The sequence below is a fragment of the Aerococcus sp. Group 2 genome (assembly GCF_905125285.1).
Lineage (GTDB): Bacteria > Bacillota > Bacilli > Lactobacillales > Aerococcaceae > Aerococcus > Aerococcus urinae_E.
The window spans coordinates 1-57,671 of record NZ_CAJHPA010000007.1 but is presented as its reverse complement, the minus strand read 5'-3'; the positions used below and the strand labels follow the sequence as shown (position 1 = coordinate 57,671).

The 57,671-nt window shown below is 45.4% G+C and carries 51 protein-coding genes, 7 tRNA genes, 1 other RNA gene, 1 pseudogene and 1 riboswitch (1 of these 61 running past the window's edge); of the genes and pseudogenes, 52 read left to right on the top strand and 8 right to left on the bottom strand.

The window, feature by feature from the left end; genetic code table 11:
• The 4 genes and pseudogenes from rpoB to JFU01_RS08565 all read left to right on the top strand — a co-directional run.
• A pseudogene (gene rpoB / locus JFU01_RS08580) lies at nt 1-224 on the top strand (DNA-directed RNA polymerase subunit beta) (its annotated part extends 3,209 nt beyond the left edge of the window); the annotation flags it as partial.
• Between the two features lie 366 nt (nt 225-590).
• Nucleotides 591-4,271 carry a DNA-directed RNA polymerase subunit beta' gene (gene rpoC / locus JFU01_RS08575; RefSeq protein WP_230086971.1) on the top strand — a complete coding sequence of 1,227 codons (3,681 nt, stop codon included), beginning with the start codon at nt 591-593 and terminating at the stop codon, nt 4,269-4,271.
• A 295-nt stretch (nt 4,272-4,566) separates the two neighbouring features.
• Nucleotides 4,567-7,149, top strand: coding sequence for a vitamin B12-dependent ribonucleotide reductase (locus JFU01_RS08570; protein WP_195856650.1), 2,583 nt, complete (start codon nt 4,567-4,569; stop codon nt 7,147-7,149).
• 120 nt (nt 7,150-7,269) lie between these two features.
• Nucleotides 7,270-7,863 carry a cob(I)yrinic acid a,c-diamide adenosyltransferase gene (locus JFU01_RS08565; protein ID WP_195856649.1) on the top strand — a complete coding sequence of 198 codons (594 nt, stop codon included), beginning with the start codon at nt 7,270-7,272 and terminating at the stop codon, nt 7,861-7,863.
• A 61-nt stretch (nt 7,864-7,924) separates the two neighbouring features.
• On the opposite strand, the gene JFU01_RS08560 is transcribed toward JFU01_RS08565, so the two are convergent.
• Entirely contained in the window at nt 7,925-8,638 is a 714-nt protein-coding gene (locus JFU01_RS08560; protein ID WP_195856648.1) for a prepilin peptidase, read from the bottom strand.
• 152 nt (nt 8,639-8,790) lie between these two features.
• Here JFU01_RS08560 and JFU01_RS08555 point away from each other — a divergent pair.
• From JFU01_RS08555 to holB, 22 genes are all read left to right on the top strand, one after another.
• Nucleotides 8,791-8,863, top strand: a tRNA-Val gene (locus JFU01_RS08555).
• 4 nt (nt 8,864-8,867) lie between these two features.
• Nucleotides 8,868-8,940, top strand: a tRNA-Lys gene (locus JFU01_RS08550).
• Between the two features lie 34 nt (nt 8,941-8,974).
• A tRNA-Gly gene (locus JFU01_RS08545) sits at nt 8,975-9,046 on the top strand.
• A 29-nt stretch (nt 9,047-9,075) separates the two neighbouring features.
• Nucleotides 9,076-9,161: transfer RNA gene (locus tag JFU01_RS08540), tRNA-Leu, on the top strand.
• A gap of 18 nt (nt 9,162-9,179) precedes the next feature.
• A tRNA-Arg gene (locus JFU01_RS08535) sits at nt 9,180-9,253 on the top strand.
• Nucleotides 9,254-9,257: 4 nt separating this feature from the next.
• A tRNA-Pro gene (locus JFU01_RS08530) sits at nt 9,258-9,331 on the top strand.
• Between the two features lie 56 nt (nt 9,332-9,387).
• Nucleotides 9,388-9,461, top strand: a tRNA-Pro gene (locus JFU01_RS08525).
• A 512-nt stretch (nt 9,462-9,973) separates the two neighbouring features.
• Nucleotides 9,974-10,213 carry a DUF739 family protein gene (locus tag JFU01_RS08520; protein ID WP_195856647.1) on the top strand — a complete coding sequence of 80 codons (240 nt, stop codon included), beginning with the start codon at nt 9,974-9,976 and terminating at the stop codon, nt 10,211-10,213.
• A gap of 623 nt (nt 10,214-10,836) precedes the next feature.
• Nucleotides 10,837-11,541 carry an ABC transporter ATP-binding protein gene (locus JFU01_RS08515; protein ID WP_195856646.1) on the top strand — a complete coding sequence of 235 codons (705 nt, stop codon included), beginning with the start codon at nt 10,837-10,839 and terminating at the stop codon, nt 11,539-11,541.
• Nucleotides 11,534-13,162, top strand: a complete 1,629-nt coding sequence (locus JFU01_RS08510; protein WP_195856645.1) for a hypothetical protein — start codon at nt 11,534-11,536, stop codon at nt 13,160-13,162. The genes JFU01_RS08515 and JFU01_RS08510 overlap by 8 nt, the downstream gene beginning before the upstream one ends.
• Nucleotides 13,163-13,363: 201 nt before the next feature.
• Nucleotides 13,364-14,488 carry a cation diffusion facilitator family transporter gene (locus JFU01_RS08505; RefSeq protein ID WP_181566094.1) on the top strand — a complete coding sequence of 375 codons (1,125 nt, stop codon included), beginning with the start codon at nt 13,364-13,366 and terminating at the stop codon, nt 14,486-14,488.
• A gap of 118 nt (nt 14,489-14,606) precedes the next feature.
• Nucleotides 14,607-15,065, top strand: a complete 459-nt coding sequence (locus JFU01_RS08500) for a CtsR family transcriptional regulator (protein WP_070558214.1) — start codon at nt 14,607-14,609, stop codon at nt 15,063-15,065.
• Nucleotides 15,066-15,095: 30 nt separating this feature from the next.
• A complete protein-coding gene (locus tag JFU01_RS08495) occupies nt 15,096-17,615 on the top strand; it encodes an ATP-dependent Clp protease ATP-binding subunit (protein ID WP_195856644.1) in 2,520 nt (839 codons plus the stop codon).
• Between the two features lie 67 nt (nt 17,616-17,682).
• Nucleotides 17,683-17,895, top strand: a complete 213-nt coding sequence (locus JFU01_RS08490) for a hypothetical protein (protein WP_013669259.1) — start codon at nt 17,683-17,685, stop codon at nt 17,893-17,895.
• A 743-nt stretch (nt 17,896-18,638) separates the two neighbouring features.
• Entirely contained in the window at nt 18,639-19,583 is a 945-nt protein-coding gene (locus JFU01_RS08485) for a 2-dehydropantoate 2-reductase (protein WP_195856643.1), read from the top strand.
• A gap of 111 nt (nt 19,584-19,694) precedes the next feature.
• A complete protein-coding gene (gene tadA / locus JFU01_RS08480) occupies nt 19,695-20,183 on the top strand; it encodes a tRNA adenosine(34) deaminase TadA (RefSeq protein ID WP_195856642.1) in 489 nt (162 codons plus the stop codon).
• A gap of 48 nt (nt 20,184-20,231) precedes the next feature.
• An RNA gene (gene ffs, locus JFU01_RS08475) (signal recognition particle sRNA small type) lies at nt 20,232-20,318 on the top strand.
• A gap of 198 nt (nt 20,319-20,516) precedes the next feature.
• The gene (gene dnaX, locus JFU01_RS08470; protein WP_268001201.1) at nt 20,517-22,412 is read left to right on the top strand and encodes a DNA polymerase III subunit gamma/tau; all 1,896 of its coding nucleotides are present in this window, start codon (nt 20,517-20,519) and stop codon (nt 22,410-22,412) included.
• A gap of 24 nt (nt 22,413-22,436) precedes the next feature.
• Entirely contained in the window at nt 22,437-22,751 is a 315-nt protein-coding gene (locus JFU01_RS08465; protein WP_060778736.1) for a YbaB/EbfC family nucleoid-associated protein, read from the top strand.
• Nucleotides 22,752-22,834: 83 nt separating this feature from the next.
• Nucleotides 22,835-23,431, top strand: coding sequence for a recombination mediator RecR (gene recR / locus JFU01_RS08460; protein ID WP_195856640.1), 597 nt, complete (start codon nt 22,835-22,837; stop codon nt 23,429-23,431).
• A gap of 13 nt (nt 23,432-23,444) precedes the next feature.
• Nucleotides 23,445-24,086, top strand: a complete 642-nt coding sequence (tmk, locus tag JFU01_RS08455; protein ID WP_195856639.1) for a dTMP kinase — start codon at nt 23,445-23,447, stop codon at nt 24,084-24,086.
• A gap of 17 nt (nt 24,087-24,103) precedes the next feature.
• Nucleotides 24,104-25,117, top strand: a complete 1,014-nt coding sequence (gene holB / locus JFU01_RS08450) for a DNA polymerase III subunit delta' (protein WP_198434229.1) — start codon at nt 24,104-24,106, stop codon at nt 25,115-25,117.
• A gap of 360 nt (nt 25,118-25,477) precedes the next feature.
• Here holB and JFU01_RS08445 read toward each other — a convergent pair whose 3' ends face one another.
• Nucleotides 25,478-26,269: a GNAT family N-acetyltransferase gene (locus tag JFU01_RS08445; protein WP_195856637.1), complete on the bottom strand. Its 792-nt coding sequence runs from the start codon at nt 26,267-26,269 to the stop codon at nt 25,478-25,480.
• Between the two features lie 194 nt (nt 26,270-26,463).
• Here JFU01_RS08445 and JFU01_RS08440 point away from each other — a divergent pair, with 194 nt between their 5' ends.
• Genes JFU01_RS08440 through mscL form a run of 6 tightly spaced genes read left to right on the top strand, consistent with a single transcriptional unit; the run spans nt 26,464 to nt 30,264 of the window.
• Nucleotides 26,464-26,829, top strand: a complete 366-nt coding sequence (locus JFU01_RS08440) for a DNA replication initiation control protein YabA (RefSeq protein WP_195856636.1) — start codon at nt 26,464-26,466, stop codon at nt 26,827-26,829.
• Nucleotides 26,830-26,841: 12 nt separating this feature from the next.
• Nucleotides 26,842-27,585 carry a tRNA1(Val) (adenine(37)-N6)-methyltransferase gene (locus JFU01_RS08435; RefSeq protein WP_195856635.1) on the top strand — a complete coding sequence of 248 codons (744 nt, stop codon included), beginning with the start codon at nt 26,842-26,844 and terminating at the stop codon, nt 27,583-27,585.
• A 19-nt stretch (nt 27,586-27,604) separates the two neighbouring features.
• Nucleotides 27,605-27,925, top strand: a complete 321-nt coding sequence (locus JFU01_RS08430) for a GIY-YIG nuclease family protein (protein WP_195856634.1) — start codon at nt 27,605-27,607, stop codon at nt 27,923-27,925.
• Between the two features lie 4 nt (nt 27,926-27,929).
• Nucleotides 27,930-28,832, top strand: coding sequence for a 16S rRNA (cytidine(1402)-2'-O)-methyltransferase (gene rsmI, locus JFU01_RS08425; protein WP_198434228.1), 903 nt, complete (start codon nt 27,930-27,932; stop codon nt 28,830-28,832).
• Entirely contained in the window at nt 28,829-29,866 is a 1,038-nt protein-coding gene (locus tag JFU01_RS08420; protein WP_111822314.1) for a YdcF family protein, read from the top strand. The genes rsmI and JFU01_RS08420 overlap by 4 nt, the downstream gene beginning before the upstream one ends.
• Before the next feature lie 29 nt (nt 29,867-29,895).
• Nucleotides 29,896-30,264, top strand: a complete 369-nt coding sequence (gene mscL / locus JFU01_RS08415) for a large conductance mechanosensitive channel protein MscL (RefSeq protein ID WP_064292603.1) — start codon at nt 29,896-29,898, stop codon at nt 30,262-30,264.
• A 495-nt stretch (nt 30,265-30,759) separates the two neighbouring features.
• On the opposite strand, the gene JFU01_RS08410 is transcribed toward mscL, so the two are convergent.
• Nucleotides 30,760-31,860 (bottom strand): NAD(P)/FAD-dependent oxidoreductase, encoded by a 1,101-nt coding sequence (locus JFU01_RS08410; RefSeq protein ID WP_195856632.1) that lies wholly within the window; start codon nt 31,858-31,860, stop codon nt 30,760-30,762.
• Nucleotides 31,861-31,862: 2 nt separating this feature from the next.
• The gene (locus JFU01_RS08405) at nt 31,863-32,885 is read right to left on the bottom strand and encodes a hypothetical protein (protein ID WP_195856631.1); all 1,023 of its coding nucleotides are present in this window, start codon (nt 32,883-32,885) and stop codon (nt 31,863-31,865) included.
• Nucleotides 32,886-33,070: 185 nt separating this feature from the next.
• Here JFU01_RS08405 and JFU01_RS08400 point away from each other — a divergent pair, with 185 nt between their 5' ends.
• Entirely contained in the window at nt 33,071-34,222 is a 1,152-nt protein-coding gene (locus JFU01_RS08400; RefSeq protein ID WP_198434227.1) for a pyridoxal phosphate-dependent aminotransferase, read from the top strand.
• Between the two features lie 97 nt (nt 34,223-34,319).
• Here JFU01_RS08400 and JFU01_RS08395 read toward each other — a convergent pair whose 3' ends face one another.
• Nucleotides 34,320-35,687 (bottom strand): HD domain-containing protein, encoded by a 1,368-nt coding sequence (locus JFU01_RS08395; protein ID WP_195856629.1) that lies wholly within the window; start codon nt 35,685-35,687, stop codon nt 34,320-34,322.
• Between the two features lie 6 nt (nt 35,688-35,693).
• On the bottom strand, nt 35,694-36,554 hold the full coding sequence (locus JFU01_RS08390) for a lipoyl protein ligase domain-containing protein (RefSeq protein ID WP_195856628.1): 861 nt from the start codon (nt 36,552-36,554) through the stop codon (nt 35,694-35,696).
• 180 nt (nt 36,555-36,734) lie between these two features.
• On the opposite strand from JFU01_RS08390, the gene JFU01_RS08385 reads away from it, so the two are divergent.
• The 6 genes from JFU01_RS08385 (at nt 36,735) to JFU01_RS08360 (ending at nt 42,664) form a co-directional block, all read left to right on the top strand.
• Nucleotides 36,735-37,175, top strand: a complete 441-nt coding sequence (locus JFU01_RS08385; protein WP_195856627.1) for a DUF1934 domain-containing protein — start codon at nt 36,735-36,737, stop codon at nt 37,173-37,175.
• A 48-nt stretch (nt 37,176-37,223) separates the two neighbouring features.
• On the top strand, nt 37,224-37,865 hold the full coding sequence (rpoE, locus tag JFU01_RS08380; RefSeq protein WP_195856626.1) for a DNA-directed RNA polymerase subunit delta: 642 nt from the start codon (nt 37,224-37,226) through the stop codon (nt 37,863-37,865).
• 608 nt (nt 37,866-38,473) lie between these two features.
• Nucleotides 38,474-39,739: a UDP-N-acetylglucosamine 1-carboxyvinyltransferase gene (locus tag JFU01_RS08375; RefSeq protein WP_195856625.1), complete on the top strand. Its 1,266-nt coding sequence runs from the start codon at nt 38,474-38,476 to the stop codon at nt 39,737-39,739.
• 31 nt (nt 39,740-39,770) lie between these two features.
• The gene (rho, locus tag JFU01_RS08370; protein ID WP_064293247.1) at nt 39,771-41,072 is read left to right on the top strand and encodes a transcription termination factor Rho; all 1,302 of its coding nucleotides are present in this window, start codon (nt 39,771-39,773) and stop codon (nt 41,070-41,072) included.
• Nucleotides 41,073-41,176: 104 nt separating this feature from the next.
• On the top strand, nt 41,177-41,443 hold the full coding sequence (locus JFU01_RS08365) for a type B 50S ribosomal protein L31 (RefSeq protein ID WP_013669986.1): 267 nt from the start codon (nt 41,177-41,179) through the stop codon (nt 41,441-41,443).
• A 513-nt stretch (nt 41,444-41,956) separates the two neighbouring features.
• Nucleotides 41,957-42,664, top strand: coding sequence for a class A sortase (locus JFU01_RS08360; protein WP_111882995.1), 708 nt, complete (start codon nt 41,957-41,959; stop codon nt 42,662-42,664).
• 440 nt (nt 42,665-43,104) lie between these two features.
• Here the strand turns inward: JFU01_RS08360 and JFU01_RS08355 are convergent, their stop codons facing one another.
• Nucleotides 43,105-43,815, bottom strand: a complete 711-nt coding sequence (locus JFU01_RS08355; RefSeq protein ID WP_195856624.1) for an SMI1/KNR4 family protein — start codon at nt 43,813-43,815, stop codon at nt 43,105-43,107.
• A 64-nt stretch (nt 43,816-43,879) separates the two neighbouring features.
• Here JFU01_RS08355 and JFU01_RS08350 point away from each other — a divergent pair, with 64 nt between their 5' ends.
• The 13 genes from JFU01_RS08350 to JFU01_RS08290 all read left to right on the top strand — a co-directional run bounded on the left by JFU01_RS08350 (nt 43,880) and on the right by JFU01_RS08290 (nt 56,817).
• Nucleotides 43,880-44,659 (top strand): hypothetical protein, encoded by a 780-nt coding sequence (locus JFU01_RS08350; RefSeq protein ID WP_111852116.1) that lies wholly within the window; start codon nt 43,880-43,882, stop codon nt 44,657-44,659.
• 2 nt (nt 44,660-44,661) lie between these two features.
• The gene (locus JFU01_RS08345; protein ID WP_111852117.1) at nt 44,662-45,732 is read left to right on the top strand and encodes a D-alanine--D-alanine ligase; all 1,071 of its coding nucleotides are present in this window, start codon (nt 44,662-44,664) and stop codon (nt 45,730-45,732) included.
• Nucleotides 45,722-47,125 (top strand): UDP-N-acetylmuramoyl-tripeptide--D-alanyl-D-alanine ligase, encoded by a 1,404-nt coding sequence (locus JFU01_RS08340; RefSeq protein ID WP_232617435.1) that lies wholly within the window; start codon nt 45,722-45,724, stop codon nt 47,123-47,125. Before JFU01_RS08345 ends, JFU01_RS08340 begins: the two co-directional genes overlap by 11 nt.
• 131 nt (nt 47,126-47,256) lie before the next feature.
• Nucleotides 47,257-48,783, top strand: coding sequence for a DEAD/DEAH box helicase (locus JFU01_RS08335; RefSeq protein WP_195856622.1), 1,527 nt, complete (start codon nt 47,257-47,259; stop codon nt 48,781-48,783).
• Nucleotides 48,784-48,796: 13 nt separating this feature from the next.
• Complete coding sequence (acpS, locus tag JFU01_RS08330; RefSeq protein WP_195856621.1) at nt 48,797-49,153, top strand: holo-ACP synthase; 357 nt, start codon at nt 48,797-48,799, stop codon at nt 49,151-49,153.
• Between the two features lie 140 nt (nt 49,154-49,293).
• A complete protein-coding gene (locus tag JFU01_RS08325) occupies nt 49,294-49,887 on the top strand; it encodes a DUF2179 domain-containing protein (protein WP_195856620.1) in 594 nt (197 codons plus the stop codon).
• Nucleotides 49,888-50,194: 307 nt separating this feature from the next.
• Nucleotides 50,195-51,394 carry an MFS transporter gene (locus JFU01_RS08320; RefSeq protein WP_198434226.1) on the top strand — a complete coding sequence of 400 codons (1,200 nt, stop codon included), beginning with the start codon at nt 50,195-50,197 and terminating at the stop codon, nt 51,392-51,394.
• A 37-nt stretch (nt 51,395-51,431) separates the two neighbouring features.
• A riboswitch (PreQ1 riboswitch) is annotated at nt 51,432-51,476 on the top strand.
• A gap of 6 nt (nt 51,477-51,482) precedes the next feature.
• Nucleotides 51,483-51,986, top strand: coding sequence for a QueT transporter family protein (locus tag JFU01_RS08315; protein WP_195856619.1), 504 nt, complete (start codon nt 51,483-51,485; stop codon nt 51,984-51,986).
• A 674-nt stretch (nt 51,987-52,660) separates the two neighbouring features.
• Complete coding sequence (locus JFU01_RS08310; RefSeq protein WP_195856618.1) at nt 52,661-53,431, top strand: MerR family transcriptional regulator; 771 nt, start codon at nt 52,661-52,663, stop codon at nt 53,429-53,431.
• Nucleotides 53,424-53,627: a PLDc N-terminal domain-containing protein gene (locus JFU01_RS08305; RefSeq protein ID WP_195856617.1), complete on the top strand. Its 204-nt coding sequence runs from the start codon at nt 53,424-53,426 to the stop codon at nt 53,625-53,627. Before JFU01_RS08310 ends, JFU01_RS08305 begins: the two co-directional genes overlap by 8 nt.
• On the top strand, nt 53,627-54,523 hold the full coding sequence (locus JFU01_RS08300; RefSeq protein WP_195856616.1) for an ABC transporter ATP-binding protein: 897 nt from the start codon (nt 53,627-53,629) through the stop codon (nt 54,521-54,523). The genes JFU01_RS08305 and JFU01_RS08300 overlap by 1 nt, the downstream gene beginning before the upstream one ends.
• An 8-nt stretch (nt 54,524-54,531) precedes the next feature.
• Nucleotides 54,532-55,290 carry an ABC transporter permease subunit gene (locus tag JFU01_RS08295; protein ID WP_195856615.1) on the top strand — a complete coding sequence of 253 codons (759 nt, stop codon included), beginning with the start codon at nt 54,532-54,534 and terminating at the stop codon, nt 55,288-55,290.
• Nucleotides 55,291-55,491: 201 nt separating this feature from the next.
• Nucleotides 55,492-56,817 carry a hemolysin family protein gene (locus JFU01_RS08290; RefSeq protein WP_195856614.1) on the top strand — a complete coding sequence of 442 codons (1,326 nt, stop codon included), beginning with the start codon at nt 55,492-55,494 and terminating at the stop codon, nt 56,815-56,817.
• 56 nt (nt 56,818-56,873) lie between these two features.
• Here JFU01_RS08290 and JFU01_RS08285 read toward each other — a convergent pair whose 3' ends face one another.
• Entirely contained in the window at nt 56,874-57,245 is a 372-nt protein-coding gene (locus tag JFU01_RS08285; RefSeq protein ID WP_013669552.1) for a thioesterase family protein, read from the bottom strand.
• Nucleotides 57,246-57,671: the final 426 nt, after the last annotated feature.

Sequence of the window (57,671 nt, the reverse complement as noted above, 5' to 3'; positions counted from 1 at the left end):
TTTCGGGGAAATGGAAGTTTGGGCACTGGAAGCTTACGGTGCTGCTTACACCCTACAAGAAATCCTTACCTATAAATCTGACGACGTGGTGGGCCGGGTGCAAACCTACGAAGCTATCGTAAAAGGTGACCCCATTCCTAAACCAAGTGTGCCGGAATCCTTCCGCGTGCTCGTCAAAGAGTTACAATCCCTAGGTTTAGACATCCAAGTCCTCGATGAAAGTGACAAGGAACTTGACTTACGTGATGAAGACCCAGTCCAAGTCACCCGTCGTGATCACAAAGAAAACCAAGAACAAGAAGATGAAGACAAGGATAAGAACCAAGAAGAAAAACAAAGCGAAGGCAATGACGAAGAAATCATCGCCAAAAAACAAGCAAATGAATAGAGTGTGACAAGCGCAAAAAGAGGGGAGACCATTGGAAGAAGTACGCAGTAAATCCTCAAAGAGGATTTGCAAGGACTTCTGAAATGGAGCTCACCTCGCGCTTGGAACACGTTTGAATAAAGTGTGACAGTCACACCAAAGTATAATGTCAATTTGCTCTAGCTCTTAGCAGTTTCAGTGATTAATGAGGGAGGTTGACCTCTTGGTCGATGTAAATAAATTTGAAAGTATAAAAATTGGTTTAGCCTCACCAGATAAGATCCGTTCCTGGTCCTATGGTGAAGTCAAGAAACCGGAAACAATCAACTACCGTACCTTAAAACCAGAAAAAGACGGCCTTTTCTGTGAACGTATTTTTGGGCCAACCAAGGACTACGAATGTGCTTGTGGAAAATATAAACGGATCCGTTATGCGGGTGTGGTATGTGACCGTTGTGGGGTTGAAGTAACCAAGGCCAAAGTCCGTCGTGAACGGATGGGCCACTTGGAATTAGCTTCACCAGTTACCCACATTTGGTACTTTAAAGGTATTCCTAGTCGGATGGGCCTGATTTTAGATATGAGCCCACGGTCTTTAGAAGAAGTGATTTATTTTGCTTCTCACGTGGTTATTGACGGTGGTGATACACCTTTAGCTCCTAAGCAATTGCTTTCTGAACGGGAATACCGGGAGTATAAGGCAGAATATGGTGACCGTTTCCAAGCAGGCATCGGTGCTGAAGCCATTAAGGAACTTCTACGCCGCGTAGACCTTGATAGCGAATGTGCAGAATTAAAAGAAGAATTACGGACTGCCAAGGGTCAAAAACGGACCCGGGCCATTCGTCGCTTAGACATCATGGATGCCTTTAGAAAATCCGGCAATAAACCGGAATGGATGGTTCTTGATGTGATCCCTGTGATCCCACCTGAACTCCGTCCTATGGTGCAACTGGATGGGGGCCGTTTCGCAACCAGTGACTTAAACGACCTCTACCGCCGGGTGATTAACCGGAATAACCGTCTAAAACGTTTATTAGACCTCAATGCACCAAATATTATTGTTCAAAATGAAAAACGGATGCTCCAAGAAGCCGTTGATGCCTTAGTCGATAATGGTCGTCGCGGCCGTCCTGTGACTGGACCGGGTAACCGCCCATTGAAGTCCCTCTCCCATATGTTGAAAGGGAAGCAAGGTCGTTTCCGTCAAAACCTCTTAGGGAAACGGGTGGACTACTCTGGACGTTCCGTTATTGCCATTGGACCACACTTGAAGTTCTACCAATGTGGTCTGCCTAAAGAAATGGCTCTAGAACTCTTTAAACCATTCTTGATTCGGGAATTGGTGGACCGTGAAATTGCCACCAATGCTAAACATGCTAAACGGATGATTGAACGTAAGGATGATGCTGTTTGGGAACCTCTCGGAGAGATCATGCGTGAACACCCGGTACTACTTAACCGGGCACCTACCCTCCACCGTTTGGGGATTCAAGCCTTTGAACCAGTCTTGGTTGAAGGGAAGGCTATCCGTCTTCACCCCTTAGCCTGTGAAGCTTATAATGCCGACTTTGACGGGGACCAAATGGCGGTCCACTTACCTTTAGGAGAAGAAGCCCAAGCTGAAGCTCGTATCTTAATGCTGGCCGCTTCCCACATCCTAAACCCTAAAGATGGTCAACCAGTGGTTACCCCATCCCAAGACATGGTCTTAGGAAACTACTACTTGACTCAAGAAGAAGCCGGGATGACTGGGGAAGGGATGAAGATTTCCTCACTCAGCGAAGCCCATATTGCTTATACTAATGGGGCGGCTCAATTGCATACTCGGGTGGTAATTAGTCCGAAACACTTTCCTAAATATGCATGGACCGACCAACAAAAAGAACAATTAATGATTACTTCTATTGGTAAATTGTTCTTTAATGAGATCATGCCGGCTGATTTTGCTTATATTAATGAGCCCACATCAGAAAACTTAAATGGTCAAACCGCTGATCGTTTCTTCGTCAACCCTGGGGAAGATACCGAAAAAGCGATTGCTCAATTAGAGACCACGGCGCCATTTAAGAAGGGCTACTTAGAAGAAATTATCGCCGCCATCTTCAAGCGCTTGAAGGTTACTGAAACCTCCCAATTCTTAGACCGCTTGAAGGCTCTTGGTTACTACTACTCCACCAAGTCAGGGATTACCGTTGGGATTGCTGATATTACCGTTTTAGATGCCAAGGACCAACACGTGGACAAGGGGCACAAACGCGTTGACAATATCATGAAGCAATACCGTCGTGGTTTAATTACCGATGACGAACGCTATGACCAAGTCATCAGCACTTGGAATGATGTTAAAAACGACATTGAAGACGAATTGAAACACAGTCTGTCTCCAGACAACCCATTCTTTATCATGATGGACTCTGGTGCTCGTGGTAACATCTCCAACTTTACCCAATTAGCGGGGATGCGTGGTTTGATGGCGGGACCAAGTGGTAAGATTATTGAACTGCCAGTTACTTCTAACTTCCGTGAAGGGCTATCGGTTCAAGAAATGTTTATCTCCACTCACGGGGCACGTAAAGGGATGACCGATACCGCCTTGAAGACGGCCGACTCTGGTTACCTAACTCGTCGTCTGGTTGACGTGGCCCAAGACGTGATTATCCGTGAAAATGATTGTGGAACCGACCGTGGCTTAACCGTTTCAGCCATCAAAGAAGGAAACGAAATGATCGAAAGCCTGGCTGAACGTCTGACTGGTCGTTATATCCAAAAAACGGTTCGTGATCCAAAAACCGGTGAAGTTCTCGCTCACCATAATGAGCTGGTTTCACCAGAAACCGCAGCTAAAATTGAAGCTGCTGACCTCAAACATGTTACCATTCGTTCTGCCTTTACCTGCCGGACCCGCCATGGGGTATGTAAGTACTGCTACGGTTCTGACCTAGCAACCAATGGCGAAGTCGAAGTCGGTGAAGCAGTTGGTATCGTGGCTGCCCAATCCATTGGGGAACCTGGTACCCAGTTGACCATGCGTACCTTCCATACCGGTGGGGTTGCCGGGGATGACATTACCCAAGGTTTGCCTCGTGTTCAAGAAATCGTTGAAGCCCGTCATCCGAAAGGGCAAGCGGTGATTACTGAAGTGACCGGGGAAGTCGTGGCCATTGATATTGAAGAAGAAACCCGGACCAAGACGGTTACCGTCAAAGGGGAAACTGACGAACGGGAATACAAGGTGCCTTACACTGCTCGTATGAAGGTTAGTGAAGGTGACTTGATTGAACGTGGTGCCCAATTAACAGAAGGGTCCATTGATCCCAAAGAATTGCTCCGGATCACTAATTCCCTCACCGTAGAAAACTACATGTTAGCGGAAATCCAACGGGTTTACCGTCAACAAGGGGTGGACATTAACGACAAGCACGTGGAAGTCCTCCTACGTCAAATGATGCGTAAGGTAAGAGTCTTAGATCCAGGCGCTTCTGACTTGTTGCCAGGCCATTTAATGGACATTGGTGAATTTGAAGATGCCAATGAGGAAATCATTAAGACTGGCCAACAACCAGCTACCTGTCAACCAGTCCTCCTAGGAATTACCAAGGCAGCCTTGGAAACCAAGTCCTTCCTATCTGCCGCATCCTTCCAAGAAACTACCAAGGTCCTCACTGACGCTGCCATTAGCGGTAAACGGGACGAGTTACTTGGATTGAAAGAAAACGTCATTATTGGTAAGATAATTCCTGCTGGTACTGGTGTCGGTCGCTACCGTCACATGGAACCAGAAAAATTAGGTGTGGAACAAGTTGTTGAAGTGCCGGCCCATGAGCCATCCGACAACGAAAATCCAGCCGAAATTGCGACAATTACCAAACCAATCGATGAAAACTATAGCGGTATGCCTTAATTAAGGTAGATCCCATTAAAAGAGGATAGGCGCATATCCGACTACAAGATATGCGCCTCTCTTTTTGCCCAAGGCCATGGGACTGGGCTTTAACCGCTTCAAGCAAAGCAACAACACTATATATAGTGTTGTTGCTTTTTAATTGATACTATATATTGATTTTTTAGCTTGCTTTCTGCTTAAGTTTTTCCTATAATAGCAATGCAGCTAATTTTTAGCCGATAGACCATTAACTTAACTCACGCTAAAGCAGCTGAAAAGTCTACAAACAAGTAAAGTATAAAGGAGATTCATTATGGAAACTGCGATGAAGAATATTGTGGAATGGAATAAAGAGGCGCTTAACCAAGCCATCAAATCCTTCCCTCAAGTTTATCCGATGACAGAAGATATGAACAAAACCTTCTCTGGCATCAGTCGGATGGTCATGTTGGACCGTTATTCCTTTAAAGACACCATGAAAGAAACCCTAGCCCCTGGTGACTTAGTGGTACTAACTGTCCGCCCTGACCCGCAATATCCAGGACGGGGGATCGGGATTGTCCAAGCCATTGAGAACAAGACCGCAACCATTTGGGTCGAAGAAGCCTATCGTGGGTCCCTAATGGGAGAAGAACAGGAAACTGGCCTGGTAAAACGCCCATTGGATGAAATCGACAAACCTTTAGAAATCTACTATGAACAAATTGCCAAACGGAATGCCCATGGCCTAGCAGCCATTGATAAAAATGAAGACCGCCGCCAAGAGATTGAAGCGGCCTTCTACCAAGAAGAATCCAAGGGTAACTTTGTTCCTGCCGGCAGGGTCTTATATGGTGCGGGTTCCGGAACCGATGTCACCTACTTTAACTGCTACGTTATGCCCTATGTGCCTGACTCCCGGGGTGGTATTGCTGACCACCGTAAGGAAGTCATGGAAATTATGTCCCGTGGTGGGGGTGTAGGGACCAATGGCTCAACCCTAAGACCACGTCACTCCCTGGTTCGTGGGGTTAACGGGAAGTCTTCCGGGGCGGTTTCCTGGTTAGATGACATTGCCAAATTAACTCACCTGGTAGAACAAGGCGGTAGCCGTCGTGGGGCCCAAATGATCATGTTGGCTGACTGGCATCCAGATATTTTGGAATTCATTATTTCTAAGATGCAAAACCCACGCATCCTCCAATTTATCAAGGAAAGCTCCAAGGACAGCTACATTAAACAATTAGTCGATGAAAAGTTAAAATTTGTTTATTCAACTCCAGCCCAAATTGATATGTTCCAAGCGGTGGTTGACCTCAAGGAAAAACAAGGCGGCCAAGTTAGTGATGCAGCTTACGCTGAAGCCAAGGAAAACTTGGAACTAGGTGGCCATTATGAAGTCAATGAACCCGACTTCTTAACTGGGGCCAATATTTCGGTAGCTATTTCATCCGACTTTATGGAAGCTGTTAAGGAAGGTAAGGACTGGAGCCTCCGCTTCCCAGCGGTGGAAAAATATGACCAAGAAGAAATGACCGCTTACGACACCCAATGGCAAGAAATTGGCGATGTGCGTGAGTGGGAAGCCATGGGTCATGAAATTACCACTTACCGGACCCTCCCTGCTAAAGAATTATGGCAATTGATCAACATTTGTGCCACTTATGCGGCAGAACCAGGGATTTTCTTTATTGACCGGGCTAACGAAGACACCAATGCAGTGGCTTACGGGCAAAAGGTTGTGGCAACTAACCCTTGTGGGGAACAACCGCTAGCGCCTTATTCCGTATGTAACCTGGGTGCCATTAACCTGGCCCAAATGGCGGACAAGGAAAACAAACGCCTCGACAAGAAGAAATTACAAAAAACTGTAGCTACCGCTATCCGCATGCAAGATAACGTGATCGATGCTACTCCATACTTCTTGGAAGCTAACAAGAAACAAGCTCTTGGTGAACGTCGGATCGGTTTAGGGGTAATGGGTCTGGCTGACCTCTTAATCTACTGTGAAAAACGCTATGGTTCTAAGGAAGGTAACCAATTAGTCGATGAAGTCTTTGAAACCATCGCGGTAACGGCTTACCAAACCTCCATCGAACTCGCTAAAGAACGGGGCAGCTTCCCATTCTTAATCGGGGAAAGTGAAGAAGAAACCCAAGCTTTAAGAGAACGCTTTGTCCAATCCGGTTTCATGCAAAGAATGCCTGAAAGCATCCGTGAAGACGTCTTGAAGTATGGGATCCGCAATTCCCACTTACTCACCGTGGCGCCAACCGGAAGTACCGGGACCATGATGAATGTCTCTACCGGGCTAGAACCTTACTTTGCCTTTAAATACTACCGGACCGGTCGTTTAGGTAAATTTATTGAAGTCAATGCGGATATTGTGCAAGAATACCTGGATAAACATCCAGAAGCTGATGCTGATAACCTGCCTGACTTCTTTGTATCTGCCATGGACCTAAGCCCAAGAGAACACGTTGATGTGCAAACCACTATCCAACGCTGGGTCGATAGCTCCATTTCTAAGACCGTTAATGCACCTAAGGGTTACGCGGTTAACCAAGTGGCCGAAGTTTATGAAAAACTTTATGAAGGTGGCGCTAAGGGTGGTACCGTTTATGTTGACGGTTCGCGGGATTCTCAAGTCCTCACCTTAAATAAGGATGAACATGAAGACAGTGACCAAGATTCTCAAGTCGATCAAAACAAGCAAGACGATGTGGTTGTCGTTGATGACAGTGAAGAATTACGTCAATTAGTTGACCAAGCCCAAGCTGAAGCCAATGAAGAAGAAGTGGTCTTCGGTAGCGAACTTGGCAATACCTGCCCAATTTGCCGGACCGGAATTGTCGAAGAAATTGGTGGCTGTAACACCTGCTCCAATTGCTTCGCCCAATTAAAATGTGGCTTATAATAAAATAACTTTAATAATATATGAGAAAAAGTCACTAAGTTTCTACTTAGTGGCTTTTTTATCACCATTTAAATCGTATTTATTGGAGAAATACTTTATAATGTAAGTGAGGTGATTAATATGCAAATTTATACCCGAACAGGGGATAAGGGGACGACCCGGATTATCGGTGGCCAGGAAGTTCCTAAAGATTCCTTACGTGTCAATGCCTATGGGAGCGTTGACGAATTGAATTCATGGATTGGTGTGACCATTAGCGAAAATGAATCATGGCCCGAGCTAAATGAGGAATTGATTCAAATCCAACAGTATTTATTTGACTGTGGGAATGACTTTGCTACGCCAGAGGGCAAGGGCGAGTACCGCTTAAAACAAGCCGCGATTGATTGGTTAGAAGAACGGATTGATACCTATAATCCTCAAGCCCCTGCGGTAGAATCCTTTATCCTACCCGGTGGTAGCCGTTTAGCTAGTCGTTTGCACTATGCGAGAACCGTAACCCGCCGCTGTGAACGTCACATTGTATCCTTCATGCGTGAAGAGAGCTCCAGTCCCGTCGCTTTGAAATTTATTAACCGCCTATCTGACTACTTCTTTGCAGTAGCCCGGCTCGCCAATGTTAAGGTAGGCCTATCAGACATCCTCTACGAACGTAGTGGCAAGGTTTTCCACGACGAAAGTGAATTAAGCAAGGCTGACCTTAAAGATAGTTAGTCTTTAGACGTATTTTATTAATCAAGCTGGGAGAGAGTCCCAGCTTTTTATTTGGAAAAACTTAGTAGAAAAAGATTATAGTCAAGTCAAAGGCCAGCCAGATCAAGGGGAAAAAGGCCAGGGGGTCTTTTAGCGACCGCTGCTTCAGCCAAGCGGAGATTAAAAGATAGACCAAGGCCAGTCCGGAAGCCAGGCAGATAAAAAGTGAATAGCTTAGAGGAGGAAAGAAAAGGGCCAGGCTGAGGAAGATTTTAACATCAGCTCCTCCTAGACTTCCTGGCAATAAATAAACCACCAGGCTTAAGACCAGCCCACAGGCCAGCAGATGGACCAAGAGACTGGGATAGTGACTAGGCGGAGTATAGAGGCCGTGGTAAGCAAGCAGGCTCAAGAAAAAGAGCACTTGAAAACGATCTGGCACCCACATTTCCTCCAGGTCAGTCATGGCCATAATAAAGAGGAGACTATGGAGAGTGACTAGGTAAGCCGCTTGACTAGCGGAAAAACGGGCGAAGATGAAAACACTCAAGAGGGCAAAAAGCCCTTCAAATAGGGGATAGGTCCAGGCGATAGGACGCTGACAGTGGAAGCATCGTCCTCTTGACAAAAAATAACCGGCCAGGGGAATAAGGGCTAAAGCTGACAAAGTGACCTGACACTGGTCGCACTGAGACCTTGCCCAGAGAAAGGGAAGTTTTTTCAGGTAACGGTGGCTAAAGGCCATCAGACAAGAAGCTAGGGACACAAAAAAGAAAAAAGCTAAGCTAAGTCGCACAGTAAACACCTCCTAGCTTATTAGTCCGCAAAGGGGGAAAAAATTAGCTGACCAGGTAAATTTTTTATCAAATTCACTTGACGCTTATAAAGAATAGTGGTATTATTTAATAGTTGTCTGATAAAGACAGTGACCAAACGACAAAGGTTTAGGGAGAATTAGCTCAGCTGGGAGAGCGTCTGCCTTACAAGCAGAATGTCGGGGGTTCGAGCCCCTCATTCTCCATTATGATTCGTTAGCTCAGTTGGTAGAGCATCTGACTTTTAATCAGAGGGTCGGGAGTTCGAGCCTCCCACGGATCATTATTGTAAGCATACCTAGTATTGACTTACAAATGCGGAAGTAGTTCAGTGGTAGAACATCACCTTGCCAAGGTGAGGGTCGCGGGTTCGAATCCCGTCTTCCGCTTAGCCAAATGGCTTTGAATTAATTAATATGCCGGGGTGGCGGAACAGGCAGACGCACGGGACTTAAAATCCCGCGGTGGTTAAACACCGTACCGGTTCGATTCCGGTCCTCGGCATACCGTTTAAATGATCAAGCACCCATGGCTCAACTGGATAGAGTACCTGACTACGAATCAGGCGGTTGCAGGTTCGAATCCTGCTGGGTGCATTACCGGGAAATAGCTCAGCTTGGTAGAGCACTTGGTTTGGGACCAAGGGGTCGCAGGTTCGAATCCTGTTTTCCCGACTCGATGGAAAGCGTCAGTAAGGCGCTTTTTATTTTACTTAAAAAGTCTACGATGACGGGAAGTAGCTCAGCTTGGTAGAGCACTACGTTCGGGACGTAGGGGTCGTCGGTTCGAATCCGGTCTTCCCGATAAGTTGATAAGAACAAGCCTTCTAGCGGTCTTTGGATCGCTTTTTTTATTTTCTTAAGGAAATTGCTGGCACAATCCCTGAAACTTCTGGTAAAATCAATAAGATGTTATTTATTAAAGAAAAAAATAAATTTGTTAAATTTAACTTAATTTAGAAGGGCTTTTAATAGATTTTTAGACAGAATAGTGTATAGTAAGTGAGTGGGCACTCATTTATTAAAATGACTGCGAATGAAGCCCGGTTGACTTAGGGATGTTGGTCCTTGAACTCATTAGTGGACCAGCTGATAAAGGCAAACAAACTTTGGCTTAAAGCCAAGCTTTTGATGCTTGGGCTTTAAGAATGCTTGAGACAGAGCACCTTATCAGACTTAATAGACGAGGCTTAAGAAAATCTTGGGATAAGTCCACATAATAATTGGCAGGAAGTTTGGATAACTTCTGCCGATGATCCTTATCCCTTAAAGTCATTGAATGAGTTTTAACAAGTGAATGTGGATTGGAGTGTGTTTATGGAATTCGACTATCGAAAATTACGTGGCAGGATTATTGAGATTTATGGCTCGGTTAAGAATTTTTCCAAGGCAATGGAATTGTCAGAGCCGACTATGTCCATGAAATTAAATGGTGGTTTGTCTTTTAGTCAATCACAAATTTATAAGTCTTGCGAATTATTGGATATCGACCATGAAGAAATCGGCCGTTATTTCTTTACTCCTAAAGAAAATAAGGCAGAAACAAATGAAAATTAATTATTAAACGAAGAGAGGCTGGGACAAGGGTTCCAGCTTTTTTCTGTCTACAATTTTTAAACCAAAATCTCTTACAAGCCAGGGCAAGTGGTCAGCTTTTTTTCAAGGTGGTCCTTCCTCACATCCTTACCAAACCTGCTCCAAGCGCGAGGTGAGCTCCATTTCAGAAGTCTTCGCAAATCCTCTTTGAGGATTTACTGCAAACTTCTTCCAATTGCTGTAGCTGTTCGAAGCAAAGCGAGTTACAGATATAGTATGCGTAGCTCTCCCCTCTTTTTGCGCTTGTCGCACTCTATTCAAACCTGCTCGCTGACAAAAGTGAACTCCGCTTCAGAAATATTTGGCAATCCTTTTCAAGGATTACCGCATATTTCTTCCAGCGTTTCACTTTTTTATCGTCAGCTCGCACTCTCTCCAAACGTGCTCCAGTCACAGGACGAACGTCCGCTTCAAAAACTGGTAACGCTCAGTCTCACTGAGCTTTTCCCAGTTTTCTCCAGCGATTTCGTCCTTTGATGTGACTGTCACACTCTCGCCTTTTTGACTTTAAGGCGCTTTCATTCTTTGTTATACTTGCAGTGCAGATAGCCCGTGGGCTGAATAGACAAATGGAGGCGACCAGCATGGAATTGCGCTTAGAAAATATCGAAAAGAGCTTTCAAGATCAAGAAGTCCTCAAGGGGGCGACTTACAACTTTGAAGCGGGGCATATCTACGGACTCTTAGGCCGGAACGGGTCAGGGAAGACCACCCTCTTTCGCATCCTCTATGGAGACTTAGAAAGTGATGGTGGCCAAGCTCAATTAGTTGAGAATGGCCAAGAAAGAGCCATTGAGCCGGAAGACATCGGCATGGTCTTTGCCGAAAATTATTTACCTGATTTCCTCACGGGCTATGAATACATTAAATTCTACATGGATATCCATGCCCCCAAGGATGCTTATTCCGTCGATGATTACTTGGATCGCTTGGGCTTTAGTCAGGAGGACCGCCACCGGATTATCAAGGGTTACTCCAGTGGGATGAAGAGTAAGTTGGCCATTCTTTGCCTTTTGATTTCCAAACCTAAAATTATCCTCCTCGATGAACCCCTGACTGCTATTGACGTGATTTCCAGTTTAGAAATTAAGCGCCTGCTCCTTGATTTAGGTAAGGATCATATTATGATCATGTCCACCCACATGATCCAACTGGCCAAGGATATTTGTGATGATATTGTGCTTTTACACCAAGGCCAGTTGCGCCACTTTGAGAGCGCTCTGGAAGATGAGGACTTTGACCAGTCCCTCATTGAAGCCTTGACCGTGGAGGATGAGGGCCATGACTAACTATCAATTCTTACAGCGGCTCAAAGCCACCCGGTCATTTAATGTCTTCCTCTACTATCTCCAACGTCTTCCCCTGATCGGTAAGCATATTCCCAATCGTTGGTTTGAAGCCAAGCATGTCAAGAGTCTGACCACTTGGTTGGGCACAGTGGGGGAAGTTTTTAAGCAAATCTTTGGCAAGAGCTTTTATTTTGGGGCGATCTTTCTCCTCGGTTTTATTGGCGACCCTGGACAAGAAAATACTGTCCGTTTGCTGGCAATCTTCTGTTTCTCTTTAGTCTTAGCCACCTTTTGGGTCAAGTTAATTGACCCCAACCAAACCTTTGACCGGCTCTGTATCTATTACTTAAAGATGAACCCCAAACGCTATTACTTGAATATGACTTTTATGGAAGGTTTGAACTTTGTGATTTTTTACGGGCTAGCCGCGACGATCGCGCTAAAAGCCATGGGCCTCTCCCTTTTTAGTGGGATGAATATGACTCTCTTTTTCCTCGGCTTACGACTCTTAGCCCAAGCCCTCTACCTGAAGCTAGTCAATCCCAAGCACCAAGTCCCTAACCGGCCCTTTACGATCGTGATGATTGCTATGATTTTTGTTTCTGGGGGACTGTTTGTGGGCTTGTCGCTGATGGAAGAAGCTGCTACCTTCCACTTACCGATTAACTGGCTCTTCCATCCCCTTACGGCGGTCGCTGGAGTGGTCATGGCAGGGATCGGGGCTCATTGGCTAGCCAAATCTGACAAGTACCAGGCTCTGGCCCGGTCAAGCATCAACCATAACAGCATCCGAAACATTAACCAGGCCGTAACTAATGCCCAGTCCGCCAATGTCAAGGTGGAAGCAGAAGATATCAAAGTTCCTGCTACTTCCGACCACTATGACCACTTAAAGGGGATAACTTATATCAATGCTATCTTCTTTGACCGGCTGGGCCACCGCTTGAACAAGCAACGCCGGATTCTCTTTCTGATCGTTCTTGGCCTCTTTGCCTTAATCAGTGGAGGAATCTTTATTTACCAATTCTTCTTCCATGGTGACCTAGGGATTAGCCAGGCCGACTTAGAAGAGGCCTATCAGACCTACTTGGTGGTGATGGTGATCTATGCCTGCCTCTTTTTGAATATTGGCGAATCCTTTACCCGTTTTTGCTTTTTCAATATGGACCGCTACTTGATGCACAACAATTATTACCGCAATCCCGACCTTTTAGCTGAGGCTATGGTCATCCGCTTTAAACGCTGTTTCCGTTATAATTTTCCCACCTTGCTGGTCTTAATGTTAGGGTCTAGCCTGGTCTACTTCCAGTTAGGCGGGCAACGCTTACTGCCTTTGGGAATTTTACTGCTTAGCCAAGTAGTCGTGATGGTTTTCTTTACGGTTCACTATCTTTACTTGTATTACTGGCTCCAGCCTTTTACCGCTAACCTGGAGAGCAAGAGCCCCCTCTATAATTTGATTCGGGGCTTGAGTATTTTTATTCCCTACCTGCTCTTTATGAATGCTGAATCAATTGGACCACGGGTGATTTTAGGAATCTATCTCTTTATTATTGCCTATATTATTTTAGGTTATCTCTTGTTGAAGTTTATCGGTCCTAAGCGCTTTGTCTTGCGTTAGAGCCTTGACCTTGTTCCTGACTTGGGGCAGGGTCTTTTTTATTTGGGGGAGTTTTTCACTTTGCTGGCTTTAATTTTATAGGGATCTACTTTATTTAACGATTAATTAAATTTACTTAAAATCTTGGGACTACACGCGTAGTTAATGTTTGTGCTGGAAGAAAATGATGATATGATAGGGTATTATAAGGAGAGTGAAAACATGGAAACACTTTACAGGATTGTCGGTATCGAAAGCCAAAGCCAATATGATTGGCTGGCCCATCAAATCCAAGACCTTAACCAGGACAAGGGCTTTGCAATTGAATTGGACAAGGATATTGTCCGTTTGCACCGCCAGGAAGAATTACTTTACCTACGTCGCTTTTTAGCCTTTGAACAGTTTTCCCTGGTCGCCCTTGACCCAGCAGAGTTGGAATTAGATAAGGCCAAACAACTTCGTTTTAAGAATACCCAGGAAACGGCCAAGAAGATGCGCATAGTTCTCATCTTAAATGCCTTCTTTACGGTCTTTGAGGCCTTCTTTGGTTGGACCCTAAACAGTGCGGCCATCCTATCTGATGCGGTCCACGACTCGGGCGACGTTCTAGCCATTGCTATTGCCTGGTTCTTTGAAAAGATTTCTGACCGTGAAGCTGATAACCGCTATTCCTACGGTTACCGCCGCTTTTCTTTATTAGGGGGACTGATTACAGCAGTCTTTCTATTATTCGGATCGGCCTTTATTCTAATTACTTCGATTCCTAAGCTCTTTAATCCTGAACCGGTTCATGTGACGGGAATGTTCTGGGTAGCCATTTTCGCAGTGGTGGTAAATGGTTACTGCTCTTGGATGATGCATAAGGGTCAGTCAGCCAATGAACAATTACTCAACCTCCACCTCCTAGAAGATGTCCTCGGCTGGGTAGCCATCTTGATTCTTTCAGTGGTCTTACGCTTTACCAATTGGTATTTCCTTGACCCGCTCTTGTCGATTCTGACTGCGGTTTGGATTATCAGCCAAAGTTTCCCACGTTTTCTGAACATTTCTAAGATTTTCCTCCAAGCGGTTCCTGAAGGCATCGACCCCCAAGTCATTGGTCAACAAATCTTAGCCTTAGACGATGATATTGATGGTTTGTCCCACTTACATATCTGGTCAACTGATGGGGAACAACATATGGCCAGTGTCACCGTCCTAACTTGTCGCTTAACCGCTGATGAACAAGAAGACCTCAAACAAAAAATCCGCTCCTTAGTGGCAAAATATAATATAAATCATATAACCATAGACACCGTTTACGATCCTGACCACTTTATCCAAAGAGAAAGTAGCCAACATAACTAGGTCAAAGCCTGATGAGGTCGCTATTAGTGAATTAAATAGTTGACCTCATTCCTTTTTTTGCTTATTATTAAAGTATATTAGTCAAAGTTAGTCAATAATTAGTGAAGGAGGTGAGGACATGAGCAACCGGAATATGTCAGATATTATTGAAGCCTATCTCAAAGAGGTGCTTCAAGATACTGAACGGGTCGAAATCAGACGGAGTGAAATTGCTGACCGCTTTGAGTGCGTGCCTTCACAGATTAATTATGTGATTAATACGCGTTTTACCCCCAAGCAAGGCTATCAAGTCGAAAGTAAGCGGGGTGGCGGTGGCTATATCAGAATTATGAAATTGAATATTATCGACGATGCGGACTATATTGATAATATGATTAGCCTAGTAGGGAACGACATTTCCTTGCGCGATGCTGTATCGATTCTCACCAATTTGATGAAGAATGAACTGCTCAACGAGAGCGAGGCGGCCATCATGCACTCAGCCATTGACAAGCAAGTCATGTCTAATTTCAAATCCCCGGACCGTGTCCGCGCAGTCATACTTAGGAACATGCTAGAACATTTGAAATATCACTAATTACTCCGGTAATTAGAAAAGGAGACAACTATGAAAGACATCTATACTGAAAAAGCCAAGACCGCGATTGGATTTGCCAAAGAAGAAGCTGAATACTTCCGTCATCCAGCCATTGGTAGCGAGCATATGCTTTTGGGCTTATACCGCGAAAGTGAAGGTGTTGCTCATGCCGTTTTAAGCGATTACTTGCCAAGTTATGAGAGTCTTCGCGAAGAGATTGAATTTGTGACCGGCTATGGGACCAGCGATTCAGCCAAGAGTCAGGAAGACTATGTGCAGTTTTCACCACGCATGCAAGACGTCTTGAACCAAGCCAAAGACTTGGCCAAGTCTATGCAAGCTTCCTTAATTGGTACCGAGCACTTATTACTCGCCCTCATCAATGAGGAAACCCTAGCCAACCGCCTGCTGAAAAATCTCGATATAGATGTTAATCGTTTGCGCAGTGATGTCTATCAGATGCTGGGACAAAAAGAACCAGTTAGAAACCGGACCAAAAAGCCGCTGGGTAAGCAAAGCAAAAGCAAGACCCCAACCTTGGACAGTATTGCTAAGGACCTGACCCAAGCCGCTAAGGACGGCAAGCTGGACCCTGTGATCGGTCGCCAGCAAGAAATGCGGCGGCTCATGCAGGTCTTAAGCCGTCGGACCAAGAATAACCCGGTCCTGGTTGGTGAACCTGGGGTCGGTAAGACCGCCATTGTCGAAGCCTTAGCCATCCAAATGAGCCAACAGCAAGTCCCAGAAAACATGCTGGATAAACGACTCATGGTCTTAGATATCGGCTCTTTAGTTGCGGGGACCAAGTACCGCGGTGAATTTGAAGACCGCATGAAGCATTTAATTGAAGAAATTGAAGACCAAGGTAATATTATTCTCTTTATCGATGAAATCCATACCATTATAGGGGCTGGGGGAGCTGAAGGGGCCATTGATGCCTCAAACCTCCTAAAACCTGCCCTCAGCCGGGGACAGGTTCAACTGATCGGGGCTACTACCCTCAACGAATATCAAAAATACATCGAAAAAGATGCCGCCTTGGAAAGACGTTTTGCTAAGATTTTAGTTGAAGAACCTAGCCTAGCGGAGACGGAAGAAATCTTGAAAGGGATCCGGCCTGCTTATGAAAAACACCACCAAGTGGCTATCCCAGATGAGAGCATTACCACCTGTGTGCGTTTAAGCTCCCGTTACCTGTCAGATCGCTTCCTTCCTGACAAGGCCATTGATGTTATGGACGAAGCGGCAGCTACCAAGCGGCTGGACAATCCAGTAGCCAATAGTGGTCGCCGGAAAAAATACCAAATCGAACAGGAATTGAAACGCCTCAACCAAGAAAAAGAATACCATGTCCGTAACCAGGCCTTTCAAAAGGCGGCCGCGGTCCATGCCCAACAAGCGAACCTAGTCAGAGAACTTAGTCGCTTGGAAGCAGACGAAGGCGACCAGGACCATCAAGACAGCTACGACTTAAGTTTGACCAGTCAAGACGTGCAAAACTTGATTCATTCTTGGACCGGCATCCCTGTTCAAGAACTGAGTCAAAGTGACAATGAACGCTTGATCCACTTAGAAGACCGCCTCCATGACCGGGTCAAGGGCCAAGATGAAGCGGTCAATGCAGTGGCCCGGGCGATTAAACGCTCACGCAGTGGTTTGGGACAAAGAAACCGTCCCATCGGTTCCTTTATGTTCCTTGGCCCAACCGGGGTTGGGAAAACCGAATTGGCCAAGACCTTAGCCGAAACCCTCTTTGGTTCGGAAGAGGCCCTGATTCGTCTAGATATGTCCGAATACATGGAGAAATATTCTTCCAGCCGGATGATCGGTTCAGCACCAGGTTATATTGGCTATGAAGAAGGGGGACAATTGACTGAGAAGATCCGTCAACATCCTTACTCCATTGTCCTCTTTGATGAAATTGAAAAGGCCCATCCCGATGTCTTTGACCTCTTACTTCAAGTCCTTGATGACGGTTATATCACCGATAGTAAGGGTCGGATGGTGGACTTTAGAAATACGGTGGTCATCATGACCTCCAATATTGGGGCCACTGAATTACGGGATGAAAAACTGGTCGGTTTTGGTCAAGATAACCAACAAAAAGACTATCAAACCATGAAGAAGCGGATCTTGGAAGCCTTGAAGAAGACCTTCAGACCGGAGTTCCTTAACCGGGTGGATGAAGTGATTGTCTTCCATGCCCTAAGTCAAGACAACTTGAAGGATATTGTCCGCAAATTTACCGACCAAATTAGCCAACAAGTGGAAGAACAAGGCTTGACCTTGCGCTTTACCAATGGGGCCATTAAGCAATTGGCTAAGGACGGTTATGACCCAGAAATGGGCGCCCGGCCCGTTCGCCGCCTCATCCAACGGCAAATTGAAGATGCTCTGAGTGACCTCTTGATTGAAGGAAAGGTCCAAGCTGGGGACAGCCTTCAAGTAGGCAGCCGCCAAGGTACTTTCTACATCCGTACTAAACATGGCGACGGCAGTGAAAGCCAGGCTGACCTGGACAAAGTGGAGGAAAGCCTGTCCCTAGGATAGTCCAAAGAAGACTTTATATCGCTTTTAGTGTATGATAAAGACAAGCTAAAAAAAGAGGAGGGTTACTATGGACAAGACAACAAAATTAGTGTTAATTGGTTTAGGAACAGCTGCTGCGATTACAGCCGTTGTTGCCTTAGCAATGTATGAAGAAGACCAAAATCAAACCCTAAGCAAGGCTTGGGACGATGTTTCTAACAAGGCTCAAAAGCAAGGAAAACGTCTAGCAAAACAAGTTGATCAATTGGATTTACCTGAATGGGTAGAACGTTTTGCCTAAAGGCTCACCAGTTAGAGCCTTAAAGAGCTAAAAAGTGAATCCTTTACTTAAAGCGGTGATGACGCGGTCATCCCGCTTTTTTCTTGCGTTCTTTCATTTTACTCTTTATGAGCATAAATTGAATATGGTTTTTGGGTAGAGAGATGTGAGTAGGAGTGGCGCTTTGAGTTGGGTCGTTAGCCATGAACAAGCAAGATTCAGGGTGTGAGGGCTGGTATTTAGCTTTCGTTCACTGGAGCTAGTCACCAAAGCAGTCTACAAGACTGCAGCGGGGACTTGTGAAGTGACACGAAAGCTTTCAGACCGAACCCGACTCGTAGCGAATTATGGATCGTAGGCCTCAGCCATACGAGCCCAAATCTGTTCCAAAAGAAGCCGTGACGTTCACTTCATAAACGATGTCCGAGCCTTTTCTAAGGCTCTCCCTTCGTTTATTCCAGTTGCTATAGCTGTTCGAAGCGTTAGCGAGTTACAGATATAGTATGCGTAGCTCTTCAGGGCTTTTGTACTTTTGTCACACTTTGACTTTGAGTCTCGCTAGGCGAGAGACCTTGCGCTCGAGTCGGTGCCATGGCTTTTTAACGACCAAAATTCAAAAGCAGAACGAATACTCATTGAGAGCATTTCATAAAGAATTTTTTATTATTAATAAAAGCTTTTTCTAAATGGCCCGATCCGTGCTACAATAGATAAAAGTAATTTTTAACATATTGTATTTGACAAACAGTGAAGGAGGAAAAACGATGAAAATTGTTATATTAGGTGCCGGTGGTATGGGTTCCCGTTTTGGGTTAATGCTAAAAAAAGCCGGCAAAGATGTTACCTTACTCGACGGGTGGGATAAAAATATTGAAGCCATTCGTGAACACGGTATCCGTGCCAACTATAACGGAGAAGAGGTCCAAGTGGACATTGATATTTATCCAATTGATGACTTTGATCCGGACTTGAAGGCAGACTTACTGATTGTCTTTACCAAGGCCATGCAATTGGAGGATGCTATCCAAGCAACTCGCTCCATTGTAACAGACCAAACTAAGGTTTTATGTCTGATGAACGGGATTGGCTATGATGATATCCTCCGTAAATATTTTGATGATGAACAAATTGTCTTAGGAAACACCATGTGGACCGCTGGTTTAGAAGGCCCTGGCCGTCCGAAATTATTCGGTAATGGCTATGTTAACCTCCTTAACCTGGGTAAGAGCGAAGAGGCGGCAGCTGCTGCTAAAGACATCGTGGCTTTACTCGATGAAGTGGGTTTGAATGGGGTTTATGAAAAAGAAATTTTCTACCTGATCTACAAGAAGGTTTGCGTTAATGCAACTATGAACGGCCTCTGTACGATTTTAGAATGTAATATGGCTGACTTGGGAGACGCCCAAGCTTCCCACGACCTCATTAATCAATTAGTCAAAGAAGTGGTTGACGTGGCGAATGCAGAGGGTGTGGAAATGGACCTGGATGAAATGATTGAACACGTGGGCGAATGCTTCAACCGTGAAACCATTGGTGGCCACTTCCCATCCATGTACCAAGACTTGATCACCAATAAGCGCCTGACTGAAATTGATTATATCAATGGAGCCGTGGCTCAAAAGGGTAAGAAACTCAATGTACCAACCCCTTACAACCAATTCTTAACCAGCCTGGTTCATACCAAAGAACAATTACTAGACGCTAAATAATCAATACCTAGCTCTTGGCCATTGCCGTCAAGGGCTTTTTTCTTGGATATTTACTCCTACTTGCACGGATAAGTCAATATTGCTTATAATCAAGGGAAAGGAGGATGAGCCATGGATGAGCGGGCAGATGATTTTATGCAGGCGGCCATTGACCAGGCCAAGAAGGCCCAGGACTTAGATGAAGTGCCGATTGGTGCAGTAGCTGTCTACCAGGGCCAGGTGATTGGACGGGGCTATAATTTACGGGAACAAAGTCAAGATGCGACTGACCACGCCGAAATGCAGGCCATCCGTCAGGCCAACCGCTACTTAAATAATTGGCGCTTGAATGACGTTGACCTCTATGTCACTTTAGAGCCTTGTAGCATGTGCAGTGGGGCCATTGTCCTGAGTCGGATTCGTTGCCTTTACTTTGGGGCCTGTGATCCTAAGGCGGGAACGTGTGGATCCTTGATGAACTTGGTCCAAGACCCCAGGCTCAACCACCAAGTCGACTTAGTTAGTGGTCTAAGGGGAGAGGAATGCAGTCAACTTCTCAAAAGCTTTTTCAAGGACCTGCGTAAGCGTCGCAAAGCCGCTTCCCGTAAACCCAGGTCTTAGAGTTTGACAACTTAGTCGAAAACATGCTAGTATATACTTTGTCGAAAGACCGTACGACAAAGGCAAGGATGTGAACCGAGTCAGATCCGGAAGGAAGCAGCTATAAGCATTGCTTGTCTTGTGTTGTACGTTATGCACTTATTCAAGGTTGGGACAGAAGTTCCAACTTTTTTATTTTCAAAAAAATGACTAAGAATTTGCCTCTAATCCCTAAGAGCTTGCCTAAAAAACTGGCTTTGACTACTTATCTGAGCGGGAACTATTTTATCTCATCCGTGGATATCTAGGGGGGATTTGGTTATAATGGTTGAGAATGAAGGAAGGGAGGCCATGATGAGTTATCAAGCTTTATACCGGAAGTGGCGGCCGCAGACCTTTGCTGATATTGTCGGCCAAGAAGCGGTTTCAAGGACTTTGAAGAACGCCATCAATCAAGATAAGACCAGCCATGCCTATTTGTTTAATGGGCCACGGGGAACTGGAAAGACCAGTGCTGCCAAAATTTTTGCTAAGGCGATTAACTGCCCTAATCAGAATGATGGTGAGCCTTGTAATGAATGTCACCTCTGTCAGGCCATTACTGAAGGTCGCTTGGCAGATGTGATTGAAATCGACGCGGCCTCTAACAATGGGGTGGAGGAAATTCGTGATATCCGTGACAAGGTCCGCTATGCGCCTACCGAAGCGAACTACAAGGTCTACATTATTGATGAAGTCCACATGCTCTCAACCGGGGCCTTTAATGCCCTGTTAAAAACCTTGGAAGAGCCACCCAGCCGGGTCATCTTCATCTTAGCGACAACTGAAGCCCATAAAATTCCGGCGACAGTGATTTCCCGGACCCAACGTTTTGACTTTAAGCGGCTGTCTAACCAAGCTATTAAGGACCGGATGGCCTATATCTTAGGTCAAGAAGGGGTTACTTATGAAGCTGAGGCCTTGGAATTAATTGCCCAAGATGCCAATGGGGGCATGCGGGATGCCTTGAGTTTGTTGGACCAGGTGATTTCTTTCTCCCAAGGCGAGATTACCACGGCCATGACCCGGCAAGTGACGGGGATTTTAAGCGATGAGCAAAAAATTGCCTACGTTGAAGCTCTAGGCCAAGGCGATACTGACCAAGCCTTGGCCGTTCTAAGGCAGATCCTTCAAGCTGGCCGGGAAGCTAGCCGTTTTGTCGAAGAAATGCTGCTTTTTACCCGCGACCTCTTATTAGCTAAGCAAAGTCAAGGGGCTAAAGACACGGAACTGATGAAAAACTATGACCAGTCTTTCTATGACTTGGCCAAGAACTTAGACCGCGATTTGATTTACCAAATGATGAAGGAATTTCGCTCGGTCCAAGAAGATATCCGTTTTGCTATCCAAGGCGATATTTATTTAGAAGTGGCTACCATTAAATTGGCCGACTTACCTGCAGGGGATAGCGATTCCTATAGAGCGACTATGCAGGCTCCAAGTGATGGGGAATCTCAGCAATTGGCCCAATTAAAGCAAGAAGTCCAAACCCTAAAGCAAGCAATCGCCCAAGTAAAAGGGGGGCAAGGCCCTTCTCCGGCAAGCCCATCCCCTGCTAAAGAGGAAGCTAAGCCGGCAAGTGACAAGCGACCGAAAAAGGTCCAAGGGCAATTTAAGCCGGCCTATTCAGCTATCTATAAGACTCTGAGCCAGGCCACAAAGACCGATCTCAACCAGGTCACCAGTGTTTGGCCTCAGGTGGTCGAATCTCTTCCTACCGTTCAACAGGCCCTCCTCCATCAAACGGAGCCGGTCGCTGCCAGCCCTGAGGCTTTTGTCTTGAGTTTTGACTATGAGATTTTCTGCCAAAGGGTCTTTGAGGATAAAGAATTACAAGAGACCGTTGCCAACCACTTACAAAATCAAATCAACCATCCCGGCCGGATGCTGGTGATGACAAGTGAGCAATGGCAGGAGGCTCGGGGGCGTTATGTCAAGGCCTACCATGAAGGCCGTAAGGATGAACTGATCCAGTCCCAAGCCGAAAAAGAAAATAGTGATGCCAGCCAAGCCGATAGCCCGACAAGTCCAGTCGCTTCCCAAGAAACTGAAGCTCCTGCGGCCCAGGAAGCTGATCAGCCACTTCCACAAGAGGAGTCCGCTTCAGCTTGGCTATCACAGGAAGACCAGCAAGCTCAAGATCCGCTTACCCAAACCATGGCTGATCTTTTTGGGGCGGATAATGATAATGTTACCCTCAGCAATGATTAATTAAAGAAGGAAAGAGGAAATCAAATGGCAAACAATATGATGAACATGCAAAAAATGCTCAAAGAAGCAAAAAAAATGCAAGCAAAATTAGAAGAATCCCAAAAGGACTTGGAAAAACAAGTCTTTGAAGGCAAGGAACCTTCAGGCATGATTAAAGCCAAGGTAGGCGGCGACCGCCGGGTTAAGGCCATCGAAATGGATCCAGCAGTGATTGATCCTGAAGACCCTGATATGCTTAGTGACCTCCTCATTGCGGCAGTCAATGACGGTTTAAGCAAGGTGGATAGTGCTCAAGAATCGAATATGGGAAACCTTTCTAAAGGCTTTCCCGGCTTCTAGGCACTTGCTTTAAGGAGTGGGGAAGCTCAGGCCCAAGCAGTCTGAAGATTTTCCCACTTTTTTATATAGAAGGAGTTGAAACCATGCAATATCCCGAACCGATCGCGCGCTTGATCGATAGCTTCAAGAAATTACCCGGGATTGGAGCCAAAACAGCGGCCCGTTTAGCTTTTTTTGTCCTGGATATGGACCAGGCCGATGTGAACGACTTTGCTGAGGCCTTGAACCGGGTCAAGCAGGAAATGACTACCTGTTCGGTCTGCGGTAATGTGACCCAGGAAGATCCGTGTTTAATCTGCCGGGATAATGACCGGGAAGGGTCGGTGCTGATGGTGGTTGAAGAGGCCCGTGACGTGATGGCCATGGAAAGAACGCAAAACTACCACGGCAAGTATCATGTCCTTCATGGCGTCCTCTCGCCTATGGATGGTACCGGACCGGATGACTTAAATATCCGCTCGCTTCTGCAACGTCTGCAGGATACCCAGATCCAAGAAGTAATTATTGCTACTAATGCGACCGCTGAAGGAGAGGCGACGGCTACCTATCTGGCCCGGTTAATCAAGCCCGCCCAAATCAAGGTCAGTCGGATTGCTTATGGCCTATCAGTGGGTAGTGACATTGAATATGCGGATGAGATGACCCTGATGCGGGCCCTTGATGGCCGTCAGGAACTCTAAGAGGAGGATTAGGATGCCAGGTGTATTTATCAGCTTTGAAGGACCGGATGGATCAGGAAAGACTACCCTAATCAAGGGTCTCAAGGCTCGTTTGGACCAAGATTTAAAACAGGCTCCGATTTTTTCTAGGGAGCCGGGGGGAGACCGGATCGCTGAAGAAATTCGTGACATTATCCTCTCTCCAGCTAATACTGAACTCGATGCTCGGTCAGAGGCCTTACTCTATGCGGCGAGTCGTGCCCAGCACCTGGCCCAAAAGATCCGTCCTGCCCTAGCCGCCGGGAACATGGTCCTCTGTGACCGCTATGTGGATAGTTCCATTGCCTACCAAGGTTATGGCCGAGAACTTGGGGGCCAAGCTGTCCAGTTGATCAATGAATTTGCGATCGACGGCTTACTCCCCGATTTAACTCTCTACTGTGATATTTCTGCTGAGGAGGGCATTGCCCGGATTGAAGCCGGCCGGACTAATGAAATTAACCGCTTGGACCAAGAATCCATCGCCTTTCACCGCCGGGTCGTCCAAGGCTACCAAGACCTCTTGAAAGAAAACCCAGACCGGATTGTCCCCATTGATGCTAGCCAACCCGCTGAGGTCATGCAAGCGACCGCTTATGAGTTGATCCGCCAACGTTTTCCCCAATATTTTTCTTAGTAGAAAGGACAGCCCTAATGACGCAAGCCTTTGCCATTGAAGAAAAACAAAGCCAACTGGCCCAGCTGATGCGCCAAGTCATCCAGAATGGCCGTCTAGCCCATGCCTATTTATTTGAGGGTAATGCCGGGTCTGGTCAAGCCGATATGGCCATTTTCTTGGCGGCGGCTTTATTTTGCAGTCAAGAAGACAAGCCCTGTGGTCAGTGTGACCATTGCCAGCGGGTGATCCGGGGGGACCATAGTGATGTGGAATGGCTGACCAAGGACGCTAACAGTATTAAAATTGACCAAATCCGTGAGCTCAAGCACAATCTATCCCTGACCGGTTTAGAAGGTCGGGTCAAGGTCTTTGTGATTGAGGCAGCCGAAACCATGACCGTGCAAGCGGCCAATTCCTTGTTAAAATTTCTGGAAGAACCCCACCAAGATGTCTACATCTTCCTCTTGACCAATAATCGGGAGGCGATCTTACCAACTGTCCAGTCCCGCTGTCAGGTGATCCATTTCCCCTCCCTAGCGGTTGACCAAGCCGTCCGTCTCTTTGTTGATCATGGGATTGGCAAAGCCCAGGCCCAAATCATTGCCTGGTTGACGACGGACCTGGATAGTGCCTTGGCTCTAAATGACAACCAGGTCTTCCATGACCAGTGCCAGCGACTCGACCAGTGGCTCCAGCTCATTGTGGCTAGAGACGGGCGCGCCTTTACCATGGTAGCCACCGATTGGATGAAGCTCTCTCGCAGCCGCCAGGACAACCAGCTCCTCTTGCAGCTCTTGACCCTTTTACTCAGGGATTGTCTCTTAATTAAGAGTCAAAGTGATCAGGAAACCCTAGACCAGGTTCTCGTCCGCCCCGATCTGAAGACCAACCGCCAAGCCAAATACCAGGCCTACCCAGAGGGCTTATTCCTTGACCTGCTAAAATTAGTGACCAAGGCGCAAAAAATGATCAAGCAAAATGTCAGTCCCCAGGCCAGCTTGGAATACTTTGTCCTAGAAGCCTGGAACTTAGAGAAAAAATACCTATAAAGCAAAGAAAAAGTGCTCCTGGCAAGTTGGAAAATTTGCCAGAAGCACTTTTTGTATAGGATCTTTCTTCTTTTTGAGGACTGGATATTGAATAAAATTATTGTGATAGAAATTGTTGAGCAGTAGTGGCGCTTTGAAAGTTGGCCCTTAGCCATGACCAAGCAAGCGATGTGAATTATGCTGAAGCCGTTCGAAGCAAAGCGAGTTACGGATTCAGTATGCGTAGCTGGATCGTCGGCGTCAGCCATACGAGCCGTTTGAGTCTCCCTAGGCGAGAGACTTCGTGCTCGAGCCGGTGCCATGGCACTTAAAGGCCCAAATTTCAAAAGCAGAACGAATGCTCATAAATAACAAAATAACCTAGTCTTGATAATAAAATTGCTCTTTAAAGTCCTGGTCAATCTTTCGGGAGAAGGCTAATTCAAATCCCAAACCTATAAAACCTAAGTGGTCATAGAATTGCCGGGCGGGGCTATCCGCGTCACAGATTAAGATCAGTTTCTTGTCAGCCTGCTGAGCCTGGTTATAGGCCCAATCGACCAGCCAGCGCCCAATTTCTTGTTTCTGCCAGTCCTTTCTTACAGTTAGGTGGTCAATCTCTAGGTAGTAGCGGGAAAGGATCACTTGCATAGCGGCGATGACTTGCCCTTGGTCAAAGACGGCGACCTGGTGAATATTGTCCTTAAGGAAGGCTTCTCGGTAGTAGCCCTGCATTTCCTCTTGGTAGGGCAAGCCATAGTCCTTGTCATAGTAGGCCTGGAAGGCTAGAAAGGCGGGGAGGCTGTCGGACTTAATTTCTTCGAGCTCAAGTTGAGCGGACTGTCTTTTATTTTGGGGGCATTGGTAGTTTTCGAGACTGACCAGCTCAGTGATGGCTAACTGGTAGCCCGCTTCAGAGAGATAGGCATAGAGCTCATCATCAACCCCTTGGTTCATGGGCAAGTGGATATTGATTTCTGGCAGGTCAAATTCACTGGCGTAATCCATATATTGTTCCTCCAGGATCAACCACTCGTCCAGGCCTGGGTTAAAATCGAGGGCCATGAAGTTACTGAGCGGGACATGGCGGGCCGCTTGATTGGCGTAGATTTGGTAGAGTTCATTATCCTCATAGTGACTGATCCAATGGTAAGTGGCATTAAAGTCTAACATACTTGCTCCTTCTTGCTGATTTTATCCTTAGTCTACTGGAAAAAAGCCCGAATGAGAATACGAGTGGCTCGATTTTTTCCTGCCTTTAAAAAGCCATAAAAAACTTCAGTCTCTGCCATCGAAAAAAATAGAATTATGATAAAATAGGTTTTGAGTTTAATGGTCTATCAGAATATGTAATAAGGAATGATAGTATGGAGACAAGAGATATTGTCACTCGCCTCAATACCCTCAGCGAGCAACTGGGCCAAATGCAGACCGAACTAGAGACAATTATCGATGAGTGGGGTAAAGAATTAATCAAAAATCAAGACCTACAGATGGAAAACCATTATTTAAGAGAACGGGTCAACCAATTATTAGCCAATGACCAGCCGGAAGAGAAGGAGGCTGCTCCCCAAGAAAAGGACGGACAACGCTCTCCTGCCTTACAGAACCTCTTAAATATTTATGAAGATGGCTTTCATATATGTAATATTTCCTATGGCCAAAGACGAGAAAATGCTGAGCAATGTATGTTTTGCTTAGATATTCTTTATGGCATGGAAGGTAAGCGTTAGGAAGGGGATTGGATGACGCTATTAGCCAATGAGCGCATTGATCAATTAAGCCAATTTGACCGGGAGATCATCCAAAGTGATGATACTTTTTCCTTGTCGACAGACGCCTTGTTTTTAGCCTACTTTGCCCGGGTGAGAAAGACCAAAAAGCAAAAAATTGTCGACTTCTGCTCTGGTAATGGGGCCATCCCTTTGATCTTATCGGCCATGACCGATGCACCCATCGAAGCCATTGAAATCCAGCCCGAACTAGCTGATATGGCTAGACGGTCGGTGGCCTTAAATCATTTAGAAGAGCAAATCACTATCCATACCGGCAATATCAAATCCGCCACTAGCCTGGTCAAGCCGGAATCGGTGAATGTGATTACCTGTAACCCGCCTTATTTTAAGGTCTACCCGGACTCTTGGATTAATCCCAACGATAAAAAGGCCCTGGCCCGTCATGAAATCGCCATGACCTTGGAAGATATTTTCAAGCAGAGCCAAGCCTTACTCAAGGAAAGAGGGCGCTTAGTCTTGGTCCACCGGCCGGAACGCTTGACTGAAATGATCCAAGCGGGACTCAAGTACCGGCTCATTCCCAAGCGCTTGCGTTTTGTCCACCCCAAGCCCGATAAGCCGGCCAACACCCTCTTAATTGACTTTATGAAGAACGGCCAAGAAAAGGGCTTACAAGTCCTTCCTCCTCTCTATGTCTATACTAAGGACAATGTTTATACGGAAGAAGTGAAGGCTTATCTCCACCAAGGATAATAAGCAGCCTCGCCATTACATGTATGTGCTTCTCTGTCACGATGATAGTCTCTATACCGGCTATACCACCGATGTTGACCGTCGGCAGGAAGAACATAATAGTGGCAAAGGAGCCAAGTATACCCGCCCAGCCAGCCGGCGACCCTGTGCCATGGTCTTTGCCAAGGCTTTTTCTAGTCGCCAAGCCGCGACCCAGGCGGAGTATCGTTTTAAGCAATTTTCCCGTGCCGAAAAGATTAAGCGTCTAAAGGCTTACGGTGTTAGTGACTTTCATTACCGACCGGGCATTTCTTGCCAGCGCGTCGGTTTAAATGATGACTACAATAGAGAAAGAAGGTGAGTCCATGCAACAACAAAAAAGTTTTGCCAGTGAAGCGACCCAGGGGAATCTTTATCTGGTGCCTACCCCAATTGGTAACCTGGAGGATATGACCTTTCGGGCCCTCAAAGTCTTGCAATCGGTGGACTTGATCCTAGCTGAAGACACCCGCCATACCCAAAAGTTATTGAACCATTTTGAAATTGATAAGCCGCAAAAAAGCTTTCATAAGTACAATACCCAGGAGCGCATCCCTGAAATTCTTTCCCTCTTGGAAAAGGGGAAAGACCTGGCTCAAGTCAGTGATGCCGGTATGCCTGTGATCTCGGACCCAGGTAGCGAACTGGTCCAGGCCTGTCTCAAAGCGGGTATTCGGGTGATCCCCTTACCAGGCGCCAATGCGGCTTTGACCGGATTGATTGCCAGTGGCTTAAATAGTGAAGCTTTTACCTTTATCGGTTTCTTGCCTAAGAAGGCAAAGGACCGCCGCCAGCAATTAAGGGGCTACCAAAATGCTGGGGAAACCCTAATGATCTATGAGTCTCCCTATCGGATCAGCCAGACTATTGAGACGGCTATTGAGGTTTTTGGCCCTGACCGGCCAGCTTGCGTAGTCCGGGAATTGACCAAGTCCTATGAGGAATTTAATCGGGGATCTTTGGCGGAATTGCGTGCTTATTACCAGGAAAATCCCATCGTCAAGGGGGAAATTTGTTTCTATATTGAGGGTAACCCCCATCCCAAGTCAGCGGCGGAACAGCTCCAGGCAGGGATTGACCACCTGCCCCTCAAAGGCCAAGTCGAGTGGTGGATGGAAGAAGAAAAACTCTCCTCTAAGGAAGCCATTAAGAAAGTGGCTAAGAATAAAGGTTTAAAGAAGCAAGAAGTTTACCAAGCCTACCATGAAATCGGTGGGGAGGCCCCATGATTTTCTACCTAGGAGGTGGCTTACTTCTTGCCATCGCTTTATTACTCTTTATCCTGGCCCCGCGTAATTTGTGGGACTCCTGGATTGCTAGTCTGGGACTTATTATCCTTTTTTACGCCATGGGTAAGGACCCCAACTTTGCGGAATCCCAGTGGCTGTCCTTCATCTTTCATGGGATAGAGGTTTTTGTGAATTACATTGCCCCTTCCTTACTGCTGATTTTTGGACTAGCCATGTTTACCTATGCCTTATCCCTCTTTCAAGAAGAACATAATTATCTCCAGCTGGTGATTGGACTGAGTCTGGCGGTTTTCTTAATTCTGGTGGGCCTTGTGCATTATTACGTTCGCTTCAACCCAGAATTGATGGCGGATAAGCATTGGCTGCATATTTTAGACTTTGTGGTTGCTTACTATGTCTTACTCTTGATTAATTTCCTGGTCAATTCTCTAAGACTCTGGTTGATTGAGGATGACCGCAAGCAGGATTATATTATTATCTTGGGCTGTCTATTTAATAGTGATAACACGGTGTCTCAGATGCTAAAGCTACGCTTGGATGCCTGTTTAGCCTATGTGGGACGTCAGAAGTTTCTCTACCACCACATTCCTATTCTCATTGTTTCTGGAGCAGCCACAGTAGCAAATAGTGACTGTTCGGAAGCTGATGTCATGGCCCAGTATTTGAAAGCCCAGGGCATCCCCGAGGAAAAGATTTGGCGAGAAGACCAAGCCACCAATACCCATGGTAACTTTGCCTACAGTAAGCAACTGATCGAGAGGATCCAACCCGTCAAGAGTGCCCATATTGCTTTTATTACCAGTGCTTTCCACCTTTACCGCAGTCAACTCTATGCCAACCTGGAAGGACTCTACCAAGTCACCGGATTTGGGGCCAAAACCACCCTAAGGGAAAGCTTTAAACATGGGATTCGAGAATTCGTTGCCATCTTATTTATGCACCGCAAGCTGCATTTATTAATGACGGTGGTTATGTTTGGGATTGGTTGGCTCAACTATATTCATTTTGATTAACAGGTTTTACTAAGAGAGGAGCTATTGATATGCTACAAGAATTTAAAGATTTTATCGCTAAGGGTAATGTGATTGAATTAGCTGTCGGGGTTGTTATGGGGACTGCCTTCACTGCCATTGTGAACTCCCTGGTTAAAGATATTCTAACTCCATTATTAGGGATTATTTTAGGCAATATCGACTTGTCAGCTTATAGTATTGAAGTTGCCGGAGCTACATTTGGTGTGGGGAACTTTGTTAACGCTATTATTTCTTTCTTATTAATTGCCCTGGTTCTATTCTTTATTGTTAAGGCTTTTAGCCACTTCAAACATGAAGAAAAGAAAGTTGAAGAAGCTAAGCCAAGTAATGAAGAAGTCCTATTAACAGAAATCCGTGATTTATTAAAGAACAAATAGAAGCTAAGGACTCCAGACGGGAAGCGATCCATCCATTCTATTGTAGGCAAATAAAAAGCGAAGCTAGTCCAATGGCTAGTTTCGCTTTTTGTTTTATATTTTGTTTTATAGTCTTCTTTTATTTTTATAGTGGGTGAATCGCTTAAGGTGAAAATCTATTTTATATAGTTTTGAGCAGTAGTGGCGCTGTGAAATGAGTCGTTAGCCATGAACTAGCAAGCACTAGGGTGTGAGGGCTGGTACTTAGCTTTCGTTCACTGGAACAAGTCACCAAAGCAGTCTATGTGACTGCAGTGGGGACTTGTGAAGTGACACGAAAGCTGCCAGATCGAACCCGACTAGATGCGAATTATATATCGTAGGCGTCAGCCGTACGAGATATTTGAGGCTCGCTAGGTGAGGGACCTAGGCCCGAACCGGTGCCATGGCTTTTTAACGACGGAATTTCAAAAGCATAACGAATGCTCAATGATATTATTTGGTAAGAGTATTTATTTAAAAAGTTATGTAGTCACCGACCGGGTAGTCCTGAGGGTCGAGCTGTAAGTCGCTGCCTGTGACCATGGCGGCGAGTTCGTGGCCGATAATCGGGCCGGTGGTTAAGCCGCTTGAGCCCAGGCCAGAAGCCACATAAATATGGTCATACTTGGGCAGGGACCCGTAAAAGGGGGCAAAGTCGCTGGTATAGGCTCGGGTGCCGACCTTAATAGCTTGGTGGTCAGAGAAATCGATGGCAGGTAGTAAGTCCTGAGCTGTTGTCATAATTTCTTCTAAGGCTTGGAGGTTGGGACTTAGGTCAAAGCCTTGGTCATTTTCATGGGTAGCTCCTAAGAAGAGGCGTTGACCTTGGTGGGGGATAATGTCCGCTTGGCCTTCGGGCATAATCAGGGGCCATTGTTCAGCTTGGCTGATGTGGTCGTAGACCAAGAGTTGACCTTTTTGGGGTCGGATATCCACATTTTCTGTGTAAGGAGCCAGAATTTCTCCTAGCCAGGCGCCTGCTGCGATAATGACTTTGTCATAGCACTGCTGTTGGATCTTAATCTCCGTAGAGCTGATGGCATCAATGGTGGCCGCTTCAGGGATGACACGAAGTCCCTTATCTTGGGCAGCGCTAAGGAGTTCCTGGCAGAATAATTCGCCGTCAATGACGGCCGCACCAGAATCAATTTGAATCAGGTCCTGGTCATAGGTCCAAGGGGCTAGGGCTGCTTGGGCCTGGCTAGGCTTTAGGCGCCGGATTTGACCGATCAGGGGGGCGTTTTCCTTACGGCGGTTGGCAATGGCCATGAGTTCGTCAATCATTTTTTCTCGCTTTTTCAAAAGCCAGGTGGTCCGTTTTTGGTAGGCCCTTGAAGTGATGCCGGCTTGGGCTAAGTCTGCGATCAATTGAGGGTAAAAATGGGCCCCGGCATTGGCCATCCGGTACCAAGGCTTATTGCGACGCTTGGAGAACCAGGGACAGATAATACCGGCTGCTGCCTTAGTGGCCTGGCCGATCCCGCTATCGTAGAGGGTGACTTGGTGGTCAGTCTGGCTGAGATAGAAGGCGGTTACCGAACCGACAATTCCTCCACCGATGATGGCTATTTTCATTCTTAATCTTCCCCTTTCTTATCCTCGTCATTGTCTTGGTCATGTTTTGCTTGGCGGGCGGCCTTGAGCTTGGCTTCTTTCTCAGCCTTGGCCCGTTTTTTCTTTTGCGACCGGTAGGAAGCCCGGCTGATGAGCGGGGTATTGAAGAGTAAGGTTTCCCAAATTCCTGTTCGATTAGTGCTGTCTTCCTCATTTTCAAGGTCATCAGCCTCTAAGTCATGGGCGTGTCCCTTAGCCAGACGGACATCATCATCGCTTTCTTCTTCCTGGTCATCATCCAGCTCTTGCTTGTCCTTCTCTGGGCTCGTCAAGGCCTGGTCATAGACTAGGTAGCCACTGACAGTCAGGATAAGGAGGAAGACCAACCAAATGGGGAGCTTGATGACTAAGACTTGGTAAAGTAAGGAAAAATAAGGAACCAAGCCAATGAGGAGGAGAATGATGGTAATAATGATTAAGTAGACCCAATTATAGCCTTCATTCCAAGCGTCTCCGTAGTCACTGGACCGAGTAAATTGAAACACAAAAAAGATAAACATGATGGAGAGTAAAAGTTCCAATAAAAGGCCCAGGACGCTTAGGGGCAGGGGCATATTTAAAGCCTGTCCCCAAGAATGATAGGCATTGAACCCTTGGAAAAAGATTAAGAGGGCGTAAAAGCCATAAGAAATGACTAGAAAGAGTAACAGGTACTTAGTCAGGGTGTGGGGTTGGTCATGGATAGTGACTAAGTGGTGTTTTCTGATTATCTTGCGGGCATAAGCCTCGGCGTCATTAGGGAAGAGGTACTTGGGCAAGAGATGGCGGGTTTGGGCTCCTTCCAAACGGTCAAGGAGTTGGCTCAGGTCTTCATCGATAGTGAGTTGGGGTTCGGCGTGGGTGTAGAGATAGGCCTGGCATTGGAAGAAGTACTGCCGCCAAGGTTGGTCGAGGTCTTTAGCCCGATTTTGATTGCTGTGGTAGACCTTTCTAGCTTGGTCTTTTTCTTTTTTTAGCGCTGCTTTTTCTTCACTGGTTTCAAACACGTGTATTACTCCTTTATTTACAAGCATCATTATTAGCTATATTTTAAAGGAAGTCAGTCAAAATAGCTACTCCTCAACTATAGCGACGAATTTTTATATTTTCCGCCACTTCATATTTTCTATGCTATAATAATCAATAAAAATTTATAATTATTGTGTTTTCTAAAGGAAAGGAAGGATTTTTTGTGAAAATTAATCATCGTTACTTAAATACAGCCCCCTCCATTATTCGCGAGTTTGCTGAAACTTTTGCCCAAATTGATGGTTTACTACCTTTTACAATCGGGGAACCTGATCTTAACGCTCCTGAAACGGTTAAAGACGCCATCAAAAAGGCTTTAGATGAAAATAAGACCCACTATGCATCAGCTAAGGGGCTTGGAGAATTGGTCGAGGCTATCGTTGCTTATTTTAAGCGTACCCAAGATCTTGATTTAAAAGCTGATAATGTGATTATTACCAATGGTGTCACCGAAGCTGTAAAGATCGCTATGGATGTTTTCATTAATGAAGGCGATAAAATTATTGTTCCTTCTCCTTTCTTTGGCCTTTATGAAATGACAGCAGCGATTGCAGGGGCAGAATTGGTAACCTTAGATACCAGCCAAACCGACTTCAAGTTAACCCCTAAGGCTTTGGAACGGAGCTTGGATGCTAACCCAGAGACGCGTTTAGTCCTCCTAAACTACCCCAATAATCCGATTGGGAATACCTATACCAAGGATGAAATTCGTGAATTAGCCGAAGTGATTAAGCGCTATGATGTCTTTGTCATTAGTGATGAAATTTATTCAGACATGATCTATGACCAAGACCATTATTCCATCTACAATGAAATCCCCAACCAAACCATCTACCTCAATGGTCCTTCCAAGAGTTACGCCATGACCGGACTTCGGATTGGTTTCATCCACATGCCTGATGGCTATGTGACCCAAGGCTTGGTTTCCCACCAAACCATGGTTACCAGCGTGTCTACCCCTGATCAACACGGGGCCATCGCTGCTTATAATGAGTGTGATGACTTTGTCGTGGAAGCCCGTGATAAATTTAAGAGTCGCCGCGACCTGCTCTTAGAAGAATTACCTAAGATCGGTTTAGAATTTGTTCACCCAGCTGGAGCCTTCTATATCTTTATCAAGGCACCAGAATCATATAATGGTGATGACAAACAATTTGCCCTTGACCTAGCCCATAAGGCCAAGGTAGGGGTGATTCCAGGATTTGCCTTCGGTAATGCCGGTAAAGGCTATGTCCGCTTCTCCTATGCCTCTTCTTACGAATCTATCCAAGAAGGTCTCAAACGTTTAAAGAACTTCGTTGATCAATTGGCTTAGAACTTTTTTAGAATCTAAGAAACCAATAAAAGGCATGAAACCATAAGCTAAAAAATAAGCCTTCCCGCATCAAGTGGGGAAGGCTTTTTTACTTGAGTTAATCTAAGGCTTTTAATTTACCGGTCTTGGTCATGTCGTGGATGGCTTTTAAATCAGGTTCAAAGAGGCTGATCTTGTCATGGTTCTTTCCGTAGTAGAGTTCATTAGGGAAGTAAAGGCGCTCGTCCCCCAGTTCTTGGCCGGTAAAGGCTCGGATCAGTTGGCTGGCTTCCGACAGTTCAATGATGGTTCCGTCTTTTTCCAATAATTCAATCTGGGTCCGGGGGTTCTTTTGGCTGGGATCATAGAGATCATAGGGCAGGTCATAGTTACTGTTATAGGCAGTATAGTAGTTAATGTCATAGCCCATTTGACCAATTTTCTCTTGTAAGACTTGAGCAGTTTCTGCTTGAGTGTTGGAGTCAAAGGTGACCGACTTAAAGGGTTTGCGGTTGATGAAACGCTTGGACAAGTCAACTAGGATCGGGTCATCACTGGTTAAGATCCAGTGTTGGAAATAGGTTTCCATCACACCATCATCGACATGGAGGTAGTCGGTGAGGTCCCACTCATTTTTCAAAAAGGGTACCAAGAGTGGGGAGTGCTTGATAAAGTACTTGGGATTGTCTTGGTAAAGGTCCTTAGCCCGTTTCAAGAGGCGGTTGAGGATCATTTCCATGGCCCGAGAAACCGGGTGGAAGTAGACCTGCATATACATTTGATAACGGCTGACAATATAGTCCTCCACCGCATGCATGCCGGCATAGTCAAACATAATCTCACCCTGGTAAGGTCGCATGACCCGCAAGATCCGCTTGAGGTCAAAGGCCCCATATTCAGCCCCGGTAAAATAGGAGTCTCTTAAGAGATAGTCCATCCGGTCGGCGTCGCATTGGCTCGAAATCAGTTGGACCACTTGGGGGTTGGGGTAGCTGTGGTTGATGACGGCAGCCACTTTATTGGGGAAATCAGGAGAAACGGTAGTCAAGATTCGATTGACCTCCGTCTCAGGGGAGGTAATGATGGCCCGGGTGACGGCTTCATGGTCAGTACCGAAAAGTTTTTCAAAGGTGTGGGAGAAGGCGCCGTGGCCGATGTCATGAAGGATAGCGGCACAAAGAACCACTAAACGTTCTTGGTCATCCCACAAGCCATCGCCTGGCTCTTGACTAGGATAGTTGCGTTGGAACTGGTTAACAATCCGTCGGGCAATTTCATACACCCCCAGGCAGTGGGCAAAACGAGTATGGTCAGCCCCGTGGAAGGTAAAGCTGGTCGTGCCTAATTGCTTAACCCGGCGCAGGCGTTGGAATTCCTTAGTGTTAATAAGGTCTAAAAAGATTTGGTGTTGGATATGGATATAACCATGCACCGGGTCACGGAAGACTTTTTCCCGGATCCGGCGGTTAGCTTGTTCAAAAGACATAAATAACTACCTTCCTTCAGTTAAACGTTGGTTACGTTTGATCATGCGTTGGACCTGGTCATGTAAAATGTTTTGGTCTAAAGTCGCCAAGTCAATCTCTTCAAAAGAAGTCCCCAAGTCTTGGCTAATGACTCCTTCCAGGGCCTCGGTCACTTGGTCAGTGCTTTGGATTCTGGGCAGGCTCGCCTTGAGGTTGGCCATGCTGTCGGGGTTAATGATAGGGTACTTGGTCTTTGTCGCTTGGTTTTGCTTACCTAATTGGTAGAAGTTTTTTACCACTTGACCACGGTAATCTTGCTGGCCATAAAGGGAAAGGTAAGTAAAGATCCCAATGGCCCCGCCAATCCGTCTTTGGGCAATACCGGCAATCTTTTTACCCGCTAAGCTGACATCAAATTTACCCGGGCAGTAGGAATCACTGACTTCCCCGGTGGTTAGTTGCAGTTGGTAGGGGGCCAGTAAGTCCTGGAGGAGTTGGACCTTGATTTGGTAGGCTTGGTCAATGCTTAGCCTATCGGAATAACTATGGGGCCCCAGGTGGAGGGTATAATTCACTACCCCAGGTTCACTAATGACCGCCAGTCCCCCGGCTGGACGGACTACTGCTTGGTAGGGGGTTTTTTCTTCGACGGCTGCTAGAGCTTGGTCCAGATAAGGTAGGCGGGTGTCCTGCATACCAAGAATCAGAGTGGGGTCGGTGGTCCAGGTGTGTAAAATCAAATCGTAGGGGAGGGCTTCCTTGTTGAGACCATTTAATAGGTAGTCGTCAACGGCAAAAGGGAGTAAGGGCGTCTCCTTGGCGTAGTGCACATTGAGGCGGGCGATTCTGAGCCCAGGCCCTTGATGAAGATAATTCTTGATTAACATGCAATCCCTCCTCAATAATTTGCCTATATTATAGCATAAAGTGAATAAACAAAGCCCCTCTCAGCGACCAGTCAACCAGGAAAAAACCTTGACTTTATTAAAAAAATTCACCTATGCTATACTCATTGAAGAGCAACAGACTGCTTTGTAACAAACAGTGAAAGAGTAAGAGGTGGACTAATGAGTAGAATGAAGGAGACCATTCATATCCGTGGCGTCAACCACATCCAGCAAGCGGGGGAAAAACAGGAATTGGTCATCGACCAAAAAGGCACTTACTTTGCCCACCCCCATGCTTTCTTTATTGAATATGAAGAAGATTTTCAAGGAGCTAAGAGCCGGGTGCGGTTGAAGTTTGACCACAAGCAGGGCCTAACCATTAAGCGCTCAGGTCAATCTGTCCAGGCCACTATCCCCTTAGCATTGGGGAAAAGGCAGAGCTTTCTCTACCGGATCAAGGGTTTGCCTAACTTAAGTCTAGCTAGTGAACTGGACCAGATCGAGGTGGAAGAGTTTGAAGGAGGGGGCAGGATTAACTGTCACTACCGAATTTTTGAAGACTTGGACCAAGAATTGGGTCAATATCAATTGCAATTGAAATATACTTATGTTGTAGTGTAAAATAGATAGAGTATGACAAATTTTTTAGCCTGAAAGGATGACGCTTGAGTGAACTTACAACGCCTAGACCACCAAAATAAGGAGGAGCTGTCTTTATTAGAAGTGGCTTATGAAATTTTGGCTGAGAGTAATGAAGTTTATGATTTCAATCAATTATTAGCAGCTGTGCAAGAATATCTTGACTTGACCGATGACCAAGTGGCTCAACGCATGGTCACCTTCTATACCGAATTAAATACTGATGGAAGTTTCATTTCCTTGGGAGATAACCGCTGGGGCTTACGGGCTTGGTACCCAATTGATTCCATTAACGAAGCCATTGTTTCTTCTATGGATGATGAAGATATCAAAGAAAAACATAAGACCTCCCGTCGTAAGAAAGTCAATGTCTTTGATGAAGGCAATGAGGACATGATCGACTACAATGCCGATGACCCAGAAGATGTTGATGCGTATGAAGCAGACTTTGATGATGAGGATTACGATGAAGCGGACTATGACGATGTCGACGTGGATGACGACGATGAAGATAGTGACGAAAATGATGAATTGAAAGATTATCAATCTGACTTGGATGAGTTAGGTGATGATGAAACCGAAGATGACTTAGAAGATGGTCTGGAAGGTGACTTAACCATTCTCGATGATGAGGACTTGGAAGACGAAGAGGAAGACGACCACGATTTCTAATAATTCATCGAAAAAGCGTGTAACTAAAGTTAAGAAGGCTGGTATAAAAACCAGTCTTTTTTTGTATACCAAGCTCACCTTTAGTGTGACTGTCTCACTCTCTTCAAACCTGCTCCAGTCACAGGACGAACGTCCACTTCAAAAACTGGTAACGCTCAGCTTTGCTGAGCTTATCCCAGTTTTCTCCAGTGGTTTCGTCCTCTAGTGTGACTGTCGCACTCTGTTTTCTTCAGAAAGTTTTTTTTAGGAGGTGGATTGGGAGTTTCCCAACTGAGCTTTTAAAAAGGCTAAATTTTTTATTAAGAATTTTTTGAGGGAGTTTATCAGGGCTTTAACTGCTTGATGATCTTGTGATCGATTTCATTAGTTGGAGTTTATTTTGATTGAGAGGGCATTAGGCTTGATACCAAGGGCTTTTAGGGAGAGAAAGGGATTGGATTTGCTTTTATTTTTACTTTTACTAAGAAAAAGATTTAAGCCAGAATAACTTAAAAGGTCGAATACATCGATATAGACTGACTTGGTATTTTAGTATACAATAAATCAGTATAATTATTTTACCCCCCAATCCTCAAATCCTCACTTGTGAAAGGAATTTTATCAACGAAATGAAAAAATTTATTATCGAAGGCGGACGACCACTTAGCGGAGAAGTGTTAGTTTCTGGGGCTAAGAATAGTACAGTGGCGCTGATTCCTGCTGCTATTCTGGCAGATAGTCCTGTTGTCTTAGAGGCTGTTCCAACGATTGATGATGTTGATTCGCTGATTAGTATTTTAAGAGACTTTAATGTGAGTGCTGATTTCCAAGAGCACGTCCTACGTATTGACCCTAGCCAAATGGAAAATATCCCCATGCCTGAAGGGAAGATTCAAAGTTTACGGGCTTCCTATTATTTTATGGGGGCCTTACTGGCTAAATATGGTGAAGGTACCGTGGGGTTGCCGGGTGGTTGTTCCCTCGGCCCCCGTCCTATTGACCTCCATATTAAAGGCTTTGAAGCCCTAGGCGCTAAGATTGAAAGCGAAAATGGCGCCATCCACTTTTCCACCCCTAATGGCTTAACTGGGGCTGATATTTACCTGGATGTCGTTAGTGTTGGAGCGACTATTAATATTATGTTAGCGGCTGTCAAGGCTAAGGGGCAAACGGTGATTGATAACGCCGCCCGAGAACCTGAAATTATTGACGTAGCCACCCTCTTAAATAAAATGGGGGCTAACATTAAAGGGGTAGGGACCTCAACCATCCGGATCGAAGGGGTTGACCACTTACACGGGGTCAGCCATGCCATTATCCCCGACCGGATTGAAGCCGGAACTTATCTTACGGCCGCTGCCCTGGTTGGCCAAGGGGTTTATGTGAAGAACGTGATCTTTGAACATATTGAAGGTCTAGTGGCCAAGATGGGCGAAATGGGCGTTAAGATGGATGTCTACGAAGACAAGATCTATGTCCATCCCCAAGCGGATGACCTGGAGATGGTCAATATTAAAACGGCTGCCTATCCCGGCTTTGCCACCGACCTCCAGCAACCCATAACCCCACTCTTAATTACTGCCCATGGGAGTGGCGTGATCGAGGACACCATCTACCCTAAACGGGTCAACCATGTCCCTGAATTACAACGGATGGGAGCAGATATCCATGTGGTAGATGACACCATCCACATCAAGGGCCCCAAGTCCTTAACCGGTACCAAGGTCACTGCCTCTGATCTGAGAGCAGGGGCTTGTTTGATTAATGCTGGCTTGGCTGCTTCTGGGCGGACCGACGTCTATGGGGCTGAACATATCTTACGGGGTTACGATAACATTTGTGAAAAATTACAGAAATTAGGAGCCAAGATCGACCTGGTTGATATCGACGACTAAAGGCCTTTACTCCTTATAAGAAAGGGTGCCTATGACTAAGAAGAAAGCAAAATTTGAAAAAGATGAGCTCTTAACCTGGGAAGATCTGGAAGGCCTCACCCTCAAGCAAATCTATGATTATGCTAAGGAATATAAGATTCCTTACTACAGTCAAATGAATAAAAAGGAACTGATCCTAGCCGTTATCCGGGCCCAAGAAAAAAGCCAGGGCTATTTTTCAGTGGAGGGCATCCTGGATATTACCGGTAATGAATTTGGTTTCTTGCGCCCGATTAATTATTCCCCCAGTCAGGAAGACATTTATATTTCTAATTCCCAGATGCGCCGCTTTGGCTTACGGAATGGAGACTTAGTCTCAGGAACTGCCCGGCCGCCCAAGAACAACGAACGCTATCTGGGCTTGATGCATGTCTATGGGGTCAACGGCAAGGACCCTGAAGAAGCTAAACAGCGCTCGCACTTCCCCGCCCTAACCCCTATCTATCCTGACCAGGCCCTGCGTCTAGAATCGGCGCCTAACCGTCTATCGACTCGGATGATTGACCTCATCGCTCCGGTCGGCTTTGGCCAACGGGGCTTGATTGCGGCTCCTCCCAAGGCAGGGAAGACCGTCTTACTAAAAGAAATTGCCAATGGTATCAGTGAAAACTACCCCGAGGCAGAATTGATTATTCTCTTAATCGATGAGCGTCCTGAGGAAGTGACTGACCTCGAGCGCAGTGTCCAAGGGGAAGTAGTCAGCTCGACCTTCGACCAAAAACCTGATAACCATGTCCGGGTGGCTGAATTGGTCTTGGAACGGGCCCGACGTTTGGTCGAAGATAAGCGGGATGTCATCGTCTTGATGGATTCCATCACCCGTTTAGCTCGGGCCTATAACTTGATTGAACCGCCTTCTGGTCGGACCTTATCTGGAGGGTTGGATCCGGCTGCCTTATATGGCCCTAAGCGCTTCTTCGGTTCTGCTAGAAATATCGAAGATGGCGGCTCTTTGACCATCCTAGCTACCGCCTTAACCGATACCGGGTCGCGGATGGATGACATGATCTATGAAGAATTCAAGGGCACCGGCAATATGGAATTACACCTGTCCCGGCAACTGGCTGAGCGCCGGATTTTCCCCGCCATTGATATTAAGAAGTCAGGCACCCGCAAGGAAGAACTGCTCTTAAGTGACCAAGCCCTAGAAGCCCTCTGGCAACTCCGCCAAGGCATGCAGGGGAATAGCCAAGAGTATACTGAGAGCTTCATCCATGAGTTATCGCAAACCAAGACTAACCAACAATTTATCGAACGCTTGGCTTCTTTTGGTCAAGCTTTGAAAGAAAAATAAAAAAGTCTTGAAATCAAAAAAACTCTGTGATAGTATATTGCTGTTATGTAAAAATAATCTCTAAATTGAAAAAGATTTAGGGCGCAAAGGAGAGTAGACGACTAATGAAACAAAATATCCATCCAGATTACCATCCAGTCGTTTTTATGGACACAAGTACAGGTTTTAAATTCCTATCTGGTTCCACAAAAACTTCTGATGAAACCGTTGAATGGGAAGACGGCAACACTTATCCATTGATTCGTGTGGAAATTTCTTCCGACTCCCACCCATTCTATACCGGACGTCAAAAATTCACCCAAGCCGATGGACGTGTGGACCGTTTCAACAAGAAATACGGTTTTGCCGACGCCAACGCCAAGAAAGACTAATAAGTTTACAAGAAGGAGCTTGCCATTTATGCCAAGCTCTTTTTTATTTTAAATTTTTACTGATTATGAATGGGTAAAAATCTACTTGGTAAATAGCTATGAGCAGTAGTGGCGCTTTGAAGTTTGGCGTTAGCCATGAACAAGCAAGCGATGTGAATTACGGCTAGTAGGCGCTAGCCCTACTAGCCGTTTGAAGCTCGCTAGGTGAGGGACATAGGCCCGAACCGGTGCTGCTTTAGCCGTTGGAGATTTAGCGACTTACGGATAAAGTACAAAACGGCGGTAGACGTTATTGATCCGCTATATTCAACGACCAAAATTCAAAAGCAGAACGAATGCTCATCAGTATTGATTAACAAATAATATTTTAGCTTTCTTGCGACTTGCCCTGAATTCTTAAGGATTTACTTAAACTTTTCTATAAAAGTCTTTACTTCACCTTCCTGACTTGTTTTTTTATAATAAGTGGGTAATAATTAGAACGATTTCGTTAGGCCAAATAAAGGAGTTATTATGAAGAAGATTAACTGGAGCCGCATATTGGGAATTCTCCTGATTCTTGTAGGAATCGGTTTTATCATTTACCAATATGTTCCCGCTGTGCAAGTGTATATCAACCAAAAAACTTATGCCCTAAGCAATGTCGACCGTGACCAAGTCCTCAAGAACCAGGAAGATAACTCAGGGAACTACGACCCTAACCAAGTGACTATGGTAACCCCTGATATGGTCCGGGCAGCCCGGAAACGGATCCGCGAAGGCAGTGACGAACTTAATGTGATCGGAGCCTTGGCTATGCCCAAGCAAAATATTTCGATTTCGGTAATGAATGGCTTAAGTGAGAGTGTTCTTTTAAGTGGGGCAGGGACCTTTTACCCCAACCAAGAGATGGGGGTTAATAATTACCCCTTGGCCAGTCATAATATGGATGCGATTGCGCCAGGCTTGTTGCTATCCCCCATGGTGGAGAATACGTCTTTAGGGGATAAGATTTACTTGACTGATATGAAGAATATTTATGAATATGAAACCTTCTATGCCCAAAAAACCGATCCTAGCCGGGTAGATATGGTGACGCTTGAATCCAAGGAGCCGATAGTGACCCTAGTGACTTGTGAAGAATCCACTTCCGCCGCCATGCGTTATATCGTCCAAGGAAAGCTGGTTAAACAATGGCCTTTTGAGAAGGCACCTAAAGAAGTGATCGAATACTTCAGCTAAGCAGCGATTTTTTAGGAATTTACCCCCAACATAAAAAAACTGCCTCTTGTCTATTTGACAGGGGGCAGTTTTTTGATTGTCGCGATTACATAAATAAACTTCTAACTAATAAACCGATAATTAAACCCACCACAAAGATTAAAACATAGCGCAGGGTATTGTTATTGTTTTCTTTCATAAGTTTTCCTCCTCTTAATGAATGGCTTTTTATTACATAATTGTTACATCCTCAGCCTAACAAAAAAACAGCGCTTTCAAAGAATTTTACTTATTGAGTATTCACTTCTCCCGGCTAGTCAATAAATGAGCCTAAGCCTGACTAATCTGGACTAGCGGATGAAACTTGGCATTAAACACAAGCAAAAAACACCTTAAGAAGGCTTGATTGAAGCAGTCTTCTTAAGGTGTTTTGCCGTCTGACTCGAGCGATTGTGGGTGATTTATTTCTTTTTCAAGTCGTTGAGGTAGACCTGGGCCAGGTCACGGTAACTTTCCTCTGGGTGCTGGCTAAAGTAAGTGACCCATTTTAAAAACCAGGTCTGGTTGGGATGGTGTTGGTAACGTTGGAGGAGCCTGTCTAAATCAGCCACACCATTGACGTGGAGAAAGGCGGCGTTAGCCCGGTGGTAGCTATCGATCGGGGGAGCGGGTAGGGGAAAGTGCCGTTTTTGCCCCAGGCTAAGAAAAGTTTGAAAGTCTTCAGCCAGTAGGAGTTTTTGTCCAGTCGCAAAATTCTGATAGTAAACTTTAGGCTCACTCCGGCTTTCCTTTAAGTCTTTGGGGAAGGATAGGTAGGCCACCGCGGCCTGGTCTTCATAGAAGATAATGTCATGGTCGCCTAATTCTTGGGAAAATTGGAAACTCTCTTGGTCCGAAAGGTTGGGGACCAGGTAGGGGCGGTTGACGGGTCTGGGATAGAGCCCAGCAATATAGGGAATATAGACGGCATCCAGGGCATCAGGACTGGGTTTAGGGCTTTTGAAATAGCCCTTAGAGCTATAGCCACCATTAACTTGGTTGACTAAGTTGTGATAGGCGATAGGGAGGTCATGGACCATAATCGCCCCTTTGATCGGTGTTTGTGAGAGATAAGTATAGTAATGTTTTTGGAAGGGGAGGGCGAGCAAGTGAATATTATGAGCGCCTTTCATAAAAAGATGTGTCACTCCTGTCTAAAGTTTGGTATCATTATATGGTACTGTGAGGAGGGAGCTGGTGGTTGTGAATTATATTTATATTTTGCTTGAACCAACAAGTAATCATGTAACCAGTCGTGGTCTAGGGGTTTTGCACCTGAAAAAGGCCATGAAGAAGTTGCCCCGTAATTTAGTGCTCCTGTCTAGCCCTAAAGATATGGGCTCCTTTGATGATTATACACGTTTTGAGCTGATTCGCGGAGAAAAAAGCGTTAGTGATTTCTTGATTGAACAGGAAAGCGTGGCTAATCCCCATGTCAAATGGATTGATTATGATTCGCAGGAGTTACTGCATCAGTTAGATCCCGGTGAAATCGCCGAAATGCTCTATCTGAGTCATGCCAACCGGCACTGGCATTCACCCTTCTTCTATAAATTACAGAATAATTATGTCTGCCTGCCCATGGAAAATCATCTGGTAAAGGTTTATTATCGCTATATCAATGAATTTTTCTATCAATTGGCACTTAGAATTAAGGCTTGTGTGGAAGATAGCGGGGTAGGCAAGCGGCCACTGTTTTTCTTAAGCAGTTCTTTAAGCACTAAGGAAATCCCCCTCCCCTCACTGGAAACCATAGAAGAATTACGACCCTTGCTTTACGAAGGGGCGATTTTTGATTTTTCCCAGGTGGATTGGGCCCGGCAAAGTGACCTAGTTATTCCGATTTATTTGGCAGAGGACCAAGTGGATGAAACCATCAATCGACTATCAGAGGCGAAGTTATTAGCCAAGCTGACCTATGATTCAGCGAAGGGTTGGTCGATTAAAGAACTTTCGAACGAAATATTTGGAGGCTAATTATGAAGATTGTCTTACTATACGGAGGACAAAGTGCTGAGCATGATATTTCTATTATGACGGCGCAATCAATTATCAAGCATATTAATTATCAAAAGCATACTTTGTTGCCTGTCTATATTACTCAGGCCAACCAATGGATTAAGGGGACGGCGATTGACCGAGCTCCAGAAGCGGACCTTCCGCTCCGTTTTAATCCTGAATTGGACGCTAATGACCCTGAACACGGCGACTTAGTCAGCCCTTGTCAGGTCTTTAATGGGGAAGAAGTTATTGCCTTCCCAGCCTTGCATGGTCCCCACGGAGAAGATGGTAAGATTCAAGGCTTATTTGAAAGCTTGAATGTGCCTTATGTGGGCGCGGGTGTTCTAGCTAGTGCAGCGGGCATGGATAAAATTATTTCCAAGCAGCTCTTCCAACAAGCGCAAATTCCCCAAGTGCCTTTTACCTCGCTCACCCATTATGAATGGGACCAAGAACGGGCCAAAAGCCTCACTCGAATTGAAGGGGAATTGGTATATCCGATCTTTGTTAAACCCGCTAACCTAGGGTCTAGTGTGGGGATTTCCTGTGCCAACGACCGGGAGGAATTAATCCAAGCCATCGAGCTGGCCTTTAATTATGACCGCCGGGTAATTGTGGAACAAGGGGTAGAAGCCCGTGAGGTAGAAGTGGCCGTGCTCGGTAATGATGCCATTGAAACCTCAGTGGCCGGTGAAGTGGTCAAGTCTAAGAGTTTCTATAACTACGAGGAAAAATACATCAATAATACCGTAGAATTAGCCATTCCTGCCGATCTACCTGGTGAGATTATGGATAAGATCCGCGCTTATGCCGCTAAGGCCTATGCTGCTATCGATTCTAGTGGCTTAACCCGGGTGGACTTCTTTGTCACCCATAATATGGATATCTACATCAATGAAGTCAACACCATGCCTGGCTTTACCCAATGGTCCATGTATCCATCCTTATGGGAAGCGACTGGTATTCCTTATGACCAATTGCTGGAAAGATTAATCCAATTAGGCTTAGAACGTTTTGAAACTTATAAAGGATTGAAAAATGAGCAGTGATCAGATGAAAGCATTAGCCATCAATGAGATTGTCAAAGCCGTGGGGGCAGTAGACTATGATTCCACAGCTGCCCATCACTTGATTACGTCGGTAACCTTTAATTCTAAGGAAATTAAGCCAGGGGGCTTGTTTATCCCCCTAAAAGCTGCCCGGGATGGCCACGATTTTATCCAAGATGCCATCGACCATGGGGCTCAAGCCACCTTGTGGGCTAATGATCCCGCCGATGCTCCTAGTGAGATCCCGGTTATCCAGGTGGAAGATACCTTCACCGCCTTTGTTGATTTGGCCAAATATTATCTAGGTCTCATTCAACCTAAGGTGATTGCCGTTACCGGTTCCGCTGGTAAGACCACTACCAAGGATATGACCGCGGCTACCTTATCAACTACCTTTAATGTCTATAAGACCCAGGGCAATTATAATAACCAACTGGGTGTTCCCTTTACCATCCTCTCCATGCCGGAAGATACTGAAGTCCTGGTAGTCGAAATGGGGATGTCAGGACCTGGTGAAATTCGCTTCCTCGCCCAACTCTGTCCCATGGATGTTGCGGTGATTACTATGATCGGGGAGAGCCATATTGAATTTCTCGGCTCGCGGGAAAATATTGCCAAGGCTAAGCTAGAAATCCTAGAAGGCTTAAAAGAAGACGGCACCTTCATTTACCCAGGCGACGAGCCCTTGATTGACCAAGCGGTGGTCGATATGCCGGAAATCAAAAAGATCCGGGTAGGACTGGATGACTCTGAAGATGTCTATGCCGAAAATATTGTGAATGAGCGCGAGCATACCCATTTTTATACCAACTTGTCGCCTAATGTGGAATTATCCATTCCTGTGAGTGGCGACTATAATGTGAAGAATGCTCTGATGGCCTGTGCGGTCGCCTATAGCCAAGGCTTAGCGGTGGAACAAATTAAAACACCCCTGAGTCAGTTTAAGCTAACGGCCAACCGTAGTGAGTGGTTGCTGGGTAAGGATGACATCCAAATTCTCAACGATACTTATAACGCCAACCCCAGTGCTATGCGGGCAGTTATCCGTAATTTCTCACAATTAGAACGTCCCGCTGTTACCAGCCATAAGGTATTGGTCTTAGGGGATATGTTAGAATTAGGTAAGTACAGCGCCAGCATGCATGCCAGCATCGCTGAAGAGATTGATAGGCCTCATATTGATGGGGTTTATCTCTATGGTAAAGAAATGCAAGCCTTGGCAGGAGCCCTCCAGGAAAAGGGTTTCCCTGAAGATAAGATTCATTACTATCCTGAAGATAAGGCGACTTTAATTGATGATTTACTGGCCCAAGTTCACCCCCAAGACCAAATTCTCGTCAAAGCGAGCCATGGTATGGGCCTGGCCGAAGTCGTTGCTGCCTTAAAAGCTTAAGGCTAAAAACACTTTAACCAGCAATTTTATGCAATCCGTGCTATACTAGAGCAAGTGAATACACCAAGAACATAAGAGCTCGCCTTATGCAGGCGACTCTTTTTTAATAATAAGGAGGAATCTCTTCGTTAATGAAATTTGAAGAACTTAATTTAGATCCTAGACTGCTCCAAGCGGTCAAGAATATGGGCTTTGAAGAAGCCACCCCCATCCAAGCACAAACCATTCCCTACGCCTTAGAAGGACGGGATGTTTTAGGTCAGGCCCAAACCGGTACCGGAAAAACCGCTGCTTTTGGCCTACCTCTCTTAGAAAAAATCGACCACCATACCGACCACATCCAAGCTTTGGTAATCGCGCCAACCCGGGAATTAGCCATCCAAAACGGCCAAGAGCTTTACCGCCTGGGTAAGGAAAAGGGCGTTCGCACGGTCAATGTTTACGGTGGGGCTAATATCCGCCGGCAAATCCACCAAATTAAAAAAGGTGCCCCAGTAGTAGTGGGAACACCCGGCCGTTTAATCGATTTAATGAAACGCAAGGTCTTAAACTTAAACTTTATCGAAACCTTGGTCCTAGATGAAGCCGATGAAATGCTTAATATGGGCTTTATCGAAGACATTGAAACCATTATTCGTGCTACTCCGTCTAACCGGCAAACCTTGCTCTTTTCGGCTACCATGCCCAAGGAAATCCAACGCATTGGTGAACACTTCATGCAAGACCCGGTAACGGTCAAAATCGAAGCCAAGGAAATGACCGCAGATACCATCGATCAATACTTTACCAAGTGCCATGACCGGGAAAAATTTGATCTGTTAACCCGCTTTATTGATGTCAGCCATGCCAAACTGGCTATTGTCTTTGCCCGGACCAAACGCCGGGTGGATGAAGTCAGCCGCGGACTGATTGAACGGGGCTACCAGGCTGAAGGCATCCATGGAGACCTCTCCCAGGAAAAACGGTCTAGCATTATGAAGGACTTTAAAGACGGTCGTTTGGAAATCTTAGTGGCTACTGATGTGGCGGCTCGTGGTTTAGATATCAGTAATGTGACCCATGTCTATAACTACGATATCCCCCAAGACCCTGAGAGCTATGTCCACCGGATCGGCCGGACCGGACGGGCAGGTAAGGGCGGTATGTCGATTACCTTTGTCTCCAACCATGAAATGGGTTACCTGCGTACCATTGAAAACCTAACCCATAAAAAAATGTCTCCTCTTCGTCCACCAACGGAAGAAGAAGCCTTCACGGGTCAAATCAAGCAATCCCTGGCTGCGGTGGAGGAACTCTTAGAAGAAGACCGCGATGACCAATATGAAGAAGTGGTGAACTACCTCAGCGAAAACTATACTGCAGAACAATTAGCCTTGGCCGTGGTTCGCTCACAAATGAAGGATAAAAATGATGTCAAGGTGTCCATCACTCCTGAACGGCCTTTAGGGCGGAAACGTTCCGACAAAAACCGGGGCAAGTCCCATTCTAAGAACCGAGGCCAGCATAAGGGGAGAAATCACCACTCCAAGCAAAGACCTAAAAACAATAAGGACCAAGGCAAGTCTAAGCACACCGGCAAGAATAAGCGCAACCAGGCTAAGAATGGCAACAAGTCAGCTAGAAAACAATCCACTAAGCAATCATTTACCATTCGTTAAAGGATAGCTGACCATGATTAAAGGAATTGGTACCGACTTAGTTGACATCAAACGAATTGAAAAAGCGCAAAAACAGCGACCAGATTTTGCCAATCGGGTCTTAACAGCAAGTGAACGAGAAGCCATGGAGGCCAATAGTAGCTGGAAACGTCAGATGGAATTTCTTTCGGGACGCTGGGCAGCTAAAGAGGCCTTTGCTAAGGCTTTGGGGACGGGTATTGGTCTGGCCCTATCCTTCCAGGACCTAGAAATATTAAATGATTACAAGGGACGGCCCTGCTTGAAAACGACCGTCTATGAGGGCAAGATTTTTCTCTCGATCACCCATACTGATGACTATGCCCAAGCCTTTGTGGTCTTAGAAGAATAATGACTGATAGAACTACAGTCTCCGGCAGCATTTTGCCGACTGGCTGTAGTTTTTCTTTGTTCGTTAATATTGCTTTTTTATTTATTATTTCTTTAATTACAATCTGATCTGTGCTAATTTTACTAGGAAGGAGGAAGGCCATGAACTTTTACATTTTACTTTTTATTTTTGGTATTAACTTGATTTACATTATGCTCAATACTATCCGTACCCTCTTGGCCATGCGGGGTTATCGGTCTATTGCGCCCTTTATCGCCATGATTGAGGTGACTATCTATACCATCGGGCTTTCTGTGGTGATGAAATACCTGGATACCCCGATCTACCTGGTGGTTTATGCCCTAGGTTATGGGATTGGGATTTACCTGGGCATCCTCTTAGAAGATAAGATTGCCTTGGGACATGCAGTGATTCAGATTTTTACCCAGTCAACCGATAATCATTTGGCTCAAAGCTTGCGCCAACAAGGTTATGGAGTGACGGTGCAGACTGGTTACGGCCGGGATGGTGACCGCTTAATCATGACAGTCTTAACCCCACGGTCACGGGAACAGCAAGTCTGCCGGACCATTGAAGCTATTGATCCCAAGGTCTTCTATATCTCTTATGACGCCAAATACATCCATGGTGGTTTTTGGACCAAGCGTTTGCGCCCTAGTCTTCCCCATCCTAGAAAGCCGATGAAGAAAAGGGATGAAAAGCAGGAGGATGAGAGCACGGGCGAGGAGGGCTAAGAAAATGAAGAAGCTAGGCTAGAGATTTTTGACTAGGTCTTAGCTGAGATTATAAAATTAAATAGTTAGACAGAAGGCTTTCTGTTATTTTTTTTAGGAGCTCCTAGAGTAAAACGACTCTAGGAGCTTTTTCTGTCTTCTTATTTGAAATTGACAAGGAGGCCTTCTCTCTATATAATCAATAAATTAATTTTAAAGTAATAATGAAAAATGAAGAGACTAGTGATGACAAACAATCTATGACCGGCAGTCAAGGCAAATGTTCCCTGGTCATTTTATTGAAACAAGCGAAAGGGGTAAATTGATTTTGAAAGGAAATAAACAGTTATTTTTAAGAGGGGGTTATCCTTTACTGGCCAATTATGGGATTTCCTTAATTGGTGATACCCTTTACCTATTTGCCATCAATTGGTTCCTCGTTTCTCAAACGCAAAATACGGCACTACTAGGAAAAATAAATAGTGTGAGTACTTCAATTTTATTGGTTTCCAATATTTTAGTCGGGCCACTTGTTGATCAAGTGAATCGAAAAAAATTATTAATCTTTTCAGACTTGATGAGTTTTTTAGCTTGTTTAGCCTGTGCTGTGTTATATAAAGATTATCTTGATGATCAATTCATATTAATTCTTACTAGCGCTATATTAAGTATCGCTTTAGCCATTAATTCTCCTGCAGCCAAGGCCATTGTCCCCCATGTGGTCTTAGGGGAGGATATTGAGCGCTTTAATTCTATCCAAAATACCCTATCAAGTATCATTAAGGTAGGAGCTCCGATTATCGGGTCGCTAATTCTCGCTGTTAATAACAATTTTAATTTCTTTATCCTGATAAACTCCTTATCTTTTTTATTATCAGCACTAATCATCGCTTTTGTGCCTTACTGTGACAACAAGCAATTCCATGTTAGCCAATCCTTTCAATTTCACACGCATTTTGTCTCTGGCTTAAAGTATGTCTTCAGTATGAAAAAGATTTTAGGGGTCATGGTCTTTATTTCCTTATTAAACTTTATCATGACTGCTTATGACTTAGTTATTCCCTTTGCCATCAATGTTTTATTAAAGCAATCTGATAAGATATATAGCCTAGTCCTTAGTATAGAGGCTCTGGGCGGCATTCTTGGCGGCGTGTTATTAACCTATCGTGGGAGTGGTCAATCAGAAGAAAGTTTTATCCAAGATGTAAAATATCTAGCGCTCGTCTTATTAATGGCGGGATTTTTTCAGAATCTTTTCTTTATTTTCTTGTGTGCCTGGGTTAATGGTTTTTACCTGGTTCAAATTAACGCCAAGGTGTTCACGATTATACAAAGGCATAGCGACCAGGAGTTTTTAGGTCGGGTATTTTCCTTGCTTTTTGTTTTTAGCTCTTTATTTTCACCTTTAGCAAACCTTGTATTTGGCCAGCTTGTTCCCCTAGTTCAATGGCATAGCTTTACTGTGGCTGGACTAGGGGTAGTTGTGGTTTCCTATAGTATCAAGAAGTTATTTCTTGAGGGGCAATAAAGACCTCTTTTTGAAGAAATAATTGTGTTACAATGGGGTGTGCGTTGTTCGAAACCATCCAACGTAAAAAAACTAGGAGGAAAAGATTATGCAAGAGAATAAAACCCGGCCCTTAGTCATTAATGCCTTAGTGGCTGCGATTTATGTGGTGATTTATTTTATCGCCCCGCAAATCGCCTATGGACCAATTCAATTTCGCCTATCCGAAGGGCTTAACCATTTGAACGCTTTTGACCGCCGCTATAAATGGGGTGTGGTGGCAGGTGTTTTCATCGCCAATTTCTATGGCTTTGCCAATGGCTTAGGTTGGTATGACCTGGTCTTTGGAACCTTCCATACGGTGATTAGTTTCTTGATCTGTGATTGGATCTACCCTAAGCTTCCTTCCGTTAAGGCCCGCTTAGGCGCAACGACAGTGATTTTCTCATTGATGATTTTCATTGTGGCTTTTGAACTGAATCTAGCCTTCCAATTCCCTTTCTGGTACACCTACTTCACTTTAGTGGTCAGCGAGCTGATTGTCTTAGCCATCACAGCACCACTCATGTACTGGATCGACCGTCAAGTTCATTTCCACGAAAAAATCGCTTAAAAGTATTTGATAAAGAATTTGTATTTGAAGAGAGTGTGACAGTCACAAAAAAGGACGAAACCATTGGAGAAAACTGTCATAAGCTCAGCTATTAGGATGTGAGGACGCCGTTTAAGACTTGAATCACTGGAAGAAAATACCACAAGCACAGGGAACTGTGCGTTGGAATTTTCTGAAGTGACTTCAAGGCTGGCGTCCGAGCTCAACTAGGCTGAGCGTTGGCAGTTTTTAGTTGGGTTCGACTTGGCAGACTTGGAGTGATTTCACAAGTCAGAAACAAGCGAATGCTTCGCTTTTATTCTGACTTGCTCCAATCATCCAAGCCTAGCCGCCAAGTCTCACACCCTGTGTGAAGCGGACGTTCGTCCTGTGACTGGAGCAGGTTTGAATAGAGTGCGACAGTCACAAAAAAGGACGTTCATCCTGCGCTTGGAACACTCTTTGATAAGATAGTTGGTATTTTTATAAAGAAGCTAGGCTTTGTCCTAGCTTTTTTTATCCAAAATTTTAAATGGTATGTATTCACAAAATAGATAATAACTGAGAAGCGAGAAAAAGGACTGCCTGTTGAAGTCTTTGCCTAAAAAAGGGAATTTTTTGAAAAAATATTGGGAAAAGACTTGCTCGTGACCTTGCGTCATAAGCTAATCTACAGGCAGAAAGGAGGAAAAGCAATGCTTAATGAAGAGAAGAAAGGAAGTGAACCTGTGGCAACTTACACAAGTGGTGAATTGGCTAAATTAGCGGGGGTGACCGTGAGAACGGTCCAGTATTATCACAAACGCGGTCTGGTTCTTCCCACCAGTATTTCCGAAGGTGGCCGGCGTTTATATTCCGAAGCTGACCTCAATCAAATGAAGACGATCTGCTTTTTGAAAGACCTGGGCTTTTCCCTAGACGATATTAAACAAGTCTTAGATGAGGACAATGCCCGGGACTTGATTGACTTATTAATTGACCAACAGATTAAGGCTCTGGAGCTTAAGCGCCAGGAAGAAGAAGTCCAGCTCGACCGGCTTAGAGCCCTGCAAAAAAGCCTCCATTCATTTACTGACCTTTCTGCCACTGGCTTATCGAGCATTGCCAAAATGATGAATAAACGCAAACATGTTCAACAATTACATCTTTTTATCCTATTAACGGCCTTGCCGATCAGTCTCTTAGCTGGACTGGCGATTTTCTTACTCCTGACCCAGGGGAACTTTGCCTGGTTGATCCTCTATTTCATCCTGGCTATCCCTTACGGACTCGGTATTAGCCGTTATTATTTCAAGCAAGTGGCCTATATTTGTCCGGAATGCCATTATGACTTCCAACCGGACTTGAAGGCAGCGATTTTCGCTAAACATACCCCTTATACCCGGAAACTAATTTGTCCGCATTGCCACTACCATGGCTACTGCGTCGAAACCCTCGCTCAGAAAGAAGGAGACCATCATGAATAACTTGAGTGAATATTTACCCTTTTTAATTCCCGTTATCATCTTACAAGTTGCTTTGTTAGTTTACACCCTCCACCATATCCTCACCCACAAAACCTATAAAAGAGGCGGGCGGACCTTCTGGTTGGTCGTAGTGATCGTCTTGATGCAATTTGTTGGCCCGATCCTCTATCTCATCTTTGGTAAGGAGGAGGACTGATGGCAATTCTGACCTTGGACCATGTGACCAAAAAATTCGGCAGTCATACTATCCTTGATAATTTATCCTTGACGGTGCCCCAAGGCAGTGTCTTTGGCTTCATTGGAAGAAATGGGGCCGGCAAGACGACTACTATGAAACTTATCCTGGGCCTCATGTCCGCTGACCAGGGGCAAATTTTTGTCAAGGGCGAGCGGGTCAGCTATGGCCAGACCCAAACCAACCGCTATATTGGCTACCTGCCGGATGTGCCGGCCTTCTATCCTTTTATGAACGGAGAAGAATACCTGCGCTTTTTAGGACAAATTGCTGGTATGTCGGTCAGTGAAGCCAAGAAAAGGAGCCAGGAACTTTTAGACCTGGTAGGCCTAGCCCAAGATAAACAACGGATCAAAGGCTATTCGCGGGGAATGAAGCAGCGCTTAGGGATCGCCCAGGCTCTCATGGGGCGACCACAATTATTAATTTGTGACGAACCTACTTCGGCCTTAGATCCCTTGGGACGGCGGGATATTCTAGCGATTTTGTCTAATATTCGCCAGGAAACCACAGTGCTTTTTTCCACCCATATCTTGTCAGACGTTGAAAAGGTCTGTAGCCATGTGGCCCTCTTAAACCAAGGGCAGATTGCCCTAGCCGGCCCCTTGGAAACCTTGACCCATCAGGTGGGCGGACCGAGCTACCAAGTCGAGCTGGAGCAGGCTGAAGACCGCTTAAGCTTTCAAGCGGCCTTTCCCAAGAGCCAGCTCGACCAGACCGGCAAGTTGCGCTTTTCTAGCCAAGACTATCCGTTAAAACTTGTCTTAGCCTGGTTGGCTGACCAAGACTTAGCCCTCCGGCAAGTTGAGCGGGTAGAGACGTCTTTAGATGATTTATTTCAAGAGGTGGTTCGATAAAGACATTAATGACTTTACTGAAGAAGGAGTTTTTAGCCCAGTGGCGGGGCGGCCAGCTCTTTATTTTAGTTCTGGTTTTCTTTGTGATTGGCTTAATGAATACCGCCTTGGCCTTGGCAACCCCTTGGATGCTTGAGCAAATTGCTAGCCAAGATAACGGCCTAGCCATCCAGGTCCAAGCGGTGGAAGTGACGGCGACCATGGCTTGGGAGCAGTTCTTTAAAAACCTCCCCCTAGCCATGCTCTGCTTTGTCTTTTTGGAGAGTCAGCTCTTAACTAAGGAATACCAGACCGGGACCTTGATTCTGGTCTTGACCAAGGGTTTGAAACGGAGTCAATTCCTTCTCGCCAAATTTATCTTCCTGGTCACTCTTTGGACCGGGGCCTACAGTGTTTGCTGGCTAACCACCTTAACTTATACCCAGTATTATTTGGGCAGTGTTAACCAGGACGATTTAACCCTTGGTCTCCTAGCCTGGTACGGTTTTGGCCTCTTGGTTGTCAGTCTTCTCCTCGTATCTTCCACCTTGGCAACTTCCTCTAGTGGGGTCCTAGTGACCTTGTTTGCTAGTCTCTTAGTCTTTTATGTGCTGAGTGTCTTCCCGCAAAGTAAGGATTATTCTCCGATTCTTTTAACAGAAGGGAAGGCCTTATTAGGAGAAGGTTTGGATTTTGAAAACTGCCGTCAAGCGATCTATACTACGGGAGGGCTGATCCTGGGCAGTCTCTGTCTCAGTTTCCCCCTCTTTAACCGGCGGCAATTGTAGCCAATCCTGTCTAGTGGTCCATTGAATTAGAAAGTGTTTTGCCCGGTTGGTCCGGGCTTTTTTATAGAAAGGCAAAATGAATCAGGGGAGGCTAGGTTTTCCATTAGAGAATGCTTGGAGCAAAGTATAGACGGGCGAAAAAAATTATAATATACTAGACTAATATAAAGACATTTTGAAGCAATGAAGGAGAAATGATATATGGAAGATCCGGGGGCCTCTTCGATCCTAGGACAAATAATTTTAATACTGGTATTAACCTTAATTAATGCTTTCTTAGCTGGGGCAGAAATGGCCTTTGTTTCTGTTAACCAAGGGAAGATCAACCAATTGGCTGAGGAAGGCGACCGTCGCGCTGTAAAAGTGGTCCAATTACTGGATAAGTCGGATGACTTTCTGTCTACCATTCAGGTAGGAATCACCTTTGCTGGGTTCTTATCCTCGGCATCGGCTGCCAATACCTTTGTGGGCTACATCTTGCCCTATTTGACCAATATTCCCGCTGCCGAAATTCTAGCTACGGCCATCGTTACGGTGATTTTATCTTATATCTCCCTTGTCTTTGGGGAGCTCTTTCCTAAGCAAGTCGCCATCCAAATACCAGAGAAGTACTGCCTGTTCTCGGCAGGAACAATATCATTCTTAAATAAAGTGTTTACACCTTTCGTCTGGTTATTAACCGCCTCGACTGACGTGCTGAAGGCTATCGCACCGATCGACTTTACCCAAAGAGAAGAACGCTTGACTCGTTCTGAAATGCGGAAGTTAATTGAGAGTGGCCGCAATGACGGAATCATTGATATGGATGAATTTCGGATGATGCAAGGGGTGCTTTCCTTGGATTCCAAGCTAGCTAAGGGCGTGATGGTGCCGCGGACAGATACCTTTATGCTGGATATTGAAGATGACCGCGAGGAGAACTTGCAGCTCATTCTTCAGTCCCAATATTCTCGGATTCCGGTTTACCGGGATGACAAAGACGATATTCTAGGCATTGTCCATGCCAAGGACGTTTTACGGGAAGCTAACCGGGTAGGCTTTGAAAATATTCAAATGGAAAACATCATGCGCGAGCCTTACTTTGCACCGGAAACGGTCTTTATCGATGATTTGCTTTTAGAGTTTAAGCGTAACCACCTCCACATGGCCATCTTAAAAGATGAGTACGGGGGAGTGGTCGGTTTAGTGACCTTGGAAGACTTGATTGAAGTGATTGTCGGGGACATAGAAGATGAGTACGATGAAATGTCCTTTAAATATAAGAAGGTTAGTGATGATACCTATATCATTGACGGAAGTATGCCGATTGATAAGTTTAATCAGCTGTTCAATGCCCATATCTATTCGGGCGACTCCGATACGATGGCCGGTATTATTATTGAACACTTGGGCCGCTTTCCCCAAGATACCATTAATGAAAGCATCCAAGTCGATGATTATCTCTTCACCACGACTGATGTAGATGATGGACGGATTCGTAAAATCAGAGTCCACTACCAACCTCGTGAAGAAGACGACAACGAATAAGAAAAAGCCTAAGTTGACCTTGAGCGCTTAAATACGCTGGCCACTTAGGCTTTTTTCTATTGAAGGGATGAATTATCTTGGGCTTTCTTCATAAAGCTTTCCTTATTAACTTTCACGCGGCGGTGGTCTAAACGACCAATTAATTGGTCTTGGCAATAGGCTTGCATTTGGAAATGATAATGACGATCATCGTGGTCAACCAATTCACAATGAATACGAATTTCTTCATTCAAGAGACTAGGAGCCAAATGTTCTAACTGAGCATAGGTTCCCACGGTCGTTTCTTCTTCCTCTAAGTGGTCTTTCAAAAATCGTACTGCTGCATTTTCGAAATAACCTAAGAGCCAGGGGCTGGAAAGCACTTCTAAACTTCCTGAGCCAACTTGGTTAGCCAATTGGTGGGGTAAAACAGTAAAATAGGTATCCATAGTAATCCTCCTTGGGCGCATTATAAAAATTTAAATTAATTATACCATAGCTGTTGACAATGTCTAAATAAGCTGGTAATCTATTAGAGTTGCTTGAGAGCGAATAGCTCCCCAGCAAAAAAAACATTTCAGAAAGTTATTGACAAAATCTTCTGAATGATTATATAATATAGTTCCTGGCTGAGAGCTTTGCCAACAAAAGTTTCGAAAAAACTTTTTAAAAAGTTGTTGACAAGCGTTCGAAAGCTATGGTAAACTAATTAAGTCGCTGTCACAGAAGGCAGCAGGATTTAGACCTTTGAAAACTGAACAAAGAAGACGAACCAAATGTGTAGGGCATCAACACTTTGTTGATGAACCAACAATTCAAACAATAAGTCTAGACCAGACTATAACTAGTCAGCAAACAAATGAGCTATCAACGCT

Bases quoted from the DNA above. Each gene is read 5' to 3' on its own strand.
- JFU01_RS08570 (WP_195856650.1), top strand. From the start codon at position 4,567: ATGGAAACTGCGATGAAGAATATTGTGGAATGGAATAAAGAGGCGCTT.
- JFU01_RS08565 (WP_195856649.1), top strand. From the start codon at position 7,270: ATGCAAATTTATACCCGAACAGGGGATAAGGGGACGACCCGGATTATC.
- JFU01_RS08520 (WP_195856647.1), top strand. From the start codon at position 9,974: ATGGAATTCGACTATCGAAAATTACGTGGCAGGATTATTGAGATTTAT.
- JFU01_RS08515 (WP_195856646.1), top strand. From the start codon at position 10,837: ATGGAATTGCGCTTAGAAAATATCGAAAAGAGCTTTCAAGATCAAGAA.
- JFU01_RS08510 (WP_195856645.1), top strand. From the start codon at position 11,534: ATGACTAACTATCAATTCTTACAGCGGCTCAAAGCCACCCGGTCATTT.
- JFU01_RS08505 (WP_181566094.1), top strand. From the start codon at position 13,364: ATGGAAACACTTTACAGGATTGTCGGTATCGAAAGCCAAAGCCAATAT.
- JFU01_RS08500 (WP_070558214.1), top strand. From the start codon at position 14,607: ATGAGCAACCGGAATATGTCAGATATTATTGAAGCCTATCTCAAAGAG.
- JFU01_RS08495 (WP_195856644.1), top strand. From the start codon at position 15,096: ATGAAAGACATCTATACTGAAAAAGCCAAGACCGCGATTGGATTTGCC.
- JFU01_RS08490 (WP_013669259.1), top strand. From the start codon at position 17,683: ATGGACAAGACAACAAAATTAGTGTTAATTGGTTTAGGAACAGCTGCT.
- JFU01_RS08485 (WP_195856643.1), top strand. From the start codon at position 18,639: ATGAAAATTGTTATATTAGGTGCCGGTGGTATGGGTTCCCGTTTTGGG.
- tadA (WP_195856642.1), top strand. From the start codon at position 19,695: ATGGATGAGCGGGCAGATGATTTTATGCAGGCGGCCATTGACCAGGCC.
- dnaX (WP_268001201.1), top strand. From the start codon at position 20,517: ATGAGTTATCAAGCTTTATACCGGAAGTGGCGGCCGCAGACCTTTGCT.
- JFU01_RS08465 (WP_060778736.1), top strand. From the start codon at position 22,437: ATGGCAAACAATATGATGAACATGCAAAAAATGCTCAAAGAAGCAAAA.
- recR (WP_195856640.1), top strand. From the start codon at position 22,835: ATGCAATATCCCGAACCGATCGCGCGCTTGATCGATAGCTTCAAGAAA.
- tmk (WP_195856639.1), top strand. From the start codon at position 23,445: ATGCCAGGTGTATTTATCAGCTTTGAAGGACCGGATGGATCAGGAAAG.
- holB (WP_198434229.1), top strand. From the start codon at position 24,104: ATGACGCAAGCCTTTGCCATTGAAGAAAAACAAAGCCAACTGGCCCAG.
- JFU01_RS08445 (WP_195856637.1), bottom strand. From the start codon at position 26,269: ATGTTAGACTTTAATGCCACTTACCATTGGATCAGTCACTATGAGGAT.
- JFU01_RS08440 (WP_195856636.1), top strand. From the start codon at position 26,464: ATGGAGACAAGAGATATTGTCACTCGCCTCAATACCCTCAGCGAGCAA.
- JFU01_RS08435 (WP_195856635.1), top strand. From the start codon at position 26,842: ATGACGCTATTAGCCAATGAGCGCATTGATCAATTAAGCCAATTTGAC.
- JFU01_RS08430 (WP_195856634.1), top strand. From the start codon at position 27,605: ATGTATGTGCTTCTCTGTCACGATGATAGTCTCTATACCGGCTATACC.
- rsmI (WP_198434228.1), top strand. From the start codon at position 27,930: ATGCAACAACAAAAAAGTTTTGCCAGTGAAGCGACCCAGGGGAATCTT.
- JFU01_RS08420 (WP_111822314.1), top strand. From the start codon at position 28,829: ATGATTTTCTACCTAGGAGGTGGCTTACTTCTTGCCATCGCTTTATTA.
- mscL (WP_064292603.1), top strand. From the start codon at position 29,896: ATGCTACAAGAATTTAAAGATTTTATCGCTAAGGGTAATGTGATTGAA.
- JFU01_RS08410 (WP_195856632.1), bottom strand. From the start codon at position 31,860: ATGAAAATAGCCATCATCGGTGGAGGAATTGTCGGTTCGGTAACCGCC.
- JFU01_RS08395 (WP_195856629.1), bottom strand. From the start codon at position 35,687: ATGTCTTTTGAACAAGCTAACCGCCGGATCCGGGAAAAAGTCTTCCGT.
- JFU01_RS08390 (WP_195856628.1), bottom strand. From the start codon at position 36,554: ATGTTAATCAAGAATTATCTTCATCAAGGGCCTGGGCTCAGAATCGCC.
- JFU01_RS08385 (WP_195856627.1), top strand. From the start codon at position 36,735: ATGAGTAGAATGAAGGAGACCATTCATATCCGTGGCGTCAACCACATC.
- JFU01_RS08375 (WP_195856625.1), top strand. From the start codon at position 38,474: ATGAAAAAATTTATTATCGAAGGCGGACGACCACTTAGCGGAGAAGTG.
- rho (WP_064293247.1), top strand. From the start codon at position 39,771: ATGACTAAGAAGAAAGCAAAATTTGAAAAAGATGAGCTCTTAACCTGG.
- JFU01_RS08365 (WP_013669986.1), top strand. From the start codon at position 41,177: ATGAAACAAAATATCCATCCAGATTACCATCCAGTCGTTTTTATGGAC.
- JFU01_RS08360 (WP_111882995.1), top strand. From the start codon at position 41,957: ATGAAGAAGATTAACTGGAGCCGCATATTGGGAATTCTCCTGATTCTT.
- JFU01_RS08355 (WP_195856624.1), bottom strand. From the start codon at position 43,815: ATGAAAGGCGCTCATAATATTCACTTGCTCGCCCTCCCCTTCCAAAAA.
- JFU01_RS08345 (WP_111852117.1), top strand. From the start codon at position 44,662: ATGAAGATTGTCTTACTATACGGAGGACAAAGTGCTGAGCATGATATT.
- JFU01_RS08340 (WP_232617435.1), top strand. From the start codon at position 45,722: ATGAGCAGTGATCAGATGAAAGCATTAGCCATCAATGAGATTGTCAAA.
- JFU01_RS08335 (WP_195856622.1), top strand. From the start codon at position 47,257: ATGAAATTTGAAGAACTTAATTTAGATCCTAGACTGCTCCAAGCGGTC.
- acpS (WP_195856621.1), top strand. From the start codon at position 48,797: ATGATTAAAGGAATTGGTACCGACTTAGTTGACATCAAACGAATTGAA.
- JFU01_RS08325 (WP_195856620.1), top strand. From the start codon at position 49,294: ATGAACTTTTACATTTTACTTTTTATTTTTGGTATTAACTTGATTTAC.
- JFU01_RS08315 (WP_195856619.1), top strand. From the start codon at position 51,483: ATGCAAGAGAATAAAACCCGGCCCTTAGTCATTAATGCCTTAGTGGCT.
- JFU01_RS08310 (WP_195856618.1), top strand. From the start codon at position 52,661: ATGCTTAATGAAGAGAAGAAAGGAAGTGAACCTGTGGCAACTTACACA.
- JFU01_RS08305 (WP_195856617.1), top strand. From the start codon at position 53,424: ATGAATAACTTGAGTGAATATTTACCCTTTTTAATTCCCGTTATCATC.
- JFU01_RS08300 (WP_195856616.1), top strand. From the start codon at position 53,627: ATGGCAATTCTGACCTTGGACCATGTGACCAAAAAATTCGGCAGTCAT.
- JFU01_RS08295 (WP_195856615.1), top strand. From the start codon at position 54,532: ATGACTTTACTGAAGAAGGAGTTTTTAGCCCAGTGGCGGGGCGGCCAG.
- JFU01_RS08290 (WP_195856614.1), top strand. From the start codon at position 55,492: ATGGAAGATCCGGGGGCCTCTTCGATCCTAGGACAAATAATTTTAATA.
- JFU01_RS08285 (WP_013669552.1), bottom strand. From the start codon at position 57,245: ATGGATACCTATTTTACTGTTTTACCCCACCAATTGGCTAACCAAGTT.